This is a genomic window from Leptolyngbya sp. AN10, from assembly GCF_050565645.1.
Lineage (GTDB): Bacteria > Cyanobacteriota > Cyanobacteriia > Leptolyngbyales > Leptolyngbyaceae > Leptolyngbya.
Genome location: NZ_JBNXVP010000023.1, coordinates 1 through 57,671, shown reverse-complemented (window position 1 = coordinate 57,671; position 57,671 = coordinate 1). Strand labels below are relative to the sequence as shown.

General features: G+C 46.8%; 51 protein-coding genes and 1 tRNA gene (1 of these 52 running past the window's edge). 23 read left to right on the top strand and 29 right to left on the bottom strand.

The annotated features are described in order from the left end of the window. Nucleotides 1–1,040, bottom strand: the 5' portion of a protein-coding gene (locus ACQ4M5_RS27055; RefSeq protein WP_430678849.1) for a phage tail sheath family protein. Its footprint begins 682 nt before the window's first position; 1,040 of the gene's 1,722 nt are visible here — the first part of the coding sequence; its start codon is at nucleotides 1,038–1,040; the stop codon falls past the left edge of the window. 306 nt (nucleotides 1,041–1,346) lie between these two features. On the opposite strand from ACQ4M5_RS27055, the gene ACQ4M5_RS27050 reads away from it, so the two are divergent. Next, a complete protein-coding gene (locus ACQ4M5_RS27050) occupies nucleotides 1,347–2,597 on the top strand; it encodes a DUF4255 domain-containing protein (protein ID WP_430678848.1) in 1,251 nt (416 codons plus the stop codon). Further along, nucleotides 2,594–4,576 carry an ATP-binding protein gene (locus tag ACQ4M5_RS27045; RefSeq protein ID WP_430678847.1) on the top strand — a complete coding sequence of 661 codons (1,983 nt, stop codon included), beginning with the start codon at nucleotides 2,594–2,596 and terminating at the stop codon, nucleotides 4,574–4,576. The genes ACQ4M5_RS27050 and ACQ4M5_RS27045 overlap by 4 nt, the downstream gene beginning before the upstream one ends. A 28-nt stretch (nucleotides 4,577–4,604) precedes the next feature. Here the strand turns inward: ACQ4M5_RS27045 and ACQ4M5_RS27040 are convergent, their stop codons facing one another. Then, nucleotides 4,605–5,018: a hypothetical protein gene (locus tag ACQ4M5_RS27040; protein WP_430678846.1), complete on the bottom strand. Its 414-nt coding sequence runs from the start codon at nucleotides 5,016–5,018 to the stop codon at nucleotides 4,605–4,607. Nucleotides 5,019–5,216: 198 nt separating this feature from the next. Here ACQ4M5_RS27040 and ACQ4M5_RS27035 point away from each other — a divergent pair, with 198 nt between their 5' ends. From ACQ4M5_RS27035 to ACQ4M5_RS27005, 7 genes are all read left to right on the top strand, one after another. Next, complete coding sequence (locus tag ACQ4M5_RS27035) at nucleotides 5,217–6,419, top strand: eCIS core domain-containing protein (protein ID WP_430678845.1); 1,203 nt, start codon at nucleotides 5,217–5,219, stop codon at nucleotides 6,417–6,419. Nucleotides 6,420–6,644: 225 nt separating this feature from the next. Beyond that, complete coding sequence (locus ACQ4M5_RS27030; protein WP_430678844.1) at nucleotides 6,645–7,505, top strand: DUF4157 domain-containing protein; 861 nt, start codon at nucleotides 6,645–6,647, stop codon at nucleotides 7,503–7,505. A gap of 49 nt (nucleotides 7,506–7,554) precedes the next feature. Further along, on the top strand, nucleotides 7,555–7,887 hold the full coding sequence (locus tag ACQ4M5_RS27025) for a hypothetical protein (RefSeq protein WP_430678842.1): 333 nt from the start codon (nucleotides 7,555–7,557) through the stop codon (nucleotides 7,885–7,887). A gap of 3 nt (nucleotides 7,888–7,890) precedes the next feature. After that, the gene (locus ACQ4M5_RS27020) at nucleotides 7,891–8,184 is read left to right on the top strand and encodes a hypothetical protein (protein ID WP_430678841.1); all 294 of its coding nucleotides are present in this window, start codon (nucleotides 7,891–7,893) and stop codon (nucleotides 8,182–8,184) included. A gap of 77 nt (nucleotides 8,185–8,261) precedes the next feature. After that, nucleotides 8,262–9,101, top strand: coding sequence for a class I SAM-dependent methyltransferase (locus ACQ4M5_RS27015; protein ID WP_430678840.1), 840 nt, complete (start codon nucleotides 8,262–8,264; stop codon nucleotides 9,099–9,101). 1 nt (nucleotide 9,102) lies between these two features. Beyond that, nucleotides 9,103–9,714, top strand: a complete 612-nt coding sequence (locus ACQ4M5_RS27010; protein WP_430678839.1) for a hypothetical protein — start codon at nucleotides 9,103–9,105, stop codon at nucleotides 9,712–9,714. 216 nt (nucleotides 9,715–9,930) lie between these two features. After that, nucleotides 9,931–12,030 carry a hypothetical protein gene (locus ACQ4M5_RS27005; RefSeq protein WP_430678837.1) on the top strand — a complete coding sequence of 700 codons (2,100 nt, stop codon included), beginning with the start codon at nucleotides 9,931–9,933 and terminating at the stop codon, nucleotides 12,028–12,030. Nucleotides 12,031–12,191: 161 nt separating this feature from the next. Here the strand turns inward: ACQ4M5_RS27005 and ACQ4M5_RS27000 are convergent, their stop codons facing one another. The 5 genes from ACQ4M5_RS27000 to ACQ4M5_RS26980 all read right to left on the bottom strand — a co-directional run bounded on the left by ACQ4M5_RS27000 (nucleotide 12,192) and on the right by ACQ4M5_RS26980 (nucleotide 17,450). Then, complete coding sequence (locus tag ACQ4M5_RS27000; protein WP_430678836.1) at nucleotides 12,192–12,653, bottom strand: salt stress protein, Slr1339 family; 462 nt, start codon at nucleotides 12,651–12,653, stop codon at nucleotides 12,192–12,194. Between the two features lie 15 nt (nucleotides 12,654–12,668). Then, a complete protein-coding gene (locus ACQ4M5_RS26995; protein ID WP_430678835.1) occupies nucleotides 12,669–13,286 on the bottom strand; it encodes a vWA domain-containing protein in 618 nt (205 codons plus the stop codon). A gap of 120 nt (nucleotides 13,287–13,406) precedes the next feature. Continuing rightward, nucleotides 13,407–15,005: an NAD(P)H-quinone oxidoreductase subunit 4 gene (locus ACQ4M5_RS26990; RefSeq protein ID WP_430678834.1), complete on the bottom strand. Its 1,599-nt coding sequence runs from the start codon at nucleotides 15,003–15,005 to the stop codon at nucleotides 13,407–13,409. A gap of 756 nt (nucleotides 15,006–15,761) precedes the next feature. Then, on the bottom strand, nucleotides 15,762–16,697 hold the full coding sequence (locus ACQ4M5_RS26985) for a glycosyltransferase family 2 protein (protein ID WP_430678832.1): 936 nt from the start codon (nucleotides 16,695–16,697) through the stop codon (nucleotides 15,762–15,764). A gap of 42 nt (nucleotides 16,698–16,739) precedes the next feature. Then, nucleotides 16,740–17,450 carry a hypothetical protein gene (locus ACQ4M5_RS26980; RefSeq protein WP_430678831.1) on the bottom strand — a complete coding sequence of 237 codons (711 nt, stop codon included), beginning with the start codon at nucleotides 17,448–17,450 and terminating at the stop codon, nucleotides 16,740–16,742. Nucleotides 17,451–17,521: 71 nt separating this feature from the next. Here ACQ4M5_RS26980 and cobU point away from each other — a divergent pair, with 71 nt between their 5' ends. The 3 genes from cobU to ACQ4M5_RS26965 all read left to right on the top strand — a co-directional run bounded on the left by cobU (nucleotide 17,522) and on the right by ACQ4M5_RS26965 (nucleotide 22,781). Further along, the gene (cobU, locus tag ACQ4M5_RS26975) at nucleotides 17,522–18,064 is read left to right on the top strand and encodes a bifunctional adenosylcobinamide kinase/adenosylcobinamide-phosphate guanylyltransferase (protein WP_430678830.1); all 543 of its coding nucleotides are present in this window, start codon (nucleotides 17,522–17,524) and stop codon (nucleotides 18,062–18,064) included. Between the two features lie 230 nt (nucleotides 18,065–18,294). After that, a complete protein-coding gene (locus ACQ4M5_RS26970) occupies nucleotides 18,295–19,617 on the top strand; it encodes an efflux RND transporter periplasmic adaptor subunit (protein WP_430678829.1) in 1,323 nt (440 codons plus the stop codon). Further along, the gene (locus tag ACQ4M5_RS26965; RefSeq protein WP_430678828.1) at nucleotides 19,614–22,781 is read left to right on the top strand and encodes an efflux RND transporter permease subunit; all 3,168 of its coding nucleotides are present in this window, start codon (nucleotides 19,614–19,616) and stop codon (nucleotides 22,779–22,781) included. Before ACQ4M5_RS26970 ends, ACQ4M5_RS26965 begins: the two co-directional genes overlap by 4 nt. 42 nt (nucleotides 22,782–22,823) lie before the next feature. Here ACQ4M5_RS26965 and ACQ4M5_RS26960 read toward each other — a convergent pair whose 3' ends face one another. Then, on the bottom strand, nucleotides 22,824–23,081 hold the full coding sequence (locus ACQ4M5_RS26960) for a hypothetical protein (RefSeq protein WP_430678827.1): 258 nt from the start codon (nucleotides 23,079–23,081) through the stop codon (nucleotides 22,824–22,826). Further along, a complete protein-coding gene (locus ACQ4M5_RS26955) occupies nucleotides 23,063–24,088 on the bottom strand; it encodes a ParM/StbA family protein (protein ID WP_430678826.1) in 1,026 nt (341 codons plus the stop codon). Before ACQ4M5_RS26955 ends, ACQ4M5_RS26960 begins: the two co-directional genes overlap by 19 nt. Nucleotides 24,089–24,237: 149 nt before the next feature. Between ACQ4M5_RS26955 and ACQ4M5_RS26950 the strand changes: the two genes are divergently transcribed. The 4 genes from ACQ4M5_RS26950 (at nucleotide 24,238) to ACQ4M5_RS26935 (ending at nucleotide 27,337) form a co-directional block, all read left to right on the top strand. Beyond that, a tRNA-Val gene (locus ACQ4M5_RS26950) sits at nucleotides 24,238–24,309 on the top strand. A 20-nt stretch (nucleotides 24,310–24,329) separates the two neighbouring features. Continuing rightward, complete coding sequence (locus ACQ4M5_RS26945) at nucleotides 24,330–24,917, top strand: Uma2 family endonuclease (RefSeq protein ID WP_430678825.1); 588 nt, start codon at nucleotides 24,330–24,332, stop codon at nucleotides 24,915–24,917. 57 nt (nucleotides 24,918–24,974) lie between these two features. Beyond that, complete coding sequence (der, locus tag ACQ4M5_RS26940) at nucleotides 24,975–26,339, top strand: ribosome biogenesis GTPase Der (protein WP_430678823.1); 1,365 nt, start codon at nucleotides 24,975–24,977, stop codon at nucleotides 26,337–26,339. 17 nt (nucleotides 26,340–26,356) lie between these two features. After that, nucleotides 26,357–27,337, top strand: a complete 981-nt coding sequence (locus tag ACQ4M5_RS26935; protein ID WP_430678822.1) for an energy-coupling factor transporter transmembrane component T family protein — start codon at nucleotides 26,357–26,359, stop codon at nucleotides 27,335–27,337. 164 nt (nucleotides 27,338–27,501) lie between these two features. Here ACQ4M5_RS26935 and moeB read toward each other — a convergent pair whose 3' ends face one another. The 4 genes from moeB to ACQ4M5_RS26915 all read right to left on the bottom strand — a co-directional run bounded on the left by moeB (nucleotide 27,502) and on the right by ACQ4M5_RS26915 (nucleotide 31,704). Further along, entirely contained in the window at nucleotides 27,502–28,680 is a 1,179-nt protein-coding gene (moeB, locus tag ACQ4M5_RS26930; RefSeq protein WP_430678821.1) for a molybdopterin-synthase adenylyltransferase MoeB, read from the bottom strand. A 55-nt stretch (nucleotides 28,681–28,735) separates the two neighbouring features. Further along, nucleotides 28,736–29,176, bottom strand: coding sequence for a Mov34/MPN/PAD-1 family protein (locus ACQ4M5_RS26925; RefSeq protein WP_430678820.1), 441 nt, complete (start codon nucleotides 29,174–29,176; stop codon nucleotides 28,736–28,738). An 88-nt stretch (nucleotides 29,177–29,264) separates the two neighbouring features. Then, complete coding sequence (locus ACQ4M5_RS26920; protein WP_430678819.1) at nucleotides 29,265–30,653, bottom strand: PQQ-binding-like beta-propeller repeat protein; 1,389 nt, start codon at nucleotides 30,651–30,653, stop codon at nucleotides 29,265–29,267. A 91-nt stretch (nucleotides 30,654–30,744) separates the two neighbouring features. Next, complete coding sequence (locus ACQ4M5_RS26915) at nucleotides 30,745–31,704, bottom strand: Gfo/Idh/MocA family protein (protein ID WP_430678818.1); 960 nt, start codon at nucleotides 31,702–31,704, stop codon at nucleotides 30,745–30,747. Between the two features lie 174 nt (nucleotides 31,705–31,878). Here ACQ4M5_RS26915 and ACQ4M5_RS26910 point away from each other — a divergent pair, with 174 nt between their 5' ends. Both ACQ4M5_RS26910 and ACQ4M5_RS26905 read left to right on the top strand, forming a co-directional pair. Continuing rightward, complete coding sequence (locus ACQ4M5_RS26910) at nucleotides 31,879–34,020, top strand: hybrid sensor histidine kinase/response regulator (protein ID WP_430678817.1); 2,142 nt, start codon at nucleotides 31,879–31,881, stop codon at nucleotides 34,018–34,020. An 85-nt stretch (nucleotides 34,021–34,105) separates the two neighbouring features. Further along, complete coding sequence (locus ACQ4M5_RS26905) at nucleotides 34,106–35,101, top strand: phosphotransferase (RefSeq protein ID WP_430678816.1); 996 nt, start codon at nucleotides 34,106–34,108, stop codon at nucleotides 35,099–35,101. 166 nt (nucleotides 35,102–35,267) lie between these two features. Here the strand turns inward: ACQ4M5_RS26905 and glmM are convergent, their stop codons facing one another. From glmM to fraC, 7 genes are all read right to left on the bottom strand, one after another. Next, nucleotides 35,268–36,722 carry a phosphoglucosamine mutase gene (glmM, locus tag ACQ4M5_RS26900; RefSeq protein WP_430678815.1) on the bottom strand — a complete coding sequence of 485 codons (1,455 nt, stop codon included), beginning with the start codon at nucleotides 36,720–36,722 and terminating at the stop codon, nucleotides 35,268–35,270. 87 nt (nucleotides 36,723–36,809) lie between these two features. Further along, complete coding sequence (locus ACQ4M5_RS26895; RefSeq protein ID WP_430678814.1) at nucleotides 36,810–37,109, bottom strand: hypothetical protein; 300 nt, start codon at nucleotides 37,107–37,109, stop codon at nucleotides 36,810–36,812. Between the two features lie 25 nt (nucleotides 37,110–37,134). Continuing rightward, on the bottom strand, nucleotides 37,135–37,740 hold the full coding sequence (locus ACQ4M5_RS26890) for a DUF3177 family protein (RefSeq protein ID WP_430678813.1): 606 nt from the start codon (nucleotides 37,738–37,740) through the stop codon (nucleotides 37,135–37,137). 58 nt (nucleotides 37,741–37,798) lie between these two features. Next, nucleotides 37,799–39,583: an ATP-binding protein gene (locus tag ACQ4M5_RS26885; RefSeq protein ID WP_430678812.1), complete on the bottom strand. Its 1,785-nt coding sequence runs from the start codon at nucleotides 39,581–39,583 to the stop codon at nucleotides 37,799–37,801. 143 nt (nucleotides 39,584–39,726) lie between these two features. Continuing rightward, entirely contained in the window at nucleotides 39,727–40,527 is an 801-nt protein-coding gene (locus tag ACQ4M5_RS26880; RefSeq protein ID WP_430678811.1) for an ABC transporter permease, read from the bottom strand. A gap of 53 nt (nucleotides 40,528–40,580) precedes the next feature. Next, complete coding sequence (locus ACQ4M5_RS26875) at nucleotides 40,581–41,624, bottom strand: DUF5357 family protein (RefSeq protein ID WP_430678810.1); 1,044 nt, start codon at nucleotides 41,622–41,624, stop codon at nucleotides 40,581–40,583. An 11-nt stretch (nucleotides 41,625–41,635) separates the two neighbouring features. Then, nucleotides 41,636–42,169 carry a filament integrity protein FraC gene (gene fraC, locus ACQ4M5_RS26870; RefSeq protein ID WP_430678809.1) on the bottom strand — a complete coding sequence of 178 codons (534 nt, stop codon included), beginning with the start codon at nucleotides 42,167–42,169 and terminating at the stop codon, nucleotides 41,636–41,638. Between the two features lie 152 nt (nucleotides 42,170–42,321). Between fraC and ACQ4M5_RS26865 the strand changes: the two genes are divergently transcribed. After that, entirely contained in the window at nucleotides 42,322–43,194 is an 873-nt protein-coding gene (locus tag ACQ4M5_RS26865) for an S-methyl-5'-thioadenosine phosphorylase (protein ID WP_430678808.1), read from the top strand. Between the two features lie 214 nt (nucleotides 43,195–43,408). Here ACQ4M5_RS26865 and obgE read toward each other — a convergent pair whose 3' ends face one another. Further along, nucleotides 43,409–44,461, bottom strand: coding sequence for a GTPase ObgE (gene obgE, locus ACQ4M5_RS26860; protein ID WP_430678807.1), 1,053 nt, complete (start codon nucleotides 44,459–44,461; stop codon nucleotides 43,409–43,411). Between the two features lie 143 nt (nucleotides 44,462–44,604). Between obgE and ACQ4M5_RS26855 the strand changes: the two genes are divergently transcribed. After that, the gene (locus ACQ4M5_RS26855) at nucleotides 44,605–45,285 is read left to right on the top strand and encodes a Uma2 family endonuclease (protein ID WP_430678806.1); all 681 of its coding nucleotides are present in this window, start codon (nucleotides 44,605–44,607) and stop codon (nucleotides 45,283–45,285) included. Here ACQ4M5_RS26855 and ACQ4M5_RS26850 read toward each other — a convergent pair. The 3 genes from ACQ4M5_RS26850 to ACQ4M5_RS26840 are packed head-to-tail and all read right to left on the bottom strand — an operon-like array spanning nucleotide 45,282 to nucleotide 48,039. Continuing rightward, nucleotides 45,282–46,145 (bottom strand): ChaN family lipoprotein, encoded by an 864-nt coding sequence (locus ACQ4M5_RS26850; protein ID WP_430678805.1) that lies wholly within the window; start codon nucleotides 46,143–46,145, stop codon nucleotides 45,282–45,284. The genes ACQ4M5_RS26855 and ACQ4M5_RS26850 overlap by 4 nt on opposite strands. Next, entirely contained in the window at nucleotides 46,142–47,419 is a 1,278-nt protein-coding gene (locus ACQ4M5_RS26845; protein ID WP_430678804.1) for an aminopeptidase P family protein, read from the bottom strand. Before ACQ4M5_RS26845 ends, ACQ4M5_RS26850 begins: the two co-directional genes overlap by 4 nt. Next, nucleotides 47,416–48,039: a TetR/AcrR family transcriptional regulator gene (locus ACQ4M5_RS26840; RefSeq protein WP_068381652.1), complete on the bottom strand. Its 624-nt coding sequence runs from the start codon at nucleotides 48,037–48,039 to the stop codon at nucleotides 47,416–47,418. The genes ACQ4M5_RS26845 and ACQ4M5_RS26840 overlap by 4 nt, the downstream gene beginning before the upstream one ends. Before the next feature lie 427 nt (nucleotides 48,040–48,466). On the opposite strand from ACQ4M5_RS26840, the gene ACQ4M5_RS26835 reads away from it, so the two are divergent. Further along, nucleotides 48,467–48,883 (top strand): hypothetical protein, encoded by a 417-nt coding sequence (locus ACQ4M5_RS26835; RefSeq protein ID WP_430678803.1) that lies wholly within the window; start codon nucleotides 48,467–48,469, stop codon nucleotides 48,881–48,883. A 280-nt stretch (nucleotides 48,884–49,163) separates the two neighbouring features. On the opposite strand, the gene asnS is transcribed toward ACQ4M5_RS26835, so the two are convergent. Further along, nucleotides 49,164–50,552, bottom strand: a complete 1,389-nt coding sequence (gene asnS, locus ACQ4M5_RS26830) for an asparagine--tRNA ligase (protein ID WP_430678802.1) — start codon at nucleotides 50,550–50,552, stop codon at nucleotides 49,164–49,166. Nucleotides 50,553–50,559: 7 nt separating this feature from the next. Continuing rightward, nucleotides 50,560–50,949 carry a hypothetical protein gene (locus tag ACQ4M5_RS26825; RefSeq protein WP_430678801.1) on the bottom strand — a complete coding sequence of 130 codons (390 nt, stop codon included), beginning with the start codon at nucleotides 50,947–50,949 and terminating at the stop codon, nucleotides 50,560–50,562. Between the two features lie 46 nt (nucleotides 50,950–50,995). Here ACQ4M5_RS26825 and ACQ4M5_RS26820 point away from each other — a divergent pair, with 46 nt between their 5' ends. Beyond that, nucleotides 50,996–51,271 carry a DUF6439 family protein gene (locus tag ACQ4M5_RS26820; protein WP_430678800.1) on the top strand — a complete coding sequence of 92 codons (276 nt, stop codon included), beginning with the start codon at nucleotides 50,996–50,998 and terminating at the stop codon, nucleotides 51,269–51,271. Here the strand turns inward: ACQ4M5_RS26820 and ACQ4M5_RS26815 are convergent. Together ACQ4M5_RS26815 and ACQ4M5_RS26810 are read right to left on the bottom strand one after the other, a co-directional pair. Further along, a complete protein-coding gene (locus ACQ4M5_RS26815) occupies nucleotides 51,268–53,517 on the bottom strand; it encodes a Tex family protein (protein WP_430678799.1) in 2,250 nt (749 codons plus the stop codon). The genes ACQ4M5_RS26820 and ACQ4M5_RS26815 overlap by 4 nt on opposite strands. A 54-nt stretch (nucleotides 53,518–53,571) precedes the next feature. Next, the gene (locus ACQ4M5_RS26810; RefSeq protein WP_430678798.1) at nucleotides 53,572–54,261 is read right to left on the bottom strand and encodes a hypothetical protein; all 690 of its coding nucleotides are present in this window, start codon (nucleotides 54,259–54,261) and stop codon (nucleotides 53,572–53,574) included. 278 nt (nucleotides 54,262–54,539) lie between these two features. On the opposite strand from ACQ4M5_RS26810, the gene dxs reads away from it, so the two are divergent. Further along, nucleotides 54,540–56,420 (top strand): 1-deoxy-D-xylulose-5-phosphate synthase, encoded by a 1,881-nt coding sequence (gene dxs, locus ACQ4M5_RS26805; RefSeq protein WP_430678797.1) that lies wholly within the window; start codon nucleotides 54,540–54,542, stop codon nucleotides 56,418–56,420. 63 nt (nucleotides 56,421–56,483) lie between these two features. Here dxs and ACQ4M5_RS26800 read toward each other — a convergent pair whose 3' ends face one another. Next, the gene (locus ACQ4M5_RS26800; protein ID WP_430678796.1) at nucleotides 56,484–57,326 is read right to left on the bottom strand and encodes an NYN domain-containing protein; all 843 of its coding nucleotides are present in this window, start codon (nucleotides 57,324–57,326) and stop codon (nucleotides 56,484–56,486) included. Nucleotides 57,327–57,671 lie beyond the last annotated feature (345 nt).

The following is a 57,671-nucleotide window of genomic DNA, read 5'->3' as shown; positions in this document are numbered from 1 at the left end:
TGAGGCTTAATGCGATCGGGTGGCGGATCGAGAATCACCATGCGGTTTGGTGGATTTGGAACATCTCCATCAGCAGCACCTTCACACAGACTTACCATCAATTCCATGATGCCGTGAACTTGATCAATATTCATCAAGTTTGCTTCGTAGACGCGCATCAAGTCAGGGCAAGCCATGATCGTGATTTCATCAATCTCGAACAATCCACGTACCCCAGTACGATCGTCGCGATTTCCATGCACATCTTTCGAGAACCGCTGCGGATTCGAGGGCATCGGAGGCGGGCTGACTTCGTAGAAACCATTCGACGGTCTGCGGCTCAAAGGACGACCGACCGTTGGATCAATATGTGCAACATCGAGATATTGAGAAGATTGCAGTGCAGTCACCACATAGTCCGCAACACTCGTTTCTGCTTCGGGATTCATGGTTAAATGCTCGAAGCGCTCTAGTTCTTGACCACTTTGGCGCACAGAGACCGTAAAGAATTCTCCTGTGTCAAAAGTACTATCATTGTCATCTTCAGAAGGCTTCGGAGTGCTGCTAGTGATCTGAACTGTAACAGTTCCATTTGCAACCGTGAGCGCACTACTGTTCGACTGAGGAGCCAGAGCAGCACTCTTTCCAGACAGTTGACTTTCTTCCCGCGTTTTCAGCGAGAAATTCAGACTAGGACGATTGCTCCGATTGCTGATTTGGGTTCCAATCTTTGCAGGCTGAGTCGGCTGTGTACCAGGAAGCTGTGTTCCAATGCTCATCACCCAGCAGCGCCCGCCACCATTTTGAAACCAACCATTCACCGTAAACGGCAGATAAGCATCAAAATCGGTATAACCATCAGACATCGGGCGAGCAAAGTACTGTAAATACTCATCCCAACTCGTGACAAGCATGGGTTTGAACAGTTCTGCACCATTGCGAACATCTTCAGTAAAGCCCACAAAGCCCGCGATCGCAGTTGCCACCCCTTCGATCGGTCGGCTTCCACGCTGGACTTCTTCGATATACACACCAGGAGCAAAATAATCGAGTCTTGGCATAGCAGTTACTTAAGTAGGGACAGCAAGCTAGGGATCAAGGGTGGGTAAGAACTGCAAACGAATAGGCACAACTAACTCAGCCTGAAGTTCCGGTTTTTCCAATGCCTGAGATTTTCCTAGCCAAGTTTTGAAAAAGAATAGACTATTGCTGATTCTTGCGCCCTGGCGAATTCTATTCGGAGGGCACTCATCATTGACCTTCAGGTTAGTCATCCTTCTTTGGATTGGTTATTAGCCATTAGTCGAGATTTGTTCTGCCAAATTGCGAGTACAGTAATGATTGCTTGAATGAGTTTTATCAATTCAATGGGTAATCATCTTGCGATCGCAGCAGTTACGGCATCGTTTCAGCGGATTCTTCAGGAGAGCCTTCAGGAGGATGTGTACGGGGTCAGAGTCACCACCCTGAAACCAAATGCGCTCGATGGTGGAACAACTGAAACGGGCGTGAATATCTATATGTATCTGGTGACTCCGAATCAGGCATATCGCTCTCCAGAGCCGATGTCGCGTCGTCCTCAAGGGGAAATGGTCAAGCGATCGCAGATGGCGTATGATCTCCAATTCCTACTTAGTTTTTATGGAAATGAAAATGAACTAGAGCCACAACGTCTCTATGGCAGTACGGCACGATTGATGCAAGATGGCTTTACGCTGACTCCAGAAATGATCCGCGACACCTTAGCTGATCCAACCTTGAGCTATCTGGCTGAATCTGATCTACCCAATCAGCTAGAACCGATTCGACTTGTACCAACAGAGATTTCAGTTGAGAATTTATCAAAAATCTGGTCTGTTTTCTTTCAAACTCCTTATTCATTATCTTGCACTTATAAAGCAACAGTTATCTTTATCGAAGGAACAGAGCCAGGAGAAAGAGCTTTACCTGTGCGCGATCGACGTGCAGTTGTGCTTCCATTTCAAACGATTATTGTTGAACAAATTATTGCTCAAGGTGGAAGCCGAAAACCAATTCTCTCAACGAGTACGATCGTGATTTCTGGACAACGACTCTACCATCCCGAAGCACGAGTGAGAATTGCTGGGATTGATGTCATTCCTCAGAACGTAACGGATACAAACGTTGTGCTGAATCTCGATTCAATTCCACTCAACCAATTACGGGCTGGAGCACAAAGCTTACAAGTCGTACATCCAAATAGTTCAAGTATCGATCGCACTGCTGAATCAAATCTAGCTGCATTTGTTCTACGCCCAACCATTGAATCACTGACACTCGGTAACATTGATCATCGATCGTCTGGACAATGTGATACTGAAATCACAGTGCAATTTGATGTCATTGTTGGTGCGAGTCAATTAGTAGTTCTAGTTCTGAATGAATTCTCAAGTCAGCGATCGACAAGTTACGTATTCAAAGCAAAAGCACGATCGCAAGAGTCGCATGAAATTACGATCGCGCTTGAAGGTATGATGCCGGGAGAATATCTTGTCCGGGCACAAATCGACGGAGCAGAAAGCCTCCTGAGTTACGACACCGATCGCAATAGTCCAACGTTTAATTGGTACAACGCTCCCAAAATCTCGATCGTATGACCATTACAGACAACAGTTCAATCAATACTTGGCAAGCCACCAATCAAGCCTATTTGATGGCTTCACTTGCCCATGTTCGAGAATATTTAGCCAATCACATTGATAAAAAGCGATCGTTCTCAGAGTTCAATTCGCTAGAACAATCGCTATTACAAAGCTTAAACACACAATCAGGCTTACCTGCTCTAGAGCGGTTATGTTCAATTTTCGGCTTAAGTGAATTCGAGCGCAATGTTCTACTACTCTGTGCAGGAGTTGAACTCGATGCCAGTTTTTCCCCGCTGTGTGCTGCCGCTCAAGATGATCAACAACGCACTTATCCAACCTTTAGTCTGGCGCTTGCTGCCCTTCCAAATGCCCATTGGAGTGCCCTAACGCCTGCTGCACCTCTCAGACGATGGCGACTGGTCGAAATCGGTGCAGGCAACCATCTCACGACCAGCCCACTCCGCATTGATGAGCGAGTTCTACATTACTTAGTCGGAATTTCTCACTTAGATGAGCGACTAATGCAAATTGTTGAACCGATTGAAACCGAAGATAACTTAGTCGCTTCTCACTGGGAACTATCCGAACAATTAGTAGCAGCTTGGTCTACTCAGCAAGCTTATGAGTCTCTGCCAATTTTGCAGCTTTGTGGATACGAGAGTGCAAGTAAGCGATCGATTGCCGCAACCGCGTGCCATTTTCTCGGTCTCAATCTCTACAGCATTCCAGCCTATTCCATTCCATTAACTTCAAATGATCTAAGTCAGTTCAAGTTACTTTGGGAACGAGAAACGATTCTCAGTCGTAGTGCATTGATGATTGATTGTGATGAACTTGATAGTGCGGATTCTGTTCGAGAAGCTGCGATCGCACATTTAAGCGAGTCCCTGCAAACCCCGCTGATTATACTCTCCACAGATCGACGAAAAGCGCGATCGCGTCCGATGTTAGCATTTGACATCTTGCGACCGACTCCAGCAGAACAGCGATCGACTTGGGAATTTGCGCTGGGTGAAACGGCAGAAAAGCTCGATCGATACATTGATGAGTTAGTGACACAGTTCAGCCTCAGCACTCCAGTCATCCAAGCCATTAGCAATCAAGTACAAGCAGACCAGAAAACAACAGAGATCAAATCCCATCTTTGGAATGCTTGTCGCGCTCAAGCTCGTCCAAAGTTAGATGATCTAGCACAGCGGATCGAAACTTACGCAGGTTGGGAAGAGCTAATCCTGCCTGAATCCCAGATGAATACGCTGAAAGAAATTACGTCTCAAGTTCAACAACGCGCCACCGTTTATGGACAGTGGGGTTTTGCTGGAAAGAGCGCTCGTGGACTAGGAATCAGTGGACTATTTGCAGGAACGAGCGGAACAGGTAAAACAACTGCCGCTGAAGTGATGGCGCGAGAACTTCGGCTGGATCTCTACCGAATTGATCTCAGCATGGTGATTAGTAAATACATTGGTGAAACCGAAAAGAACTTAGGACGAATCTTTGATGCCGCAGAAATGGGTGGCGTGATTCTCCTGTTCGATGAAGCAGATGCTTTGTTTGGTAAACGAACCGAAGTGAAAGATTCGCACGATCGACACGCTAATGTCGAAGTTAGCTATTTACTTCAGCGAATGGAAGCTTTTCGAGGACTATCCGTTCTCACCACAAACCTAAAAAGTGCCCTAGATCAAGCCTTTCTTCGTCGGTTGCGCTTTGTTGTGCAATTTTCTTTTCCAGATGCCGAACAACGAGCAGAAATCTGGCGGCGAGTCTTCCCAAAATCATCGCCCACTCAAGAGCTAGATCACAAAAAACTAGGACAGTTAAACGTCGCGGGTGGCAACATTCGGAACATCGCCTTAAATGCGGCTTTTATTGCTGCGGATGCGAATGAACCAATCATGATGAAGCACGTTCTACTAGCAGCGAAAAACGAATATATGAAGTTAGAAAGACCTTTAACCGATGCTGAAATTCGGGGGTGGATCAGCTAAAGACAACCGCGATCGCACCCCTCACCGTTTACTCTTCTGTCATGGTCATCGCGACTTTCGGCTGAATGAGTGCAGGTTCACTCACAGTTACTCTCGGTTGAACTGGCTCTGATGAAATTCCTAACTGACTCTTTGCCTGATTCAAAGTAAAGCTAACCGTTGATTTTCCGGCTTCTAGCAATGCCTTTCCGGTCTCCGGTGCTAACTGTTCGCTTGAACTAATCCGATCGATCCAATCTCGCATTCCTTGACCGATCGCGATCGCAGTTTTCGATCCCCATTCCCCAACGACCAACACTAAGCAAACCACTAACCAAAGCAACAATCCTGTTTCTCGCAAAATACTCCAAGTGGTCATCACTACCGATCGATATGCACCAAAAGTCTCCGGGTCGATCAACAATTGCCAAAGTTTTGCAGCTTGCTCTTTAATTCGATTCATACTCATCATCCTTCCTGTAATCAAACTTTTGAAACGCAAAGTTTTCGATCGCCATTCTGACAGAAGACCCGCTATTTGATTCATTAAATTTCCGTATATTAACGGAATTGCTCGAAAGCTCTGAATCTATTTTCATGGGCATTCTGAATCTGTGCTTCATTCCGTATCAACTATCATTTGTTCGAGGACTTCCCAAATATGGCTAAATTCCGGACTCGCAAAAAACGCCGATTAGAAGACTCTGCTCCCGCCGTCCAAGATAGTGTATTTCAAACTCGATCGTTTACTGCACAACCGAAACAAAGTGCCGCAAATCCAGATCGAGGACATCACTTAGGAGAAATCTCAGTCTATCCAGTGCAAGCGAAGTTATCGATCGGGAAATCGAATGATCCTTACGAACAAGAAGCCGATCAAATGGCTGCCAAAGTTGTGAATGGTCTAGACAATCCTGAAGCAACCACTCATTCAGAAATTCAACCTTTGGTACAGACCAAATCCTCAGGAGAGAAAAGCGAATCGAATGACAATTTAGAACAATCGATCGAGCAATCGCGTGGAAGTGGAGAAGCTTTACCCGATGACACTCGTGAATCAATGGAGCGATCCTTTGGAACAGACTTCAGCAGTGTTCGAGTGCATACAGATGCCCAAGCAGATTCAATGAATCGATCGATTCAAGCTCGTGCGTTTACCACTGGGCAAGATGTGTACTTCCGACAGGGTGAGTACAAACCGAGTGATCGATCGGGCAAAGAACTGCTGGTTCATGAATTGACTCATGTAGTGCAGCAAACAGGTGCAGGAGTGCAGCGAAAATCCCTACCAGATCATGCAGGTGCATTGGTGCAGTGCATGAAACTATCATTACCTTGGAAGAAAAAACCAAAACAAGCAACTCCACCAAAGCAGACACTGCCTCCTTCAAAGCAGACACTGCCTCCTTATTCTCTCAAAGCGAATACAAACACGGTCATAGCACTTCTTGCCGATCCTTACACTCGATATCTGTTCTGGAGTTACGCTAAAAAAGAATATGCCACGGAAAACATCGAATGTTTTGAGGCGATTAGAAAATATCAGTCGCTGCCTTTTGACCAAGCAGAACAAGAAGCGCCTTTGATTTTCAGTACTTATATTGGTCCAAGTGCTGCGAGAGAAGTCAACCTTGAGAATACTACTCTAGTACGAACTATTCAAAATAGGGTTGAGCAAATGGATGACCAGAACTACAAAGACGTATTTAAAGAGGTTCCAGGAATATTACTATCTGTCATGGCAGACACTTTGAGCAGATTTGCTGGAACTGAGGTAGGGCGTGCCGCTGCTAAAGAGCTATTCATCCTTGGACAATTTGAGGCAGTGAATGACAATACAGCAGGTAACACCTCTAACGCTTAAAATGACCACTAATCTGGCTGAGAAGTAGTTTAAGAAGAAACACTGAGTTTCCTGATACTTCTGCTAGCAAACTCGACTTTTGTTGGATTTCCATTTGAGCTAAACCCAACGACAATGAAACCAATAAAGTCTCATAAAATTACTGAGACGACTGTAAGCATTGATGGGTTGACTAAGTAAACTGTTCGGCATTTGCCAACTCTAGTGAGTAACCCCCAAATCACTATGGGAATTGAATCACAAACCCAAAAGAAAGCGGCTCTCCACTCTGTTACCGATTATGCTCAGAGTATAGAGTCCCGCCAATTCTCCACGCCTGTTCCAAGTTCTTCGAGATCTGGAAGCCTTCAAACTCAACTCGATCGAGCCGATCGTTTCGGTCATCATCTTAGCCAAGTGCAAATCCAGCCTGTTCAGCGTCAGACCTATGTTCAGCGCAACGTCGTCGATGAAGAACAGGAGCGCGATGCAGAGATGCAAATGAAAGCGATCCAGCGACATGCTGATCCGGAGTCCGTCAAGTTATTACAGCGAATGCCTGACTTATCCCCAAAAGATAGTGGTCGATCGCTGCCGAAACACATTCAAACGAAAATGGAAAAATCGTTTGGAACTAGCTTCTCGGATGTTCAGATCCATGAAGGACCCCAAGCAAGTTCTGTGGGCGCACTCGCTTACACCCAAGGAAATCGCATCCATTTTGCACCCGGACAGTACAATCCCGATAGTTCTTCTGGGCAAGCTTTGTTAGGACACGAGCTAACACACGTCGTACAGCAAAGAGCCGGACGAGTTCCCCTACCAGACAATACAGGCGGACTCCCAATCAATGCTGACCCCAGCCTAGAGCAAGAAGCCGATGATATGGGAGCAAGAGCCGCTCGTGGTGAGCCTATAACTATGCCTGGAGCTTCAGGAATGGGAACACTCACCCAGCGAAAAAAACCAATTCAGAACAGTCAAGCTCCCGTTCAAATGTTCTTTATGGGATTGTTGCTGAACAACCTTCTACCGCCTGTGATCAAGTTACTGTTCCCGTCACAGGGCGGTAATGCAAACGCGAAAGCAGAGGACACAGGCGAATAGTTCTCATCCAAGTTTGCCCACTGATTCATCCATTAGGAGAAATACCCTTATGACCGCACAATTGCAGACTCAGAAAAAAGCCCCCAGTGTCGCTCCAGTGCAACAAAGCTTTCAACCCAGAGCCTTTCCTGCTCTGCAAGCGAAGGAAGATGAGTCGCTATCAGAACAAACAGAGCTTCACACCCAACTCGATCGTGCTGAACAATTCGGACATAGTTTCGGCAACTTACAAACTCACGCTGCTCCGACCACTGCGGTACAAGCCAAAGCTGATCCGATTCAGCGTGAAGCTGCGGCTGGGGGTGGAATCATGGAAATGTTGATGCCGATGATTATGCAACTTTTGCCAGCAATCTTGCCAATGTTGATTGGATTGATCTAGCCCATGATGAACACAGAACAGTACGCCACTAAAAAACCTGCTCAACCGCCCTTGCGTGACGGGTTTGAGTCGCGTCCGTTTGCGGCTCAGATGAAAGTGACGGAAGAAAGTCGTCCACTCGAAGCTCAACTCGATCGAGCAGAGCGGTTTGGTCATAGTTTGAGCCGGGTTCAAGTGTTAGCAAATCCGGTTCAAGCAAAGGTGATTCAACGCGAAGAAGGCGAGGAAGAGGAGATGCAAATGAAGGCAGATCCGATTCAGCGTGAAGAAGGCGAGGAAGAAGAACTGGGAATGTAATTCGACTTTCGGCTACTACTCGACGGTCATTAGTTTTTCTAAGCTAGTGACCGTTAGCCTTTTTAATTGCGCTTGATATGACTCAGCCCACATTGCAGATACAGCGTATTTCGGATCTGGCGTTTGGTATGGCAATTAGTCGTGCGATCGAGACAGAGCGAACCGATGCAAATTTTCGCGATCCGTATGCTCGAATGTTGGGTGGGCAATGTGGAGAGGCTTTTTTGGAAGGGATGGGCGGATCGTCTAAGGGTGCAGGTCACATGCTTGCCGTTCGGACGACTGTGATTGATGAGTTATTGTTAGAAGTGATTGAATTAGCTGAGATTGATACGGTTTTGAACTTAGCCGCAGGATTGGATACTCGCCCGTATCGAATGTCTTTACCTAAATCTCTACGGTGGATCGAAGTGGATTTACCACAGGTGATTGAGTATAAAACCAAGCAATTAGCAGAGGTTGAATCGTGCTGTGCTTTGGAATCGATTTCTCTAGATTTAACAGAGCAAAAAGCACGAAAGGGATTGTTCGATCGCATTAATCGAGAGTCGAGCAAGGTTTTAATCATCACCGAGGGATTGTTAGCTTATTTGAGTGAAACAGAAGTCGGTGAGCTTGCAACCGATTTGTATCAGTGCGATCGCTTTACTGGATGGATTACCGATCTGGCTTCTCCGTTGTTGTTAAACATGACGATGCAGACCTGGGGAGAGCAATTTACCGCCGCAAATGCAGCTTTGAAGTTTGCACCTGAGACGGGCGCGAATTTCTTTCGATCGTATGGTTGGGAGCCACAGACGTTTCGATTGTTCTTGGAGGAAGCAAGACGTTTGAATCGAGATGTTCCTTTTGGTTGGTTACTTCGGAAAGTGCCGCAATTGTTGAACGATGGTGTCGCGCTATTAGGTCGATCGTAAAATGAGTGAACTAGAAACTGAACCATTAACTCGTGAGCAAATTGAAGCACAGTTACTTGGAAAAGCCGCACACGATGAATCTTTTAGAACTGCATTGATCGAAACACCGCAGGCAATCTGGGATCGAGAGTTTGGGCAGACATTACTTTCATCCTTAAAGCTAAAAGTCTTACAAAACAGCTTGAATACTTTGTATTTAATTGCGCCAACTCAGGATGAAACACTAAGAAAAGAACTATCAAACAATCCAAAAGCTGTTTGGAAACGTCGATTTGGAACTACGAAGCTTCAAGGCTATACGATTCGAGTGATTGAAGAACAGCCTGGAGAGTTCTGCTTTGTCATGCCAACTTCGATCGACTTAGAAGCAGAAGCACAGTTTTTAGAAGAAGCTGCTCAACAGGGTTTCAACCTCGAAGAGCATACAGCGAAAGCTAGAAAAGAACTACGATCGCTAACTCAACGAAAAGTTCCAAAAACGAAGCTTGGACGAATTTTGCTGAGATTAGAAGGATTTGTGCTTGTTTGGATCAAGTCAAATCCGATCGTGGTTTCAATCCTGCGTCCGATTTATTGGGTACGATCGCTAATTTTTGCATGGCGAAGACTTTAGAGGGTGTTTGAAAAGCAATCGTTCATCGCATTCACCCGCCCGGAAATGAATCTCCGGGCTAATTGTGGGAAGCCCACTGAACTGGGCTAAGAACTCCGAATTGCGCTCTCAGTCCGCTTCAGCGGGGTTTCTTCCATTAGCCCGGAGATTCATTTCCGGGCGGACTGGCAACGCAGCAAAGCCGCTTTTTATACTTCTCAAACACCCTCTTAGACTATGACCCTTTCTTTACCTCCCACTCAGAACAATCGATTTCACTACAATCAGTACCGCTGTGCTGCAAAAAATCCATTGCACTGCGAATACTCACAGCGATCGCAAGAGAGCAATCTTTGTTCAAAATGCTTGTTTCCGAGTGTCTTGCCTGAGCAGTCGAAGCTGAGAGGACAACGCGGCACTTATGTAATTGAGGAATTTCTGACAGTACGAGGCTTAGGAAGGCTTTATCGAGGGTATCAGGAACTCGAAGATCGATCGGTAATCATTCGTGAATACCTGCTACCGACTCGATGTTTTAACACGACTGAAATTCGCCAACGACAGCAAGCATTTGCAGGATTAACTGGGATTTCTTTGGCAGATGGTCGATCGCAGGATTTTCGACTGATTACGCCGTATGATGCGATCGCAGATCAAACGGAAGCGCGTTGTTATTTGATCACGATCGGTGAGTACAATGCTTATCCAACTTTGCAATCTCAGCTTTCACAGTTAGGCACAATGCCTGCAATTCAAGTGCGGCACGTGATTGCTCAAATTTTACAATCGTTGGAACTATTGCATCGTCAGAAGTTTCGATTGCCGAATGGACAAATTGAAGCTCAGTTAGTTCACGGAAATTTGAGCTTAGAAACGCTACTCCATCAAGCTCAAACAGAGTGGCACGATGAGCTAGTGATTTATTTGACGGATCTTGCTCTGTGGGAAAGATTGTTTATTCCAACTCAGTTAGCATTGCCTAAATTGACGATCGCAGATGATCTAAAGTCATTAGGTCAGATCGGAATCCAACTTCTAAGCGGTAAATCTTCTGATTCAGACTTGCCTTGTTCTCCCGCTTTTGAAGCATTTTTACTACGACTAATGGGTGCGGGTCAGCCTTTTGAAAATCTTGAAACAGTCCGCCAAGCCTTCAAACAGCTTCCACTCGAACCAATTTCAGAATCAAAGCTTGCTCCGATCGCACTAGAGCAAGATGATCCCAAACGCAAAATTAACTGGAAAAAATGGGGCTTACTCTGTTTAGCAGTGCTTGGAATCGGTGCTTTAGGTTGGTGGTTGAGTTTAACATTGCGCCCCAAACCCAGAACTAGCTCAGAACGCTTAGTGCCCAAAATCGCATCAGTCAGCGACATTCCAAGCGGTAAATTCAACTACACTGGAGAACAAAGTAGCTTATGGTCGTATGTTTCTCGACAAAAGAATCTAATTCAGCAAGGTAAAAACTTAGAAACAATCTTACAAGAGCGACAACCAAAATTACAGCTTAACTATCAACCTGAATCAACGATCGAAAGCGCGATCGAGAAAGTGCGATCGCAACAAGCAGAATTCTTAGTCACAAGCTTGATCGACCCAACTGGTGCAGAATTTGATACACAAAAGATTGCCTATGATGGTTTAGCAGTATTCGTTGCATTTAGCTATTCAAACCGAGGTAATAGCTTACCTCGATTCCTCAATGGTCAGATTAGCTTCAATCAACTTAAACAGCTTTACACAGGTGAAATTCAGAATTGGAAACAAATCGGCGGTGCTGATCTTCCTGTACGACTTTATATTCCTGCTGAACCAGAGTTAGTACGAATTTTTGAACAGCGCGTTTTGCAGGATCAACAAAGTATTGAGAAGTTTCGGAAGCTGAGAGAAAGTTCGATCGCAGAACTTCCAACTTTTGATAGTTTGCGGCAAGTGCTACGAGATTTTGAGCAAGAACAAGTCGGCTCGATCGCGTTTGGTTCCCTTAGCCAAGTTTATGGACAGTGTTTAGTTTATCCATTGGCACTAATCGAAGGCAATCGATCGCCTGTTGCTCCATTGTTACTAGATAGTGGAAAACCAATTACACCACAGATTGATTTGTGTACTGCGAAGGGAAGCTACGATCGCAATTTCCTTGCCTTTCAAACTCAGCGCTATCCATTAATGTATTCTCTGGCAGTTGTCTCTGCGAGGAACAATGCAAGACCGCCAGTAGGACGAAAATTTGCCAGCATTCTAAGAACGATCGAGGGACAGATTTTATTAGACAAAACTGGCTTAATTCCACTACAAAGTCTTTCTAAAACACAGAAAGATTCAGTTGCGACTCCTTGAAATGTTGAATTTGAAGTACGTCGAAAGTTTTGTGTTGATCACGGGATGACGCTGCGATTCAGCCCACTTCAGTGGGGTTCCCTCAATTAGCCCGGAGATTTATTTCCGAGCGAAACAGCGGGTAAACGAACCCGCCAAAATTCACAAGTCCTAAATCTGCTCTACTCTCGATCGACTTCTTGCAACGCTTCAAGATAATCGATCGCTGCCACAATTCGATTTTCATAATTGCAAGCAAATTCCTCAAACCATCGCCCCTCACTCGAATTCGGATCGAGATTCTTCAACCACTCCTGCGCTTTAACAGTCAGAGCTTGACGGCGCTGCTGTTTGAGTTGTTCGAGGCGTTCTTGTTTTTGTTGAGCAGCTTGTTTGAGAGATTCTTCGCGCTCTTGCTTCAAGTCATCGAATAAACGATCGCTAGACGGACTGGGAGTAACCTGCGGCTCGCCATCAAACAAACGATCGCTAGACGGACTGGGAGTAACCTGCGGCTCGCCATCAATCTGTTTGAGTAAATCCTCGATCGACGATCGAGCCGCCGCAGGTTTCGCTTCTGAAGAAGGGCGAAGTTCAGAAGCGTTATTGTTCAAACTGTTGAGCAATTTATCGATTTCGTCCATCGTCCGTTTGGTGAATTAATCAGCGATCGCATTCATCAGAACTTCGGCAAGACTCAAATCTGCCATGTCATCCATTGTAATCGTGTCGCAAATATCAAACTTTGCGCCCACGCCCGAAAGCTGATCATCAAGAGCCGCAAGAAATTGTTTTGCGCCTGGATCATTTCCAATTTGTAGGAAGGTGATTGCGAGTTCTTCGTCGCGTTCCATTTGGTTCGTGGAGCGAATGACCGCATCGATCACGGCTCGTCGATCGTCGGGTGCACCATCGGTTACAACTAAAATCGTTTCGCCTGATTTGGTTTTTCCAGCCGCTTTCCGTTGGAAATAATTTTGAGTAGCATCCCAAAGCACGGATGCGAGATTAGTTGATCCGATCGGATCGTTCTCCATAAAAATCTGTTCGACTTTGCTGGAAGTCACATCATCGTAACGCTTGAACCGACTCGAAAATAAATAAACCGTAATGCCTTCTGGATCAAACTGTTCACACTTACGAGCGAGAGCAAGCGTCGATTCTTGCAAAGCTTCCCAACGGCTTCGACCTCCGGGCTGATCAGCCATAGACATACTTCCACTCTTATCGAGAATAAGAGTATAGTCCCGATTCTTCAGCGATTCAAAACCTGACATGGGCAACTTCTCCTATAGGATTCGCCTTCAGTTTTCCCAACTTATCACTACAGCACGCCAATAAAAAATCCCGGAAGTCACCTCCCAGGATTTGCGATACAAAGATTTAGGAATTCATGCCTACTTAAGCATTCCCAACAGTTCAGGTTTGAGAGCAGGAATTTGAGGAGCCGCTAAACCAGGGAGCGATCCCATTTGTTGAGCAACAACCGGAACTGCATTTCGAGCATTTTGCGCGACTTGGACAGTTTTCACATCGTAGGTTTGAGTGATCAGTTTCGGATAAAGACCGATCGCAACGATGGGAACAACCAAGGCAGCCGTGATAAACAACTCTCTAGGATTCGCATCGAGGAACACTGCCTTCTCAACCGCTTTACCTTCTTTGCCGTAGAACATTTCGCGCAGCATCGAGAGCAAGTAAATCGGAGTGACGATTAAACCAACCGCAGAGAGTAAGACGATGACGATTTTGAACACCGAGGTGTAGGCATCGCTGGTGGTGAAACCGAGGAAGATCGCCAACTCACCGACGAATCCGCTCATCCCAGGCAGTGCCAGCGAAGCCATCGAACAAATCGTGAACAGTGCAAAGGTCGAAGGCATTTTCTTCGCCAATCCGCCCATGTCATCCATGTTCAGTGTATGAGTACGATCGTAGGTGACACCCGCTAAGAAAAAGAGCGCTGCTGCAATCAAACCGTGAGACACCATTTGCAGAACCGCACCGCTCATTCCAATTTCGGTGAAAGATGCGATACCGAGCAGAACGAAGCCCATGTGCGAAATCGAGGAGTAAGCCATTCGGCGCTTCAGGTTGCGTTGAGCAAAAGAAGCGAGCGCACCGTAGATAATATTGACGATTCCAAGGATTGCGAGAATCGGAGCAAAGTACACATGAGCGTGAGGAAGCATTTCCATATTCATGCGGATCAGCGCGTAACCACCCATTTTCAGCAACACACCAGCCAGAATCATCGAAACGGGAGCGGATGCTTCACCGTGAGCATCAGGCAACCAAGTGTGCAGTGGGAAGATCGGGAGTTTGACACCGTAAGCGATCAAGAGACCCGCATAAACCGCCAATTCAAACGATAGTGAGTAGTTTTTCAGCCCCAGTTCGTGCATATCGAAGGTGAAGTTGTCACCGTAGAATGCCATCGCTAATGCTGCAATCAGAATAAAGATTGATGCCAGTGCAGTGTAAAGAATGAACTTTGTCGCAGCGTAGAGGCGCTTTGGTCCACCCCAAATTGCAATCAAGATATAGACCGGAACGAGTTCGACTTCCCATAGCAGGAAGAATTGGATCATGTCTTGGGCGCAGAAGACCCCAATTTGAGCCGCATACATTACAAGCATTAGAAAGAAGAACAGGCGGGGCTTGTTCGTAACCTTCCAGCCTGCCAGCATCGAAAGCGTTGTCACCAGAGCGGCGAGAACGACCAGCGGCATCGAGATTCCATCGACTGCGAGCGACCAGTTGATTCCGAGTTGGGGAATCCAGGAATAGCTCTCGGTTAATTGAAAATTCGGGTTCTGAAAATCGTAATGTTTCCAGAAGGTGTAAATCGAGAGGACGAGATCCGCCAAACCAACTCCTAATCCGTACCAGCGAACCGTCTTCCCTTGTTTATCGGGGATGAGCGGAACTAGGAGCGAGGCTGCGAGGGGCAGCAGGATTAGAGTGGTTAACCAAGGAAAAGAAGTACTCACCATGACATCAGTGACCAAGTTGTAGAGAGCAAGGGGTATCGATCGATGTAGAACCAGTGACTCAATCCGCTAAGAAGCCCAATCATCAGATGAATAAGAGCGGTCGAAGGGTGGGCGGCGGGAGTCGTGGCGGCGATTAGTGTCTCTAAGGCGAGGCGGCGGTCACAATTCCCACAAAGTTGCTTGGCGGATCAAGTGTTTCGAGCGGAGGGAAATCCAATGAGGATTTGTACCTACTGAAATAATCTTACTCTAGTTTTGTTAAGTAAAGTGAACTTAATCAAAGGAATGTAGTATTTTTTGCATTGAACTATCAAAAGGTGAGACATAGAGATCGCCTATTCACAGGATTTGCTAGAGATGAAACATCACAGTTTCATCATGAATTGCCGCAGTTGTAGATTGAAGTGTCCACAATCGCCAGGACTTTACAATGCTTTACATTATAGTAAGCCGTTATATATTGTGACAAAAACTTAACGATTGGCTCTATCCCTTGATGGATGAAGGTTTTAGGATTTTTGAAAGGGAAGTGATGGCTTGTACGATCGACATTTCCTGACATTTGAAGAGATTAATGTCGTTACAAAGATGGATCGCTGCGTTTGGGGCGGCTTCAGCCCCCTAAATCCCCCAAAATTGGGGGACTTTGAAGAATAAAAATAGATAGAGTGTGAGATCGCTTTCTACCTGAAAGCTTCATAACGTGGATGATTCAGGAGACAATCCCTAGAGAATCGACTCGTAGAAAAACTATAATTACGATCGCTTTACCGAAAAGACCAATCCTTGCAAGGCTTTGATCAAGTAGCCGATTTGACCATAGCTATAAACCAGATTTTCAAAGCGTTGAGCCGGATCAGTGGCAAGTTTGAGCGATTTATAAATTCCTCGGATTAAGCGCTCTCCACCCCGTCGAAATTGTCCGAATCCTGCTTCTCCAGCGATTTGTTCTCGGTAGCATTCACTGATTCCTTGCCACCAACCCCGATCGAGAAACCATTGCCGTTTGACGCGCTCCGGAGCGACATGATGCGCGACACAAGCATTCGGCAGATACGCGACTTCCCATCCGGTTTGAAGCGCCAAATTGGTCATGTGCAGTTCTTCATTTGACAGAAGATTTTTGCCAACGCGCCCCAAGTTCGGATCGAATCCACCAATTTGCTTGAGGAAGGATTTACGAATCGAATAATTTAAGCCACGTGGAGTCAATCCAGGACGATCGATTTTGACAACGGTATCGCCCAAATCATAAGCGCCTAAATTTCCTGCCAGTCCATCAGAGAGCCATTCGGGGGCAGTCATTCCATCTGTCCAAATTAAAGTCACTTTACCGCCCGCGATCGCTAATCTCGAATTCCCTTGATAAGCAGCGTAGATTGTTTTGAGCCATTGCGGAGACGCGATCGCATCATCATCTAAATACGCCAAAATTTCCCCGTAAGCGATTTTTGCACCTGTGTTACGCGCCACGGATAAACCGAGTTCTGACTCATAAATGTAGCGGAGCCGTTCGTCTTTGAGGCGGGATTCAACGATCGATCGCGTTTGATCAGTAGAAGCGTTATCTACGACGATGATTTCAAAATCGGAAAAGTCTTGGGCGAGGAGACTATCGATCGCTAAACCGAGATAGCGATCGCGATTATGAGTACAGATAATCGCGGAGATGAGCGGTTTGGGCTTGACCATAACAGAACTTAAATCAAATCAAGCTCAGAGTACCCGAACGCTCTAATCTTTCATCTTGCTGTGTAAGCCGACTAAGGTTTCTGCCAATCCAGCAAGACGATTTTCTAGATGCTGTTTGCGATCGAGCAGTTGGCGGAGTTTGTGATATCGAGCGATCGCGAGACTCAAACTTGGGATTTGTTCGGCTGGACAAGGATAAGACCAACGTTGACCATCGGCATTAATTCCACAGAGACGATATCCAGCTTTGGGTGCGCCTTTTGTTCCGGGAATTGGAGTCGCGCAAATCTCTTCGATGTAGGACATTAAGCGATCGACTTCTCCATGACGCAAAGTGGAAAGATCGCCCAACGGATGACCGGAATCGGATTCTAGCCAACCATCTACGATCGGACCTTCGAGATAAAGATCTTGGATTTGACGCAGCGTTTGATTCAGTTCAGCTTGCCAATTGTCTGCGATCGTTTTCATCTCAAGCAACAGAGTAGAAGCGAGGGCTGGATTTGCAGCGTTTCGATGGCTAGTGAAATTAGGAGTTTTGAGCTTGGGTAAATTCAGCGGTTTAGGTTCGCTGTCGATGGTGGGAGGCGTGACGATTTCTGGCTCGATCGCTTTCGGGGGTTTCGTGTGGAGATCAAATGAAACCGGGCGCTGAACGATCTCTGGCTCTGGAGTGGGCGCAGTGGATAGGGTCGGGACTTTTTTATTGAGTTGAAGCAAAGTTTCTTCAATCCGACGCAAATCTTTTTTCATCGCTCATGAATTCCCTTGAATCGAGGTAAAGGTTATTGTAGCGGTGAATTCAATTTCAGGATAGATTCTTCATGGCAACGCTCATTTTAGTTACCGGAGCCGCCCGATCGGGCAAAAGCGAATGGGCGGAACAATTAGCGGCTGAATCAGGAAAATCTGTCATTTATATTGCGACTAGCCAGGAAAATCCGGATGATGCGGAATGGCAAGCTCGGATTGAAAAACATCGATCGCGCCGTCCTGAGGGTTGGAAAACCCGATCGATTCCTGTCGATTTGAAATCAGCAATTCTTGATTCAACCGCTTCAGAGTGTTTATTGATTGATTCACTCGGAACCTGGTTGGCGAACTTATTGGAACAATCCGAAGGTGAGTGGCAAGCAACACGAGAGGCGCTTTTAGCAAGCTTTGAGCAAACTGAGAGTTTAATTATTTTTGTTGCAGAAGAAACAGGATGGGGCGTAGTTCCGGCATATCCGATCGGGCGATTGTTTCGCGATCGATTAGGCAATCTGACTCGATCGATTGGTGCGATCGCGGATACCACTTATCTCGTTACGGCAGGACACGTTCTGAATCTCAGTCAGCTTGGAGTTCGATTAAAGCAGCAATAAATCCATCTCTTTGCAGATGCAACTTATTTGAACTTGCTAAAGCGAACCTAATCACTGGGTTCCTCTAGGCTTTTTAGCTAAATCTGTTATGCACAGCTTTAGGTGGGATCAGGTAGAATTCAATGAAATTGTTAAAATTCCATAAATTTTTAGTTCTGATTCATTTTTTGACGATCGACGGTTTATTCACCTGAATTTTGCCCGATTTGTTCCTTTGCATTCGTGAACTTATGGAATCCCTCGACCCTCAAAATCAGACCTCAGTTGCTCCTGAACCTCAAAATCCGAAAAAGACTTGGTTTGGTTTATTCTTTGCAGGATTGTTACTTGCAGGCGGATTTGGTGTATGGCGAATTTTGAGTCCAGGTGGTGAAAAACCTGCTGTCGCACAGTCCCAAGGACAACCGCCAAGAGCAGTAGAAACGACTCGTTTAGCGACAGGAACCTCAACTCGAACGGTTCAACTTTTAGGACAAGTTGAGTCAACACAACAATCGACCATTCGCGCTCAAACTGCTGGAGTCGTTGAAGAAATCTTAGTTCAACCTGGCGATCGAGTAACTGAGGGAATGACGATCGCGATTCTGGATGATTCGGATCAACAGCTAGGAATGGCTCAAGCTCAAGCAGAACTCGCTCAACAACGCAGTAATCTCGCTCGATTACAAGTGGGAACTCGTCCAGAGATTATCGCTCAACGGCAGGCGGCGGTGAATGCAGCGAAAGCACGAGAGCGGGAAGCTCAGGACAATTTGAGACGATCGACGGCGTTAGTAAAAGAAGGCGCAATTTCGGAGCGAGTCTTAGTCGAATCGCGATCGCAAGTCGATCAAGCAACTGGAGAACGATTGGCAGCCGAAGCGAGTTTGGCAGAAGCGAAAGCAGGTCCAATTCGGGAAGAAATTGACGCTCAGAAAGCGAATGTTGCAGCGGCTCAAGCAACGGTGAATCAAGCACAACTCGCACAAAGACGAACACAAGTTGTAGCAACCCAGTCTGGAGTGGTACAAACTCGCCATGTGAGCCAAGGTGATCTCGTTCAAAGTTCTGGGGAGATTGTGACTTTAGTTGCTGGCAATCAACTCGATGTATTTCTGGAACTACCGGAAGATTTAAGCGGCAGAGTTACGCCTGGAATGTCGATCGCATTAACCGCTCGTGCGTTACCGCAATGGAAACAGCAAGCAGCGATTACTGCGGTGGTTCCTTCTGCGGAGGCAACTTCGAGACGGCAACGAGTGAGAGTTCAGATTCCAAATCCGCCGAAAGAATTGCTGTCGGGAATGGCAATTTCAGGAGCGCTCACGGTTCCGAGCAATCGATCGAGTTTCGTCGTCTCACGGGATGTTTTGACGCGGCGACGGAATGAATGGTTTGTATTCACGATCGCAGATAACAAAGCGAAACCAATCCCAGTCGAACTTGTGACTGATATGGGTAAGCAAGTGGCGATTTTTAGTCCAGAACTGCGATCGGGGCAAGAAATTGTTCTGCGGGGCGGCGATGGATTGAATGAAGGCGCACCCGTCAAAGTAGTAGGAGGCGCATCGTGAACTTGATTGAAACTGCAATTCGCTGGCGACATGGAACGTTTGTCTTGTTCTGTCTGTTAGCGATTTTTGGTGTGTTTTCATTGTTTCAATTGCCGCTAGAACTACAACCCGGAGGCGATCGACCAGAGATCACGATCCGAACTGGATATCCTGGAGCCGCACCCGCTGAAGTCGAGGACTTGATCACACGTCCGATCGAAGAACAGATGGAAGAAGTTCTGGGCGTGAAAGAAATCAGCAGTGCTTCTCGTGCAGGCAATAGTTCGATCACGCTGGAATTCCAAGAAGGCACGATCGTTCAAGATCGGTTAGTCGATGTTCTCAACCGATTGCAGCAAGTTTCGAGCCTACCTCCAGAAGCACTGGAATCGAATGTTGAACTGGTCGGGGGCAATAGTTCTCCGATGATGTGGATTCCGTTTGATACGAAGCCTGGATTTGAGCCGAATCCCGATCGCTATCGTGACTTAGCAGAAGAGATTGTTCTTCCCAGACTGCGACGAGTTCAAGGAGTTGGACAATTCATCGTGTCAGGCGGGCGACAGAGAGAAGTCGAAGTTCGAGTTGATCCCAAAGCATTAGCCGATCGCAATTTAGCCCTTGGCGATGTGGTGAGAGTGCTACGAGAGAACAATCGTGATATTCGTGGCGGTCCTTTAGAGCTAGGACGGCGGGAATATCGGGTCAGAACAATTAGTCGATCGCAGGATATTGAACAGCTTGCAGGCTTTGTTTTGCGACGAGATGCAGCAGGAATTGTCTATCTCCGTGATGTGGCGAAAGTCGAAATGGGGCGGAAGATTCGAGATAGTGCATTGTTGTTTAATGATAGACCTGCGGTTGCCGTTGGAATTATTCGACAGGTTGGTGCAAATGTTCCTGAGATTTCCAAAGGAGTCAGACAAGCCATTACCGAACTGCAAGCCCAATTCGATGAACAGAAAGAAGGCATTCAGTTTGTTTTTAACTATGACGAGAACGAATACGTTAGCCAATCCGTAAAGTTCGTTCAGGAGAACCTAGTCGCTGGAGCATTACTGGCAACAATGGTTCTAGTCCTATTTTTGGGATCAATGCGAACCGTTGCGGTGATTGCGATTACGATTCCTGTAACATCGGTGATGGTGTTTATCATTCTCTCTTGGCTTGGTCGATCGCTGAACATTATCAGCCTTGCCGGGATTGCGTTCTCGGTTGGGATGGTCGTGGATAACTCGATCGTTGTTATCGAGAATATCTTTACTCACATGCAGCGGGGGAAAAGTGCCTTTCGATCCGCGATCGAGGGAACCCAAGAAGTTTGGGGTGCAATGCTCGGATCAACCTTAACGAATGTAGTCGTCTTCATTCCGTTATTAATGGTGACAGGGGAAGCAGGACAGCTTTATGCGGATATGGCGATTACGCTGTCTTGCGCTTCATTGTTCTCGTTGTTTGCAGCTATTACCTTGGTTCCGATGTTGTCTGGATTGTTTCTGAAAGAGTCGGAAGCAATGCAGATGTTTGAAGGTGGAGAGTATCAGGGCGGCAATTGGTTTGAACGATCGGTTGCTAAAACATCCGCTGTGTTCCGCCATTTCCAAGGTAAGTTAGAACAGTTCCTAACCCGAACTGTTCGTTGGTCGCTAGGTCGCTACAGAATGGGACGACGATTATTCGTGTTAGCGATCCCAACTTCTTTATTGTTCGTGAGTATTGCGCTGCTTCCACCCGCAGATTATTTGCCAGAAGGCAATCGCAATACGATCCAATGGCGAGTTGAACCATTACCAGGAACCAGCATCACAGAAGCGATCGAGCAATCCAAACCCGTTCGAGAATTCGTTCGTGCTCAACCGGAAGTCGATCGCGTATTGTTTATTGATCGACCGGGAGCTTTGAGAGCGATTTCCGCGATTCTTAAACCTGAATTTGCCACGACACGCGGACTTGCTGAGATGGTGAATCGTTTCCGGGCTGCGAGTAATAACTTTGCAGGCTATCGATTCATGGTTCCGGTGCGTCCTTCGATTTTCCGCGATCCAGGAAAAGAATTCGAGATCGACATTGTTGGAACTGATTTGAATCAGCTTGGACAACTCGATCGCGAGATTTCTGGCAAACTACGCGGCTTGAATGGCATCCGAAATGTTCGATCGAACTTTGTTATGGGTGCGGGTGAACTGCAAGTGATTCCAAACCGGGAAAGACTGGCAGAAGTGGGTCTTTCAGAATCCGAAATTGGTTCGATCGTTGAAGCTGCGTTAGGCGGACGATTGGCTTCTAATTTCATTGATGGCAAAGAGGAACTAGATGTCACCGTTGAACTACAAAACACATTCGTTCAAACCCCAGAGCAACTTCGTCAGTTACCTCTGTTTGCACGAGGCAGACAGCTTCAGTTAAGTGATGTGGCTGAGGTGCGAGAAACAACGGGAGCCGATGTGATTAACCACACGGATTTAGAGAGATCGATTACGTTAACTGCTTCCTTAGCTGATACAGCATCTCTGGGAGCAATTGTCGATCGAGTTAACCAAGACGTTCTCACTTCAGCACGTGCAAATCTTCCTGCTGGCTATCGAATTGAACTAGCTGGAACCGCAGATCAATTAGCAACTACAGTTTCGCAATTAACCGCAGCGTTCGGATTTGCTGTTCTAATCACTTATCTGTTGCTGGTAGCGTTATATCGATCGTTCCTTTACCCGATCGTGATCATGGCAACCATTCCGATGGGGATGAGCGGCGCATTATTGAGCTTAGTTCTAGTGAATCGAATTCCAGGGATGTCTGTCCCCTTGGATATGATTACCGCCTTGGGATTTGTGATTCTGACTGGAATTGTAGTGAACAATGCGATTTTATTAGTCGATCGAGCATTGCAGCTTCAACAAGACGGGGAAGATTATGATTCCTCACTTTTGAGCGCAACCAAAGATCGATTAAGAGCGATTTTCATGTCTGCGGGAACCAGTGTGTTGGGAATGTTGCCGCTGGCAGTGCTTCCCGGTCAAGGTTCAGAGCTTTATCAAGGCTTGGGGATTGTGTTGACGGGAGGTTTAGCTTTCTCGACCATTCTCACGCCGACAGTCGTTCCAGCATTAATGGGACTGCTGCGAGATTTTTCAGGGAAGCGTCCCCTTCCGATTCCTGTCAATGTTGCGGAGTTGGAGCGATCGTAATCAAAAAACTGTGATCGATCTCACGGGATCGATCACAGTCAATTAAAGTCCTAGCAAATCGTCTAATTCGTCCAGCGCCTCACACGGAACTGACTGACTATCTCGATCGATTTCCACTCTCGGTTGCGGTCTTGGCAAGGTCATCGAACTTCCGTTCAATCGTCCATACAGATAATCGTCGGCATATTTACGAAACACAGCTTCGATCGCGGCTCTAGCATTTTTCAATCCCCACTCCGCTGCAATCAGTTCTGCCTTTTCGATCACATCCTTGCTCAGTCTCACTTTGTTGTCATACATAGCTGCCACCCCTCAGCGATCGGGTACAATCCTCGCACATTCGCAAACTGTGGATCGGGCATCACTGCGAACAATTTTCGCCCTGCTAATCGCTCTGCAATCAAGTGAGAACTGCCACCTGTTACGAGAAATCGTGTCACACGCGGCATATAAGGCGTGTACTGAGCTTTGATGGTTTGGAAAATTCCCTTAAACCAGGGATCTAGATATTCCTCAAGCCATAGCGACCAGGACAATCCGGTATCTGCATAACAATGACCAGATTTAAACCCATCCATGATAATCGCAGGATCAACAGTGGTTCCCAAGCCATCAATCAAACGTCGATCGAAGCTAATCGCAGTCGCCAGCTCATACGATCCACCGCGATCCATCACATTTTCATCAATGACATCGCCTTCTGCATCAATTAAGCGAGTCAGCCACGTTCCACCTCCGATATCGACTACGATCGTATAACCACTATCCGGGATGAGTCCCAACTGTTGAGCATAGCGATACGAGCCAATTCCTTCTCGTTCTACTTCAACATGTTCAACTGTGATTCTAAACGGAACACCATTCCGTTTAAATTCGTGCATTCCCATCAGTTGAGATTTGATTGCATCTGCGTTCCGAGTTGGATCAGGTGTAGAAGCATACACATGCAGTGGGAAATGGCTCAGCTCTTCATCCCGTTCAGGTTCCAGACAGGCATAGAGGTGTAACCTTGACAAATCGACCTTGTTTTCGACTACGGTTTGCTGTTGGCGACGATACTTGTACGCTTGTGTGCCAAAATGATAACGGGTTCCATCGGGCAACTCGATCAGCGGGGACTGGTCAGAATAGCGCACTGGATCGCGTCCTTGCGGCAATTGGAATCTTACCGATCGGATCGCTCTTGGATGTCCTGCACCGTTCCAAAACTTGAGGTCATAGTTCCCGGCATCGAGCGCGATCGTGCGATGGGCGATCGTTCCAGTGGTTTCCTTCCGAGGTCTGCTGCGAGTGCCTAATCCGTTCATGGCGTTGTCCTCAACAAGATAGGGGCAATACAAATGTTTTTAGTACCTACGTACTATATTGGGTTTCGGGTCTGGTGTCAACCTGGGGACAAACAAATTTGCAAAAGTTGATTCGGCTCGATCGACCTATGGTATGGTTATGAATACTAGGGCGATTGGCACAGGGGTAGCGCACATCCTTCACACGGATGGGGTCACTGGTTCAAATCCAGTATCGCCCATACAGATAGAGGCAGTTCTTATGTCTCAATTACTTGAAAAGACGGCTGACCAGCGGATGATTTATCAATACCGAACCTGGGAGCAGTTTAAGCTGATTCAGAAAGGATTTGAGGGATTGCCAGGTGTCAGGCTTTCGTACTACGCAGAAACGGTCGAGCTACTGATGCCGGGACAGGATCACGAAGTGTTTAGCTCGGTCATCGGGGCGCTTCTATTTAACTTTTTGGCTCAAAAAGGGATCTTCTTTCTGCCTACTGGGTCAATGACCCAAGAGCGAGAGGAAAAAGCCTCCGTTCAAGCAGATCAATCCTTCTGTATTGGCAACAGAAAGCCAATTCCTGATCTGTCGATCGAAATTATTTTCACAAGCGGGAGTGAGAGTAAACTTGCGTTATATCAAGCGCTCGAAGTTCCTGAAGTTTGGTTCTGGCAAGATGGAGTTTTGAGATTACATCATCTGCGTGAATCTGGATATGAACGAATCGATCGAAGTGAATTACCTGGATTAGAAGACCTCGATATTGACTTACTCAGACGCTGCATTTTGATGGCTGAAACTGATCCCGGTGAAGCTGCTCGGATGTTTCAGCAGAGATTCCCGCATTGAGCGGATTCTGAGAACGATCGCGCTACAATGAGAAGCTGCCTTACTCTTCCAAACTTTATGTCATTGCCGATCGTTGCCATTATTGGTCGCCCAAATGTGGGCAAGTCTACCCTCGTAAATCGTCTCGCTCAGGTACAGGATGCGATCGTGTTCGATGAACCAGGTGTGACCCGCGATCGCACATACAAGCGGGCATTTTGGTGCGATCGTGAATTTCAAGTTGTCGATACAGGCGGACTTGTGTTCGATGATGATACTGAGTTTTTGCCGTTGATCCGAGAGCAAGCAATGGCAGCTTTGGCAGAATCGAAGGCAGCGATCTTTGTGGTGGATGGACAGGCTGGATTAACGCAGGCAGACGAAGAAATCGCCCAATGGCTACGCATGCAACCTGTTCCGGTTGTGTTGGCGGTGAATAAATGTGAATCGATCGATCAGGGATTAATTCAAGCATCAGAGTTTTGGCAGTTGGGATTGGGTGAGCCGTACCCGGTTTCGAGTATTCACGGAAGCGGTACTGGGGATTTGCTTGATCAAGTCGTTGAGCATTTGCCGCCAACCGATGAGATTGAAGAAACCTCGGAGATCAAAGTCGCGATCGCAGGTCGTCCAAATGTCGGAAAGTCGAGCTTGTTGAATGCGTTTGTCGGTGAGAATCGCTCGATCGTCAGTCCGATTTCTGGAACAACGAGAGACGCGATCGATATGTTGGTCGAACGCGATGGGAAACAGTATCGATTGATTGATACGGCTGGTATTCGGAAGAAAAAGAATGTCGAATATGGTCCTGAATTTTTTGGGATTAATCGCGCATTCAAAGCAATTGATCGATCGGATGTTGTTCTACTTGTGATTGACGCTTTAGATGGCGTAACTGAGCAGGATCAGAAATTAGCTGGACGGGTTGATGATGAAGGGCGCGGCTGTGTTGTGATTGTTAATAAATGGGATGCGGTCGAGAAAGATTCGCACACGATTTATGAATACGAGCAGCAAATCCGCGATCGCTTACATTTTGTAGAGTGGGCGGAAAGTATCTTCATCAGTGCCAAAACAGGTCAGCGCGTTGAGAAAATTTTTGAACTCATCGATCGTGCCGCAGAACAACATAAACGAAGAGTTTCAACGGCTGTGATCAATGAAGTTCTCGAAGATGCACTTTCCTGGCACACTCCACCAACTACAAGACAAGGGCGACAGGGCAAGATTTACTATGGAACGCAGGTGAGCGCTGCACCGCCTACGATCGCACTATTCGTTAATGATCCAAACCTGTTTAACGACAACTATCGACGTTACATCGATCGTAAATTCCGTGAGTCTCTAGGCTTCCAAGGAACACCACTTCGGTTACTTTGGCGCGGTAAGAAAGTGCGCGAAGTCGAGCGGGGGCATCAAGCGAATCGGGCGACAAAAGTTTAGGCACGAAGGTTTAGAGTATGGATTTACTGCGATCGCTTCCGTTGGGTCTGTATCTCGAACAGCCGATTACCTGGATGCACCGACTCGATCCACGGGTAAAATTAGCCTGGTTAATGAGCTTTCTGGCGACTCCATTACTGGCAAATCCAGCATGGCGCTTGGCTTTAGTTGGGGTACTAATTGGATTGACGTTTGCAGCGAGAATTCCGCTGAGAGTGTGGCGGCAACAGATGGGTTGGTTGTTGTTGCTGGCGGTTTATGTGTTTTCGCTCGTTGCGATCGCGCCAGATGGCTTGAGTGTTGAACCTCGTCCGCGCTTGCCTGAGAACGAACTCGCGTTTGTGCAGCAGCCGAATACGATCCCAGAACCTGCTCCACAAAGACCTTGGTACAATCCATTTCAATCGCAGCCTCAATCCCAATCCGCGAATTCATTGAAGCGACCGGAATTGAAACAGCCGACGGGATATCGGTATGTTGTGTTTCAGCGAGGTCCAATTCGGGTGACACGCCGATCGCTGGATTTGGCAATTCGAGTTGCTACATTGTTATTCACGCTGATTTACAGTACGAATTTATTCTTGCTCACGACTGCACCCGAAGAAGTCACCGCAGGATTGGAAGATCTGATGCGTCCGCTGCGTCGATTTAATCTTCCGGTGACTGAGATTACATTGACGTTAACGTTATCGCTGCGATTCATTCCGCTGGTGTTGGAAGAATTTCAGAATTTGATTCGATCGATTCGCACTCGTGCCATTAATTGGAAGAAATTGGGATTCCGTCGGACGGCTCAAGTGGCATTGTCGATCGCGGAACGATTGTTGCAGAATTTATTGCTGAGAGCAGAACAGATTGCCAGTGCGATGAAGGTTCGAGGGTTTACGAGTCCGAATCGGCATCGGGTGGAATGGCATCAATTGATTTTGAAACGGTTTGATTGGGTTGCATTGATTATATTAGGCGGATTCTGGGCAGCAAGAGTAATGTTGGGTTGACACAAAAAATCGGGACAACTTGTTACCATTGCCCCGATCCAAATTCAATCGATCTAAGAGGGTGTTTGAGAAGTCATCGTTTATCGCATTCACCCGCCCGGAAATGAATCTCCGGGCGGACTGTCAACGCAGCAAAGCCGCTTTTTATACTTTCCAAACACACTTTAATATTCCGGCACAGAAGAATCGACTTCACGACTCCAAGCCGTAATACCACCCTTCACATTAATGCCGTCGATCCCTGCCGATTTGAGAATCCCGATCGCTTTTGCCGATCGACCTCCCATTTTGCAATGTGCAATCAATTGATGTCCGTTGAGCAGTTCTTTCACTTTCTCAACGCCGCTGCCATTCTCAATGTCTGGCAATGGAACTAGAACAGAACCGGGAATTTGAGCAATTTGGTACTCGTTGGGATTGCGAACATCGAGCAGAACGTAATCTTTCCCGATCGCGCCACTGTCGATCAGCGCTTTCAATTCCTGAACTGTCATTTCCTGCATATTGGCTTTTTCCTGTTCTTCAGCCGCTTTTGCTTGCGGAATTCCACAAAATTCTTCGTAGTCTACCAACTTCTCAATCACAGGACGCACCGGATTCGGTCGCAATTTAAGCTCCCGGAATTTCATCTCTAGCGCGTTGTACAGCAACAATCGTCCACTGAGTGTGTTGCCTTGTCCGAGAATAATCTTCACCGCTTCAGTCGCCTGAATTGTTCCAATAATTCCGCACAGCACACCTAAAACGCCGCCCTCAGCACAAGATGGAACGAGTCCAGGTGGCGGGGGTTCCGGATACAAATCGCGATAGTTTGGACCACCCTCATAGTTAAAGACGGTTGCCTGTCCTTCAAAGCGGAAAATCGAACCGTAAACATTCGGCTTATTCAACAACACGCAAACATCATTCACCAGATAGCGTGTCGGGAAATTATCCGTTCCATCAATCACCAAATCATACGGTTCAGCAATTTGAAGCGCATTCTCAGAACTCAATCGCGTCTCATAGAGATCGACTTGACAAGTTGGATTAATTTCTAAAATTCGCTGTTTCGCCGATTCAATCTTAGGTTTACCAACCCAGGACGTGCCGTGAATAATTTGGCGATGCAAGTTAGAACTATCGACCACATCAAAATCGACAATTCCAATTCGTCCGATTCCCGCTGCTGCTAAATACAAGAGCAACGGTGATCCCAATCCACCTGTTCCCACACAGAGAACGCTGGCAGCTTTGAGTTTTTTCTGTCCATCAAGACCGACCTCCGGCAAAATAATATGCCTGGAATATCGGGCGTAATCGTCGTTTGTTAACTGGATCTCGTCCAGATTTGGATTTAGCATGGTGCGTCGTTGAACAAGTTGACAAAAACATTCGATTGAATGTTGGGGTGTTCCTTCACTGAATCAAGAGATTTTCCGCTTGAAAAACCTGCTGATCGTCGAGGCTCCAGCTACGAACATCTACCGCTTTTCCTTCCGAAACAGCCACGATCGTATAACTGTAGTGTGACCAAGCAGCAAGTCGATCGCATTCGGAGGGGATCGCCGGATTATCCGGATGCGAGTGGTAGATCCCGATAATATCGAGATTGTTCGATCGAGCTTCTTTCATTGCTGCCAGCATTTCTTCAGGCGCAATTTCATACTGACGTTTTCGAGTCGAGTCAGAGCGATCGTCGTTCCATCCGTTATTCGTAGCTTTGACATCCATGACGGTTTTCCCAGTGGGGTCACTCTTGCCCAACAGCAAGCCGCAGCACTCGTCTGGGTAGGTGCGCTCGGCATGAGCACGAATGCTCAATAAATGCTGAGAGTTGAGTCTGAGAATCACAGGCACGGTGAAATTCGTAAGTCAGATAACTATCTTAATGGATTCAGTGAATTGAGAATGCAGGATTGCAGTTTGTTAAGCGATTCAACTTGCACTAGAACTGGAGTCCCAAATTGGACAGACGCGAAACTTTTGTACTTAGGAAAACGCGATCGTCATCTGCCCCATATATGGATGTCTCAAAATCTAAATCGGCAACACTCCACAACTCGCGCCCATCTGTTGTTGAAAACGCCACCAAGCGGCTGGATTTTGTCACTCCATCGGCTTCTTTAGTATTCACAAAGCCGACGATCGCATCTGAGGTCACGCGATACCCCTCAAGCGAGATATACGGACTATAAGAAGTAGATGCCAATCTTAAGTCTGTCGCTTCTGGAAAGCGTTTCATCCATCGCTGTTGTCCTGTTTTCTCATCTAGAAATTTCAGGGAAGCAGTGCTTGCAGAGAAGGAACTGTAGCAACTCAGGTAAAACCCATCGGGCACAGCCCCAAAGTTAACGCATCGCGAATCAGAGATTGGAGCCTGCCATCGCAATTTTCCCGTATTCGCATCGTAGGCTTCTACGGTGATGACCGATTTACCCCGATTAGAACCGCTGTAGATATATTGATAAATGGTGGAGCCGCTGAATAAAACATTTCGGTAAAAATCCTGTACCGAAACTCCTTGCCTAACCACTGTTGTAATGCTAAATTTCAGCTTGCCAGTGTCCGCTGCGTAGCCAGAAATTTTAGCAGTGCGTTCCCAAGGCAGAAACAGCAAGATTGTATCGTTAGTGGCAGCCAGTGAAGACCCATCGAAATCTGCGGACGACGGTGTAGGCATAAATATCTGATGCTGTTTGCCTGTCGTTTTCTGCCATGTCTCTATCAAAGCCTTTGAATTAAGCTGATTCGACGTTTCTAACACTCGCAGCAGCGCAACTCGATCGCCGCTCACAACCAGATTGGGGTTAAATGAGGGTGCACCTTCATAGGGTAATTGAGAGTTTGCGGGTAGAGGAATACTCCGCTGAATCTGCCCGGTGGTCGGGTCAAGCGCAGTGAGCTTATCCGTCTTCAGAAACACGGATTGATCAGTGACCTGCATATCTGCCCAGTCTAAGACATTACTATTGTTAGTCCTAAACTGCCACAATTGCTTACCTGACGTAGCATCAAATGCGGTCACTTGTGTGATGCCTGGAACATTCTGATTTGTTGGACTGAGAAATGGGATGTAGACGCACCAATTACCGCAAGATTCTTTTCGAGAAGCTGCAAGGGTATACACTTGACCTGCATGGTTGATGATTCTTCGGATTGGTGCTACGTCGTCAATAGAAGTAGACCACAGTACTTTCCCGCTCTGAGCATCTACCGTCGTTAAGCTATGCACTTCTTGGTTCAGGTGAGTCCAGCCTAAACCCAAGATTCCAAGACTCAGAAAACTTAGGAAAATGATTCCTCGATTAAGACGCGATCGAGAATGCAGCGCCATACAAATACTCTTGATTTACAGGAAGTTTGGTTTGTGAATTTTGATCCAACTCCTGATAATGAAATTACAGAAATTCGACCTGCGATCGTGCTTAGCTAATTTTGATCATTTGTCCTTGTTCTGCCGATTGCTGAGCCGCGATCGCGACTTTCAACGTATACAAACTCTCTTCAGGCTGAATATAAAGCGGCGTTCCATTAGTCAAATAATCTAAAACAGCGCTAGTATCTTTCGTAAATAATCCACGTCTTGCACCGACTTCGATTTCACTAGCTCCGTCTGAATTGATCAAGGCTCCTCGATCGCCATCAAAGATCAAGGCTCCTCGATCGCCTTGTACTTCTAATTTTCGCTCAGATGTCCAAATCGTTTCGCCCTTGCCATATACGACATCTGCAATGACACCGTTTTTAAAGTTCAATTGTGCTTTGCAGAGACAGCCTGTGTAGCGATCTCCGTTCAAGTTCCAATAGCGATTTTGACAACTGACCGATTCAACTTGCCCGAAGACATGAATTAGTCGATGCAATCTCGATAAAGCTCCAACTAATGGAAACCCAAATAGCGAAGTGTTATACGTCCATTTTGCTGGAGCGGGATTTTGAGGGGTAAGCGTAATATATCTCGCGTAAAATGGCGTTCCGATTTGGGAAAGGGAATTAAGAAATGCTTGATGTACGCCACCAAGAATTTCGATGTGTTCAACGTGAAGCAGACGATTTTGAGAGCGGGCAAGCTCGATCGCGCTTTGGGCAGAGTGAAGGTCGATCGCTAACGGATATTCGACTACAACATGGCGACCGGATTCGAGCGCGGATTGAACAATCTTGCTGTGTTCCGAATTCACACCGCAGATGATCACTAAATCGACTGCATTGATCAATTCTTGCCAAGCATTAAACGCTTGAGTTTGGTGGGTATGTCCGAACTCTGCGGTCTTGTCCGGTTGATGACCTGCAACCCCGACTAATTTTGCTCGATCGTCTTGATTCACCGCTTCGGCTCTCAATTTCGCGGCATATCCAGTTCCCACCAATCCCACTCGAATCACAAAGCTAACCCTTAAAACTTCTTTCCTCAGTTTAACGGCAGAAGATCCTATCCTTGGCTAGAGTTGAATCAATCCGAAACATTGTAACTTAGTAAAAATTTCAAAATCATCAAAAAGGACGAGATTCGTTTCTGTCCATTTCTAGAGTTCGGTCCTACCGTATTGTTCAACCCTATGAGCGAAGCTTCCATTCAAAGAATTCTTCCCAGACCGCTCCAACCCGAATATGATTCTGAACGAGTTCAGGCGCTCCATCGCTACAACATTCTTGATACTCCGCCCGAAGCTGCGTTCGATCGCATTACTCAACTTGCTGCTCGATTATTTGATGTGCCGATCGCGCTTGTTTCTTTGGTAGACGAAAATCGCGCTTGGTTCAAGTCCTGTCATGGTTTTGATCTTCCGGAGGTTCCCAGAAACGATTCGATTTGCAATATCGCGATTTTGTATAACGAAGTTTTAGTCGTTCCAGATGCCCGAAAAGATGATCGTCTTGCCTGTAATCCCTTTGCTCTAGCAGAACCAGGACTGCGATTTTATGCAGGCGCACCCCTGATTACACAGGATGGCTATAACTTAGGAACGCTTTGCCTGCTGGACATGAAGCCTCATGAGGACTTGAGCGAGGAAAAGCGAACAATCCTAGTCGATCTTGCCGCAATGGTTCTGGATGAAATGGAACTGAGATTGGCAGTGCAGAAAATTGCTCAAACCGATGCGGCACTGCTCGAAGTCACCCAAGGCGTTTCAGCGGTCACGGGACGGGATTTTTTTGATGCACTGGTGCTGCATTTCGCTAAAGTTCTATCGGTCGATTATGTATACATTGGGCGTTTGATTGAACCGGAACAAGAGGCAATTCAAACGATCGCGGTTTGCGCTCATGGTCAGAATTCCGAAAATTTCGATTATTCGTTGCACGACACGCCATGTGAGCAGGTAATCCGAAATCGCAAACTTTGCTGTTATCCGCGTCAAGTTCAGGCTCTATTTCCAAGTGCGCCACTGCTGGCTCCATTAAATATTGAAAGCTATGTAGCAGTTCCATTCTTTGATTCGGGTGGAAAGCCGTTAGGATTGCTCGGAATCATGCACGGTAGAGATTTGGAGAATGTGCAGCTTGCAGAATCACTGCTGACGATTTTTGCTCTAAGAATTGCAACCGAACTCGATCGAACAAGAGTCTCGGAAGCAGAACGAGTTGCACGTGAACAAGCCGAAGCTGCGAATCGAATTAAAGATGAATTTCTCGCGATTCTTTCACATGAATTGAGAACGCCGCTGAGTCCGATTTTGGGATGGACAAAGCTTTTACGATCGGGAAAAGTTGCCCCCGAAAATCAAGATAAAGCCCTCGCCACGATCGAGCGAAATGCTCAACTCCAAACCCAATTGATCGAAGATCTGCTCGATGTTTCTCGAATTTTGCGCGGTAAGTTCACGCTAGACGTTCAACCTGTGAATTTAGCAGGTGTGATTACGGCTGCGATCGAGACCGTTCGACTCGCGGCAGAAGCGAAAAGGATCGAGATTGCAGCGATTCTAGAAGCTTCTCCCTGTGTGCTTGGGGATGCGGCTCGATTGCAGCAAGTGATTTGGAATTTGCTCTCGAATGCGGTGAAGTTCACACCTGAAGGCGGGCGGATTCAAATTCGGCTCACTCAAACCGAGCGATCAGCGATGATTCAAGTCACAGATACCGGAAAGGGAATTGATGCCGAATTTCTGCCGTATGTGTTCGATCGATTCCGCCAAGCGGATAGCGCAACGACTCGGAGATTTGGCGGGTTAGGATTGGGACTCGCGATCGTGCGTCAAATTGTCGAATTACATGGTGGTAACGTTCAAGCGGACAGTAAAGGCGAAGATCAAGGCGCAACATTTACGGTGACGTTTCCGTTGCAAGCCGAGATCGAACCTGCTCATTCTGCTTCCACGCCTGCTCATTCGATGGATTTGAAAGGAATTCGGATCTTAGTGGTTGATGATGAAACGGATTCGCGAGATTTTGTAGCCTATGTTCTCGAATCGGCTGGAGCGCAAATTCAACGTGCGTCATCTGCGATCGAGGCAATTAAGATTTTGGCTCAAAATCAGCCCGATTTACTCGTTAGCGATATTGGAATGCCTGAAATGGACGGGTATCAATTAATGAAGAGTTTAGAGCATAAAATTCCAGCGATCGCGCTCACTGCCTATGCGGGTGAAATTGATCAAAAAAGAGCGATCGCGTCAGGATTCCTTCATCATCTAGCGAAACCTGTTGAACCCGATCGACTGATTGCGATCGTCGCATCGCTTGTTTCTCAGAATTAGTCCCGTTTCGTATCGCAAGCGACTTTTAGCGGGATCGTTCTAGCGCAGTATAGAGGGTAACAAAAGCGCTGAAGTTCCTTGATTCATGCGATTTTCTGCCCCGAATGAGCTATTCCCCGTCGTTTATTCTACGATCGATCCGAATGCGATCGCATCGCAACTTCTCTCGCGCTATGACATCGGAGCGGTCAAAAGCTGCGAGTTTTGGTGTCGAGGTTTGAGCGATGTTTATTGTGTCGAAACCGATCGCGGATTGTATGTTCTAAGAGTGGCGCATTGGGGTTGGCGCTCTCAAGCCGATATCGATTTTGAATTAGCATTACTCGATTTTCTGCATGATCGAGGTTTGCCGATCGCGCATCCGTTAAAGACAGAATCGGGCAAATTGTCGATCGTCATTCCTGCCTTAGAAGGAGAGCGATACGCAGCGTTATTTACTTACGCGCCTGGAGCGATCGCGCTCGGAGATCTCAGTATTCGACAGGCGACTCGACTAGGTGAAACGCTGGCAAAAGTTCATCAAGCGGGATTAGAGTTTGATTGCTCATACCCACGAAAGCCGCTCACGCTGGATTATTTGCTGGATGAATCTTGGAGTGCGATCGCGCCTTTTTTGCAAAACAGCGATCGCGACTATGTGGAAAGTGCGATCGCTCAAATCAAATTAGGATTGCAAGATTTTCCGCGATCGTCTCCGTATTGGGGAATTTGCTGGGGCGATCCGCACAGTGGCAATACGCATTTCACAGAAGCCGATCAGCCGACATTGTTTGATTTTGATCAATGTGGCTTTGGCTGGCGGGCGTTCGATTTAGGCAAATTTCGCCAAGTTGCGCTCAATACGGGAATTAGTCGGCGAGTGAGAGAAGCCTTTTTGCAGGGATATCGATCGATTACTCCTCTAGAAGAGTTTGAACTAGCGGCGATTTCTGCGTTCACTCAAACGGCGCATATTTGGGTTTGGTCGATCGGTCTAAATTACGCACTTCGACACAATTACAGCCGTTTAGATGATTCCTTTTTTCGCAAACGGGTAGAACAGCTAAGAAAGTTAAAATCTCCCGATTGGCAAATGTTTTAAGATTTAGAGTAGTAGAAGTTTAGATTAGAACATCTTCGGAGTCGCCCCCAAACCCCCAAATCTGGGGGCTTAAGGCGCTTGCTCCCCCAAACTTGGGGGCTGGGGGGCTTTCTAGAAGTGTCCTAACTGAAATAAGTACGACTTAAGCCATTTCTAAAAAACCGATTTAGCTCAAATGTTTCTCAACCGTCAAATGTTGCTGAACTGTTGAAACCAAGCGATCCGTCCAGTAAGTTGCTAACTCTGCACTTTCCGCCTCAACCATTACCCGGATCACAGGCTCCGTTCCCGATGCTCGGACTAAAATTCGTCCTTGATTGCCCATTGCCGATTCAGCTTCCGCGATCGCTCTTTGTACCGCTTGATTCTTCGCCCAATTCATCCGCAGTGCCCGGTCTTCGACTCGCACATTCCGCAGCAATTGAGGATAGGTTTTGAAACTCTGATCGACCAATTCCGAAAGCGAAACTCTCGATCGTTGAATCAAAGCCGCCAAATGCAGTGCTGTCAACAATCCATCGCCGCTCACACTATGCTGGGGACAAAGAATATGCCCGGACTGTTCACCACCTAGAGCCGCTCCGTGTTTCACCATGTCCGCATGAACATACTGATCGCCCACTGCCGCCCGAATCAGCGTTCCGCCCAGTTTTTCCCAAGCGCGTTCAAATCCAAGATTTGACATCACCGTAGCGACGATCGTAGCTCCTGGCAATTGACCCTTTTCTAAAAGATGCTGTCCCCAAAAATAGAGAATGTAATCACCATCAACCGTTCGACCTTGGGAATCGACAGCTAAAACGCGATCGGCATCTCCATCAAAGGCAAATCCAACATCCGCCGAATGTTCTTTCACCGCTGCTTTGAGCAAATTTAAGTGAGTCGAACCGCAGTTAACATTAATGCGATCGCCATCCGGAATTTCATGCAGCGCAATCACATCCGCACCCAATGAACGGAAGATTTCAGTTGCCGATCGAGTTGCCGCACCCCAAGCCAAATCAAGCACCACGCGCAATCCTGCCAATGGTTGCTCGGATTCGGTCATCAACGGTTTGCGAATCGCTTCAATGTATTCATTCACCAATTCGGGACGATAAAAATGCTTGCCCCACTGTTGTGAAATCGTGGCAATCTTGCTCTCTCCGCGCAATCCAGCTTCAATTTGTTGCTGAAGTTCTAAAGCCAACTTCGAGCCATCAGAATTAAAAAACTTGATGCCATTATCTTCGGGTGGATTGTGGCTGGCAGAAACCATCACCCCCCCGATCGCTTCGCTGTAATGGGTCAAATGCGCCACAACAGGAGTCGGACACAATCCCAAATCCCACACTTCAATGCCAGCGGCAGTCAGTCCAGCAGAAAGCGCCATCGCCAGCATATTACTCGAATTGCGGGAATCTTGACCGATCACCACAGGCGCACGATTTCCAGCCCCTAAAACCTGTCCAGCCCAATATCCAATCTGCATTGCCAGCGGTGCGGTCAATAGTTCACCCGCTTTTCCGCGAATGCCATCCGTTCCAAATAATGCCGATTCGGGCAACGGCAGGGCATCCCAGTGATGAATCTGGAGACGCGACGAAGCACGGCTTAACGATTCAGCCTTTAATGACACCATAAATTGTTCACTTCCTCACACAGTTAACGGATTCAGTCGCACCCTTGAAGTCTATCGCGATGAGCCCATTTTCTCTAGATGCTTGGGTTACACGCCAACCGCATCCAGAAGCCGCTGAAACGCTTCCCAACTCAGTCCTTGCTCTACATAGCGCGGTGAATTCGGATTGTAGGGACTCTTTAAGCGATCGATAGACTGAACGATCGCATGATCAGGCAGCACAGGCTCATCGGGATCGAATGAAGTTGGATTCATCAGTGAACTGGAAAATCCCTTGAAAATCGCGACTTGATCCGGTTGTCCATCGATTTCGATCGATAACAGCAAAACTTCGTTCGGACACTTGATCGTGTATTGCTCTAAGCGTTGCCCAATTGATTTGCTCATGAAAGTCTAGAAGAACAGGTGAACACTAATTTTCCATTGCGGAACGTTTGCGCTTTCCTAATCGGAAGAAGACAAAATAACCCAGATACAAGACGTAGATTACCAGTCCTAGAATGCCAAAGAATCCGAGTACAAAAGGTCTGACTCCAGAGTGAAGATATTCGCGGAACAGGAATGGTGGATCAAGCCAAACTCGACACTGAGCATCACCCAAAATCTGCTGACTGGCAAGAGTGGCACAGCGCAACACGGGAATTTGTCCGATCGCGCCCAAAACACAATAGATCGATACTGCCCAACGCCAAGAGACCAGCGAAAGTTTTAGTGAATCGGCTGGAGAATCGCGAATTTCTTCATTCAAATCGACCCAGTACCAGAGACCGATCGGAATTAGAATTCGAGCAAGCCAACCAGAGACAAAGCCGATCGGTAAAACGCCGATCAAAAGATACACCGTGATTGCCAATAAACTCGCGACGCGCCAATAGATCAACATCAATTTTTGAATCGCTTCAGCGCGTTGAACGGTTGCCCAAATCAACAATCCAAGGGGCAGGATGACAGTAAACAAGACTGCCAATCGGTAATCTGTCCAAACGATTGAAGATAACCAGGCGGGAACGTCTTGCATAACTCAAATAATAGAACGGGGGTTTAGCTCCATCAGTATATAAAGGAAATCCGGAGTTTCAGCGTTTTTGACTGTACTTTGCGACGGTTTGTGCCAAGGCAGTTAAGTCAATCGGTTTCGAGACGTAATCGACGGCTCCAGCTTCGAGACATTTTTCTCGATCGCCTTTCATCGCCATCGCCGTTTGAACGATTACGGGAATCGATCGATACCGCTTTCTCGATTGTAGTTGCTGAGTCAGCGTCAATCCATCCACATTCGGCAAGTGAATATCCATTAAAATCGCTGCTGGAATGGATTGTTTGAGCGATTGCCACATTTCCTCACTGTTTTTCGACCAGGTGACCTCATAACCGAGCTTGCACAGGTAGGTAATGATCAGGCGGGCATTGTGGGCGTTGTCCTCGACGAGCAGAATGTGGTTCGATCGAGTGGGATTGAGACGGGAAGAAGGAGCAATCTGAGGCGATGCGGCTGGAATTTGGGGAGTCAGACAAAGTTCGGTTTGGCTGGAGGCGGGGGAAACAGGAACCGTACAGGGAAGCGCGATCGTAAATCGAGAGCCGCGATCGGGTTCTGATTCGAGCCGTACCCAACCACCGTGTAATTCTGCGAGTTTTTGAGTGAGCGCAAGTCCTAGACCTGTTCCTTCTCCAGGAGTTGCATTATTTAGCTGCGTGTAAGGACGAAATAGAATTTGCTGTTGTTCAGGAGAGATTCCGGTTCCAGTGTCCCAAACGGTGAATTCAACGAAGTCATTGACCGTTTTCACTTCAAGACCCACAGCGCCGCGCTCCGTAAATTTCAGCGCATTAGAGAGCAAATTGAATAACATCTGCTTTACGCGCAGCGGATCGGCAACAACCGTCGAAACATCTGGAGCGACAACTAATTTGAGCGGGAGTCCTTTGTCGTTTGCTTTTTCCTGCACCAGTTTGAGCGCGAGTTTGCAGACTTCTATTACCTCGATCGATTCCTGCTGTAAGGTCAATTGATTCGCTTCGATCTTGGACAAATCGAGAATGTCGTTAATCAGCGCTAGAAGATGTTGACCACTGCTCAGAATAATTTTGAGATATTCTTGATGGCGCAGATTAGAAGGCGTGAAACCCTGTTCTCGGAGCAAATGTGTAAAGCCCAGAATCGAGCTTAAAGGAGTCCGAATCTCGTGGCTAGTATTGGCAAGAAATTCACTTTTGAGTTTGCTGATTTGGGTGAGTTCTCGATTCTTTGCTTCCAGCATTTGACTCTTTTCGATCAACGTCTCTGTTTTTTTACCGTAGCGAATGTGTTGAACCGTTTGAGCGATCGCACGACTCACACACTGATCTCTCAATTGAATGAACGCCGCATCAGAACTCGTGGAAATTGGAGGAGAAACGGTGATCAGCCATCCGTAAGTATTTTTGCGATCGCACAATTCCCAAGCGCTTTGCCATTCGAGTTGACGTAACTTCTGCAATTCTAAACTCGTAAAGGTATGACCGAGTTCGAGTTCGATCGCGTGACGGGCGATGCAGATCGAAGGACTAAGCTGCATCATCGAACCCGCAAGATGTTGGATTTCAAACTGATTATCGATCGGGAGCGCGATCGCGACTACTTCACCGGATAAAGCTTGTCCTAACTCATCTGCTAGGATCTGCCAGAGTCGCAATTCAGTGGGTGAAGCATTGAGACAGTTGAGTAAGCGAGCGTTTAGATGATTCAGGAAGCGTTCGATCCAAAGTTCTGCCGCGAGTTGATTTGTCGCGCAAGAATCTGATTCGGTGAAGACTTGCCGCAAAGAGGCATTGATAGAACTGCCTCGAATCGTCTGATGTAGATGCAGGTGCAGAGTCATGCAGCGTTCTCGATCGATTGAAATTTTACGGACATCGGGTAGAGTGGGCTTGCTCACCATCCTACCGAGATCTACTGAAAACTCAGAACCGATAGGCGGTGAGCTTAATCAAAGTCTTAATAATCTCTATGGAACTATGAAGATCAGAATTCCCGCCGTGAGAAAATCAGCGACGCGATCGACAACGTAAAGGCAATGTAAAGAATCGCGTATAAGACACTACTGAGCAGAATGGGTGAGGCTGGAATCAGATTGTAAACGGCTTGATTTTTCAAATCTAATCGCGCCAGATCGGGCAGCACGAGATAAAGTCCCTGAGTCGCGGCTTCGATCGAGGCATTTTTCGTCAGTTTGCCAAATTTCACGATGTCTTGGCTCAATAGCCCCATCAGATATACGCCAAACGTCAACATCATCGCCAATAGAGCACCAGTGAACACGCTGAACAAAATCGCGATCGCACTCACGAGCGATAGTTGCAGAAATAGAAATCCAGACGAGAGTAAAAGATTCGGGACTGAGAACGGAATTTTGAGCACGAATAAGATTGCAATTGCGATCGCGCTCATTGCCGTAATCAAAACTGCTAATACTGCGGACAATCCCCAATGCTTGCCGATAATGAATTCTGCCCGACTTACAGGTTTCGCAATCAATACAAAAACTGTTCGCTTTTCGATCTCTTTATTGACGAGATTCGTACCGATGAAAATTGCAATAATTAATCCCAGAACGGGCATCGCGGCAAGTGCCAGATCGAGCAGAATTTTGTCTTCAGTTGAAGCTGCAACTTCAGGCAACAGGCGACTTGCCAAAAGTAAACCAGCCCCATACAGACCGATCAAATAAAGAACGCGATCGCGAATCACTTCTCGAAAGACATTCGACGCGATCGCGATCATTCGCGTAAACGTGCCGCCAACGGTATAAACCGCTTCACTCATCGCTGCTTCTCCTACGGGAAATCACATCGGATTCCCCATTTTGCCCGAAGAAACTACGATCGGTTCGATTCAATTTGTCTCGCTGGATCGATCGCGCCACATTGCACCGTTCCGACGATTTGCTGACCAGTGGGAGCGGTTGCAGGAGGAGCCGATTCTCGGAAGTTAAATTCCTGGCTTGATCCTGGTTTACGCACTTGGGTAATTCGACAGGTTCGAGTGAGTTCATACCCTTCACGTCGCGAAGTTCGCCGAGTCCAAAGCGCTTGAAGTTGGAGATCATACGCTGAGGAAGTCACTTGAGCATTGAGCGTCCACAAATCACTTCCAGGCGATTGCGGTAATTCTTCACGAACTTGCTTTCTCAGACGTGGAACTTGCTGATCAAGCTGAGTCAACCAGCGTTCGACCTGTCCCCAAGGCTTGCCTTCCAGTTCAGTCCGAACATTCTGTGCCGCAACATTGAGCACATCGGCTCCACGAGAAAGCACTTCCGCTCGATCGTATCGTTGCGGTTGCCAGACAAATGAACTGCGCGAAAAGTCTTCGGCTCGTAGCTCCGGGTTCTGGGTCAGCCAACCTTGAGTTTGGAAATAAAACTGAAACCAGCAGCTAATTATCAAATTGGCAAGTAGGACGAGAATAATATCTAACCGACGGTCTTTTGACGGATTCGTATAAACCGGGCTTTTCGTGCTGGGATCAGATTTGACAAACTTCGGAGATGACCAAATAATCGCGGAAATGGGGGGCCAACTGATAAAAGCGGTTTGAGTCGGAACAGTTCGTCCTTCGATCGTGCCAAATAGATAAACGCACACCAATATTCCAACAATCCAAGGACCGATGAAGAACTCGTAGAACGTCAATTTCTCTTTTACGGGTTTTTCATACACAAACCACCAAACACTGAGAATCAGAAACACCCAGCCAAACGAAGAAATAATTCGTTGAGCAATCTGCGGCTGAGGCGATGTGGTCAGAGCCGCGACGACCACACTAAAAATACTCAGAAATAAAAGCGTCTGCCAAGATGCCCACTGCGGCGGTCTGACACGATCGCGAACTTGTTTAAAGACTTGATTCATCCACAGCATTGGTTCTGCCCCTAAAACGTCACAGGCTGTTCTGAGAAGGTGCGAATCAGGATCACGATCGAGATAACAGTAAAACTTGCCGCATTCGCCCAAAGAACGGCAAGCGCCCGATTGGGAACATTCGCAAACGGTTGGCGCTGTGCTTTTCGACCTTGGTACTTAGTGCGATCGCGAACCTCGGTTTCTACCACGGGCTTACCTTCTAGAATCAAATCCAGCCAATTCAAACTTTGAAGTTTGACAATAAACGTTCCTAAAAACATCAGAAATGCTAACCCAACCAATAACGGCGGATTGTTTGTTTCATCGAAAAAGATATACGTAATAAATTGCTGTCGCAGTGGGTCAGGCATCCAAGGTTCACTCACGAAAAAGATAAACCAACCCATCACCGTTGAGAGCAAATTTGCTGTAGACGCATACTGAATACTGGCTTTTCTGCCGATGCCTAGATATTTTTGTAGCACTAGGGCTTCAACGGCGATCGCTAAAACAATAAATAAAAGCTGATAGATAATCATCCGCAGAGGCAACACATCTGACATAAGCTAAACCGCACAAATTCACACCCAGAATTGTAAGTGCAAGCGTTGAGGTTTGCAGCAAAAAATATTGAAAAACTGAAGAAAAAGCGGATTGCTCACAACATAAAAATAAATCGCACTAAAATAAGCGCGTATTCGAGCTAGAAAGCGTTATGTCTGAGATCAAAATTGGCATCATTGGCGGCAGCGGTCTTTACAAAATGGAAGCGCTCAAAGACGTAGAGGAAATGTCGATCGAGACTCCTTTCGGTTCTCCCTCTGATGCGTTGATTGTCGGCACTTTGGATCAAACTCGTGTGGCTTTCCTGGCTCGTCACGGTCGCAATCACCATCTTTTGCCCTCAGAGCTACCCTTTCGCGCCAATATCTACGCCATGAAGAGTTTGGGAGTTGAGTATCTGATTTCTGCTTCGGCGGTTGGATCGCTTAAGGCTGAGGCGAAACCGTTGGATATGGTGATTCCGAATCAATTTATCGATCGAACAATTCACCGCATTGGAACCTTCTTCGGGGATGGTGTTGTCGCTCATGTCGCGTTCGGTGATCCGGTCTGTCTCGAACTTGCAAAAGTGTTGGGAGATGCGGTTGAAAGTCTGAATCTGGAGAATGTGAACCTACATCGGGGTGGGACTTATGTATGTATGGAAGGTCCTGCATTTTCGACCAAAGCGGAATCGAATTTGCACCGCAGTTGGGGCGCGTCTGTGATTGGAATGACGAACTTACCCGAAGCAAAACTGGCACGAGAGGCGGAGATTGCTTACGCGACTTTGGCACTGGTGACGGATTATGACTGCTGGCATCCGGATCACGATAGTGTCACAGTTGATATGGTGATTGCGAATCTTCAACGCAATGCGGTTAATGCTCAGAAAGTGATTCAAGAAACGGTCAGACGATTAGCTGAGAATCCGCCCGTTTCTGAAGCTCATTCTGCACTCAAATATGCGATTTTGACTCCGAAGGATAAGATTTCTGCGGAGGCACGAGAGAAATTAGAATTGTTGGTGAAGAAATATCTTTAGAGGGGTTGTGTCCAAGTCCTGTGTTGACGCGAGTTTGTCGCTGCGATACAGTCCGCCCGGAGGTAAACGCTCCGGGCTAACAGGAGAAAGGGGACTGAAGCCCCCTAAGAGGGCGATTTCAGTCCGCTTCAGCGGGGTTCCCTCGATTAGCCCGGAGCGTTTACCTCCGGGCGGGTTCGCGGATGAACAAACGTGCCAAAATCCACAAATTCCTTCAGCCCACGGTTTGTACTTGCTCGATCGCTAATCTCTCCTCTTCTTCCCGCGCCTTCAATTCGTCCAAATCGTGCCAAACCTGACGCATTAATTCTTCAAGCCCGAAGCGCGACACAGCCGAAATCTTAAACACTTTCGTTCCGCTGAGTTGTTCGAGTTCAGAAGCGATCGCATTCACTTCCTCGCCATTTGGGTCGATCGCATCCAGTTTATTGATCGCGAGAATTTGAAGTCGATCGCTGAGTCCGCGTCCATACGCATCCAATTCGCTCTGAATGGTTTGATAATCTGCGATCGGATCTTCCGCAGTCGCATCGACCAAATGCAATAACAATCGAGTCCGTTCCACATGGCGCAAGAAATCATGTCCGAGTCCGATTCCCATGTGTGCGCCTTCGATCAGTCCCGGAATATCCGCAAATACAGTTCCATCTCCAGTCGGTTTCCGAACGACTCCTAAGTTTGGAACCAAAGTTGTAAACGGATAGTTCGCAATTTTCGGACGTGCCGCAGACAAAGCAGAAATCAAAGTCGATTTACCTGCATTCGGCAAACCAATGATTCCAACCTCTGCTAAAAGTTTGAGTTCGAGACGAAGAGATTTCGCTTCTCCTGGTTGTCCTGGAAAGGCATTTTCGGGCGCACGATTACGATTGCTCAAAAAACAATGATTGCCCAGTCCACCTCGTCCGCCTTCTGCAACTTTGAAGGTTTGACCATTCTCGGTTAAATCCCCGATCGCTTCATCGGTTTCGGCATCATAAATCACGGTTCCGCAAGGCACTTCGACAATGAGATCGCGTCCTGATGCTCCGGTGCAATTGCTTGATCCGCCCTTCTGACCGTTGTCGGCTTTGAACAATCTCATATAACGAAAATCGAGCAGCGTTTGAAGATTCTCGTCCGCCTTCAAAATAACTGAGCCACCGCGTCCACCATTTCCGCCGTTCGGTCCACCCGCAGGCACGTACTTCTCCCGACGGAATGACACCATGCCATCGCCGCCATCGCCCGCCTGAACCTGAATTTCCGCCTGATCAATAAATTGCATAGCCTTGCGCTGAGTCCCACTCTTTCTATGTTAAAGAGTCTATCGAATTTCTGTTGGGGATGTTGATTATACAGGTTTCAGGTTATGCAAGACGAAGATCAACGCGATAATTAATGCAAGATGCGCGATCGAGGATGTTCTAAATGGTTTTGCAGCAACCGAAACGGCAATTAGTCCCACCGCTGGCGAGTGGCGATCGTTTAACTCGCGCCGAATTCGAGCGACGATATGAAGCGACCCCAGAACATTTCAAAGCAGAGTTGATCGAAGGAGTGGTTTACGTGGCATCCCCTGTTCGCGCCTTTCATGGCATTCCTCATGCAGATTTAGTAACGTGGCTTGGTGTCTACCGCTCAGCAACGCCAGGTGTTAGTCAAGCAGACAACACAACGACAAGACTCGATCTAGACAATGAACCTCAACCGGATTCCTTGTTGCGAATTGTTCAAGGTGGAACCTCAACCCTAAGTGAAGATGGTTACATCGAAGGTGCGCCTGAACTGGTTGCAGAAATCGCGACCAGTAGTGCAGCGATTGATTTGGGTGCGAAGATGGCTGCTTATCGCCGCAATCGTGTTCAGGAATATTTGGTTTGGCAGACCTTTGAGAATCAGTTAAGTTGGTTCAGATTAGAGAATGAGCAATACATCCTAGTTGAACCAGATGAGAACGGGCTGATTAAAAGCCAAGTGTTTTCAGGACTTTGGCTCGATGTTGCAGCACTGCTCAATGGTGAATTGTTTGCTGTTCTGAACGCACTACAACTCGGACTGCGATCACCAGAACATCAAGCGTTTGTTCAAGAATTAGCAAAACGTTTCTAACGAGTTTTCCAGAAGAAATCAGCAATTCCGGCTTCTTTCAAGTATTCTGCGGATGGATTGAGCAAGATTTTTGATTGTTTAATTCCTGGCATTCGTCGATCGACACGACTCGGAATTCCATCCCCGTAAATAATGTGTCCTTGACCTGCTAATACAACAATTTGTCGATCAGGATTCTTTTTCAAAAACTGCACGATCGCGTCTGCCATTGTTTCGTCCCACAGAACTTGAGCTTGGAAAAACGAATTAAACCAGCGGCTACTTCCTTTTCCAGCATGAGCAGAAAAGATTTTTTGTAAGCGATCGCGATATCGCTCTGGTTCTAATTTGATTTCGTCGATCGGCGGAATGTAGCGCTTCTCTTCTGCGGTCAAACTTTCTAATCCTTGACGCGCAACTTTGCGAGTGACTTCCATTGGTGTGTTCAACGCAATCACAGGCAATTGATTCTCTTTTGCGAAGTTAATAATCGGATAGTAAAACTCCCAAGAATATCCCCACCGTTTATCGAACTCGGTAGACTCTCGCAGCGTTGATTGGTTTGCAGTCCCCGCAAGATAGCTATCTAAGCCAGATTGAAACGGACGCTGGAACATTTCCATGCCGATCGCTAATTTGGGATTTTGTTGATAGAGCGATCGAATAATTTCCAACTGAGCACGATGATCCGCTTCACTATCATGTGTTTCACCTAGATAGATCACTCGCGATTGTTTCAACTGTTTCAGAACCGTCTGAGCATCTAACTTTTGCTGTGTCGGCGTTGTAATCGTTGGAGTTTGAGCATAGCTTGGTGCTGTCCAGAAAACGAACAAACTCAGGGATAAAGCGCAGAGTTTTGCAATAGATCTTCCGCTCATAAATCTTCTCCAACGATCGCTTCAATTTGCTCTAGGTTAGTAGGTAAATCAATGCTCAGAACTTCCGAACCTTCAGAAGTAACTAACACATCATCTTCGATCCGAATGCCACGAACATCTGAGAAATCAGCTAATCGATCCCAGTTCACAACTTCACAATATTTCTCTCTGCGCTCCAGATCATTGAGCAATGCTGGAACTTGATAGAGTCCTGGCTCGATCGTCACAATCATTCCAGCTTTCAACGGTCGATCGAGTCTCAAATATCCCAATCCAAATCGCTCACTGCGCGATCGACCTTTTTCATATCCAGCCAGATCGCCCAAGTCTTCCATGTCATGCACATCAAGCCCCAATAAATGTCCAATTCCATGCGGAAAGAACAACGTATGAGCATCTTGATCCACTAAATCGGCTGGATTACCCCGCAAAATTCCGAGATCGATCAAGCCTTCTGCCAAGGTTTCACAAGCCAATAGATGAATATCGCGATATTCAACACCGGGACGAATTTTATCAATCGCTCGATCGTGCGCTTCCAAAACGACCTCATACAATGCCCGCTGAGTTGGCGAAAACTTTCCGGATGCCGACCAAGTTCGAGTGATGTCTGATGCCCATCCTGATTCAGTTTCTGCTCCCACATCTGCAAGGATGAGATCGGATGGCTCGATCGCATGATGATAATGTTCATTGTGCAAAACTTCGCCATGCACCGTCACAATGCTGTTATAAGCACAGGTCATATTGTGCGACAGAATGACACTTTCCATTGCTGCTCTGATCTGCGCTTCGGTTTTCGCCTTCAGAGTGGCTTTCATTCCAGCTTGATGAGCTTCAATTGTGACAGCAAGCGCTCTCCGAATTTCAGCGATCGCACTTTCATCATGAATCAATCGCAACTTGACGATCGCTTCCATCACTGCCGGATGCTCTTCAACCGGAAATCGCTTCATCTCAGACAACGGATAAGCTTCATCGGCTCCAATTTCTGCGGCAATCTGATCACGAGATGGCGATTCTCCATGCCAAAGAGCGCTTGAAAGCTTCGGATCATCGAGGAATAAAGTTAAGCGATCGCCTTCAATCCGCACCGCTGCATTTGGCAAAGATAGTCCTGCAAAGTAGAGAAAATGACTACTTGCCCGAAACGGATAAGTATTTGCTGGAAAATTGCGAGACTTGAACTCTCCAGATTTCAGGACGATCGGAAAATCAATCAATTCAGAAAGTCGCTGTCTTCGAGATTTGAGCGTATCAGCCAATCGACTCATGAAGGTTTTTCTGCTAAGACTCCATTTAAAAAGATATCGGCAATTCCCTCTGCCATCTCTTTCATTTCATTCGGAGAACTTCCCGGAGCCATAATCGTGTCTTGACTGAATCCCGCGATCGTAAACATTCCCAAGAACACTCGCGCCACCATTCTCGGATTCATCTGACGATAAATTCCTTGATCCATCGCTGTTTGAAAGAATGCTTCTGCTACATCGGTCATTTTATCGACCACTTCAGATTGAATTCGATCGCGTAAATCCGGATGAAACTGAGCTTCCATAAAACAGACCTTAAACAGATCCACATTCTGGTGCATATTCAACATTCGTTTCCGCATCACTTGAGCGATCGCTTTGTAACTTCCCATTTCGCTCAATTCTGTCAGCAAATCAGTCAAAATCTCGATCCATCCCTGAGTCGCCACTTCGATCAAGATTGCTTTTTTATTCGTAAAATGTCGAAATAAAGTCCCTTCCGCGACTCCTGCTTTTTCTGCCAAATCCCTTGTGGTTGTGCCATCGTAGCCTTGTTTGGCAAACAATTTCAGCGCCGCTTTGAGAATTCGTGTGCGGGTTTCGGCTTCAGCTTGTTGAGGCATCCGATTAGTAATTGGCATTGCAGTGGAAAACAGACGGAATCAGGAAAATCGCCTGTTATTTTTATTGTGCAAGCGATCCTTTTGCTCTGCACTAAAGTGTCATAGAGTTTACAGATTTCAATTAGAGAAATTGCGTTGACTCAATCCGTCTTTAACTTTCGTAATGTTTCGCAAATGCGGAAGCTGTTATTGCACTGATGGAAGCTGTAATAAAGATCACAGTTCGGTGCTCGATCGTGTACCGAACTGTGGTCAGCCCCTTACAAATTCAGTTTCATACTAAGGTGAAGTCGGAGATGGTGAAGTTGGAGAACTTGAAGCTGTAGTTCTATTGGTTTTATTCAAAGATCTCATCACTTCTTGACCACTGGTTCCAGCAGGACCATTGCTGCGAATCGTCAAAGCCCCATCGAATTCATCTGCTTTTTGTTGCTCAGATTCGGATGTGGGCGACCCAGTTGGAGAGCTACTCGGAGATTCGATTGGAGAACTCGGAGAGCTACTTGGAGACTCAGTTGGAGAACTCGGACTCATTGGAGAACTTGGAGAGCTACTTGGAGACTCAGTTGGAGAACTCGGACTCATTGGAGAACTTGGAGAGCTACTTGGAGACTCGATTGGAGAACTTGGAGACTCGGTTGGAGAACTCGGACTCACTGGAGAACTTGGAGAGTTACTTGGAGAACTGCTCGGAGATTCAATTGGAGAACTCGGACTCATTGGAGAATTCGGATTCATTGGAGAACTCGGATTCATTGGAGAACTCGGAGAGCTACTTGGAGAGCCAGTTGGAGAACTCGGATTCATAGGGAGGCTTGAAGGCGAACCTTGTGAATCTGGAGAAATCGGTTCTCTAGGTTGAGCGATCGCTGGTGATGTGAATACTGCAAAAGCGCTCACGGCACCTGCCAGCTTCAAGAAGTTTGCTACAAATCCTGACTTCAATCGGGTCATAATCTATCTCCTTTAAAACAAGTCGAGACTCTGAGTGAACAATTTCAACGTGAGGATTAACCTCAACAGGCACTCAGCTTAGTCAACGATCTCTGATTAAAGTTCTTCCTGAAGTCGAGAATGATATTTTACTTCCCTGCCTAAAGTGAGTCTAAAACTGTGATTGAAGATCTATCTTTAGGGTGGTTCTAGAATTCCACATTTTGAGGCGTGCGTGGGAATGGAATTACATCACGGATGTTTGCCATTCCAGTCATAAATTGCACTAACCGTTCAAATCCCAAACCAAATCCAGCATGAGGCACAGTCCCGTATCGGCGCAGATCTAGATACCACCAGTAAGTCGCTGGATCTAATCCTTGCTGAACAATCCGACGCTCTAAAACGTCTAGCCGTTCTTCCCGCTGTGATCCGCCGATGATTTCTCCAATCTTAGGCGCGAGAATGTCCATCGCTCGAACCGTTTTCTCGTCATCACTCAACCGCATGTAGAATGCTTTGATTTGCGTTGGATAATCAGTCACGATCGTAGGTTTCTTAAACAGATCCTCAGCTAAATATCGCTCGTGTTCCGACTGCAAATCTAAGCCCCATTCCACCGGATACTCGAATTTTTTGTCAGCTTTTTCAAGAAGCTCGATCGCTTTCGTATAAGTAATCCGCTCAAACTGATTGTTGATAATATTCTCTGCGGTTGCCAACACGGAATCATCAATCCGAGCATTGAAAAATTCCATGTCTTCGGGGCAATGTTCCATCACGTAGCTGAAGATGTATTTCAAAAATGCTTCAGCCAAGTCCATATCGCCCTCTAGATCACAGAACGCCATCTCTGGCTCGACCATCCAAAATTCTGCTAAGTGCCGCGAAGTGTTAGAGTTTTCTGCTCGAAAAGTTGGACCAAAGGTATAGACATTGCTAAAAGCCATCGCCATAATTTCAGCTTCAAGCTGTCCGCTCACTGTTAGATAAGCAGGCTTGCCAAAAAAGTCCTGAGTGTAATCAATCTCTTTTTGCTCATTCAGCGGTACTTTCTTCAAATCCAAACTTGTGACTGCAAACATTTCGCCTGCACCTTCAGCATCGCTCGCAGTAATCACAGGCGTATGAACCCACAAGAATCCGCGCTCTTGGAAAAATTGATGAATTGCAGTCGCGCAAGCATTTCGGACTCGGAAAACTGCACCTAAAGTATTGGTCCTCGATCGCAAATGTCCAATGTCCCGCAAAAATTCAAACGAGTGCCGCTTCTTCTGCAACGGATAAGTTTCAGGATCAGCTTCTCCATAAACCTGCAACGTACTTGCTTTCAATTCGATCCGTTGACCTTTTCCTGGAGACGGTACGAGAACACCTGAAACTTCCACCGAAGCCCCGGTACTAATTCGTTTCAAACTCGCCTCATAATCCGGAACATCCTGATTAATGACGACTTGCAGCCCTGCCATCGAAGAACCGTCATTCACCTCAATAAATGAAAATCCTTTTTGTTCTCGCTTCGTCCGAACCCATCCTTGAATGGTGACAGTTTCATCCGGTTGACCAGCGCGAAGAAGTTCTGCAATACGTCGAGTCATAAGAATACTAGGGGCTAGACAAACTATTCGAGGGAGTTGTGGAATTGTTTGGTGCAGGTGTTTTGAGAGTGATGAATGCCAGCGACCAACCGATCGCAATGCCCAATCCTCCAAACCGTACTGCCTGCCAAAAAACTTCCTTCAAGCCTGACCAAGAAAATAGCCGACTTTCCAGATTCAATTCCAATTCTCCTAATTGTTGCTCAATTTCTCGCAATTCGGCTTTGAGCTTGGCAGATTTACCTTGAGATTGCAGATTAGCTTTGCGCTCTTGTAATGTTTCAAGCTGCTGTTGATCGCGTTGAACTTGAGCATACCGATCTTTCAAATCAAGGAGCGATCGCTCTACTTTTTCTAATGCCTGATCAAAGGGAAGTTCGTCGGAAGAAGCCGCCATGCGTCAGAATAATTGAGTAGACGCTTCATTCTACTCACTCTTACTTATGTCAGAAACTCTTTCTTCCCAACAATCGCTTTCCGAAGTCAGCACGATCGAACTCGCTCAAGCTTTAGTCGAACGATTGAGCATCAGCGATCGAGATTGGCATCGTCTCAAATCAAATCGTAAAGCCAGAGCGATCGAACAATCTGCGGTGGCTTTGGTCTACTTGCTCAAAGAGAATCCAGAGGAAGCCTTGCCCCGATTGCAGCAAGCAGTAGGCTGGCTTGATCGTTCGATTTCGGCTCCTCCTTGTCCGAGTCATGGCGATCGACATTAAGCTTTCTTGCCAAATTTCGACTTCAAATCGTTGAGCGAGACTGGCTTTTGAGGAACTTGTTTCTGCTCAGACCGTTTTGGTGTGGGCTGATTTTTTGTGGGAACTGCGTTTTCCGACTTCATCGATAAGCTAATTCGTTTCAGTGCTTCGTTCACTTCCAGCACTCGGATTTTCACCACTTGCCCAACTTTAACGATTTGGTTTGGATCGCTGACAAATCGATCGCTCATCTGCGAAACGTGAATCAGCCCATCCTGGTGGACACCAATATCAACGAATGCACCGAAGTTCGCGACATTGGTGACAATTCCTTCAAGTTCCATTCCAACTTTGAGATCTGAGATTTCTTTGATCCCCTCCTTGAAGGTTGCATATTTAAATTCAGCACGTGGATCACGTCCCGGTTTCTCTAATTCGCTGATGATGTCTCGTAATGTCGGTTCTCCGACCGCATCAGTCACATATTTTTTCAAGCTTGATCTAAGTTGCGATGCAATTTGAGCCGTTTCTGAGAGCGGAACTTTTAGATCTTTTGCGATCGCTTCCAAGATCCCATAACTTTCTGGGTGAACAGCCGTATTATCTAATGGATTCTTCCCGCCTCGAATTCTCAAAAATCCTGCGGCTTGTTCAAATGTTTTCGCGCCTAATTTTGGCACTTTTCGGAGAGATTTACGATCGACAAATGCTCCATTTTCATTCCGATAAGCAACGATATTATTTGCAACTGCCGCACTTACACCTGATACAAACATCAGCAATTCTTTCGATGCTGTGTTGAGATCCACGCCGACGTAGTTCACACAGCTTTCAACAGTTTCATCAAGTTTTTTCTTCAAAAGTTTCTGATCAACATCATGTTGATATTGTCCAACCCCGATCGACTTCGGATCAATTTTGACTAATTCAGCCAATGGATCTTGTAATCGCCGTCCAATACTGATCGCACCTCGAACGGTAATATCTAAATCTGGAAATTCTGCGATCGCAACCGGACTGGCGGAGTAAATTGAAGCTCCAGATTCATTCACAATCACTTTGATTGGTTTACGTTCCAAATTCACGAGAACTTCCGCAACAAATTCATCAGTTTCACGGCTTGCAGTTCCATTCCCGATCGCAATCAAGTCAATCTTATATTTTTCAATTAATTGCTTTAGAGTAACTGCCGCTTGTTTCCGCTTTTCTGCTCCAGTGTGTGGAAAAATCGCTTCGTATTTCAGAAACTTTCCAGTTTGATCGAGTACTGAAACTTTACAACCTGTCCGAAATCCAGGGTCAACTGCTAATGTTGGTTTCATTCCTGCCGGAGCCGAGAGCAATAATTCTCTTAAGTTTGTTTCAAAGGTTTTGATTGATTCAATATCGGCTTCTTGTTTTTTCTGCGATCGCACCTCCGAAATAATTGAGGTTTTCATCAATCGATTAAACGCATCTTTCAGCATCGATCGATAAAATTCTCGTACAGCTTTCCCTCGAATCACTTGATTTTCTAAATATTGCTGTACTGCATCTTCATCGAATGTCAGATCAAAACTCAGAATTCCTTCTGATTCCCCACGACACAAAGCCAAAAGATTATGAGGCGCGATCGTTTTCACCTTCGCCTGATAACTTCGGTACATTTCAAACTTTGTTGTCCCTTCAGGATGATCATTTTTAATTCGAGAAACAAACACACCTGTATTGAATAGGAACTCTCTTAAATACGATCGTAGTTCTGCTCTTTCTGAAACTTCTTCCGCCAAAATATCTGCTGAACCTTGTAGCGCTTCTTCAACGGTTTTAACTTGCTCTGATAAATACTTCTTCGCCTCTTCTTCCAGCGAAACAGCCTGCGCTTTCGGTTGATTCAAATTAGCAATAAATTCTGCTAGTCCACCCAAACCTTTTTCTTTTGCGATCGTCGCTCTCGTTCTCCGCTTCGGACGATACGGCAAATACAAATCCTCAAGCTCATTCTTCTGTAAACAAGCTTCAATTTTGCTCTTCAATTCCTCAGTTAATTTGCCCTGAGACTCGATCGATTCCAGAACGCTTTTCTTCCGCTCCTCTAACTCCGTCAAATAAGTAAATCGATCGAACAAATCCCGCAACTGTACTTCATCCATTTCGCCCGTTCGCTCTTTGCGATATCGCGCAATAAATGGGACCGTCGCCCCTTCTGCGAAGAGTTCTAGAGCATTGGCAACTTGGAACGATCGCAGTGAAAGTTCTTCTGCCAGAAGTTGAGGAATGTTGATCATGAGAAAAACCGGAACTCAGAGTCCGTCAAAATTCTGCTGAGTTCCGAGTTTAACTTAGAATCGCTGAGGTGTCACAGTTCCCGGTCTAGTCGTTCCTGGCGTTGTCGCGGGTGGCAAGGGTGAGCTTTGACCTGGAGAAACAGGCGGCGTAGGCGTGACTGAACCTGCTGGCGGTGTCGTGATAGGCGGAGTTATCGTTGAACCTGGCAATACCGTCGGTAGTAAATCACGGCTGCGATCGGTCGCGTCAATGCAATTCGCGATCGATTGATCCGTTGCCAATTTCAATTCCCGACTCAAACCCACTACACATCTAGAAAATCGCTCCGGCAACAAACTCCGACGACACCCATCCAAAACATTAATCGTCGCAGTACTAGGCGCTCTTCGAGCAATCTCCGTCACGCAGTTTGCTGCTTCCACCGGACGACGAACCTGACGACACACCGAAAGCGCATCATCTCCAGAGATATTATTCCGAGTAATCCGCGTCACACAAATTCCCAAGTCTTTCGGGCGAATTGCTTTCGCACAGGCATCCGCCGCCACTGCTGCCGCCACTCTTCCCCGCGTCAAATCCCGCGCACAGTTATCAAAATCCGCTTCATCTACACCCGGACGAATCAGCAAATCATCCAACACTGCTGCTCTCGCTGGAATCGCCAAAGCAACCAAACTCCCTCCGATGATAGATGCGATCGCACTCCGCATCCCCACCGACTGCATTAACTCTCGAATTGACATGCCCAAAATCCTCGCCCCACAAATTCAAACGTTAGAAAAAATTGTGGCACATCCTTCTTCTGAAGCGATATGAAGATCCAGGAGATTTAGTCAGACGGCTCATCCTAAGCACAAATTGTGGTTAATCGTACCTAAATTTTTATCACGATAAAAGTTGCAATTTGCATACGAGTACTCTGAATCATTACCCCCAATGAACTAGAGTGATAACAGGTAGACCTTACCCTACTGCTCACATCACATCATCCGAAGGATACCCCGGTATGCATTTGAGTGAATTGACCCACCCAAACCAGTTGCATGGATTATCGATTTTTCAGCTACAGCAAATCGCGCGTCAAATCCGCGAAAAGCACTTGCAAACGGTGGCAGCGATCGGGGGACATCTCGGTCCTGGCTTGGGTGTTGTTGAACTGACCCTCGCCCTGTATCAAACCCTAGATCTCGATCGCGACAAAGTGATCTGGGATGTCGGACACCAAGCGTACCCCCACAAATTACTGACCGGACGCTACGCTGATTTCCATACGCTTCGACAAAAAGATGGCGTTGCAGGCTACCTGAAACGCTGTGAAAGCAAGTTCGATCATTTCGGTGCAGGTCACGCCTCGACCAGCATCTCTGCCGCTCTCGGTATGGCACTCGCTCGCGATGCCCAAGGCGACAACTTCAAAGTTGCCGCAGTGATTGGAGATGGTGCTCTCACAGGCGGAATGGCACTCGAAGCTATCAACCACGCTGGACATTTACCAAAAACGAATCTCCTCGTCGTTCTCAACGATAACGAGATGTCGATTTCTCCCAACGTCGGTGCAATTCCCCGCTATCTAAACAAAATGCGGCTCAGTCCTCCAGTGCAATTCCTCACGGATAACATCGAAGAACAGATGAAAAACATGCCGTTCTCGCCAGAGTTGTCCCGTCTCAAAGAAGGAATGAAGCGTCTTGCCGTTCCGAAAGTGGGTGCTGTATTTGAAGAATTGGGCTTTACTTACATGGGTCCAGTCGATGGACACAATTTAGAAGAGTTGATCGCAACCTTTAAAGAGGCACATAAGCACCCCGGTCCTGTTCTCGTCCATGTGGCAACCGTCAAAGGAAAAGGCTATGCGATCGCAGAGCAAGATCAAGTCGGCTACCATGCCCAAACTCCGTTCAATCTCGCGACCGGAAAAGCGATTCCTTCTAACAAGCCCAAACCCCCCAGCTATTCCAAAGTATTCGGGGAAACGTTGAGCAAACTGGCAGAAGACAATCCCCGTATTCTTGGAATTACTGCGGCAATGGCAACCGGAACCGGACTCGACATTTTCCAAAAACGAGTTCCAAAACAGTATATTGATGTCGGCATTGCAGAGCAACATGCGGTCACATTAGCCGCTGGACTTGCCTGCGAAGGAATGCGCCCCGTTGCAACGATTTATTCAACCTTTTTGCAACGTGCCTACGATCAAATTGTTCACGATGTCTGCATCCAAAATCTTCCAGTTTTCTTCTGCCTGGATCGCGCTGGCATCGTTGGCTCTGACGGTCCGACTCACCAGGGAATGTATGACATCGCTTATCTACGATCAATTCCCAACATGGTGCTAATGGCTCCCAAAGACGAAGCCGAACTCCAGCGAATGCTCGTCACCGGAATCAATCACACCTCAAGCCCGATCGCGATGCGCTATCCACGCGGCAACGGTTACGGTGTGCCTCTAATGGAAGAAGGCTGGGAAGAATTACCGATCGGTAAAGCCGAAATTCTCCGCCAAGGTGACGATCTCCTAATGATTGGTTACGGTTCAATGGTTTATCCTGCGATGCAAACCGCAGAGATTCTCAGCGAACACGGCATCGAAGCCACCGTAATCAATGCCCGATTCGCGAAACCGCTTGATGAGGAGCTAATTCATCCGCTGGCTCAAAAGATCGGTCGAGTGGTCACGCTTGAGGAAGGCTGTCTACCTGGAGGATTTGGAAGTGCGATCGTCGAATCCTTAATGGATGCCGGAATCGTTGTCCCAGTCACTCGCATTGGTGTTCCTGATATTCTGGTCGATCACGCAACCCCCGATGAATCTAAAGCGGAGTTAGGACTGACTCCTCCACAGATGGCGGATCGAATTCTGAAGGCGTTTGCGAAACAAGAAAGTGCGATCGCAGCGCTCTAAACAATCAAAAGAGGTTCTCGATTAATTCGATCGAGAACCTCTTTTCTTTGGAATTCTCGATCGTCAACTCTTAAGCTTGACATACAGAACCTTGCCGAGAGGATTACTTTCGCTGGCTACTTCTTGAACTTCAAACAAGCCAACATCCCGAATTAATGCTCCAAGCTTGCTATATTCATAATTTCTCGAATCAAAAGACGGGGAAATTTTATTAATCTGTGAGCCAAACGCTCCTAAATTGGCTAATCCGTCTTCTCCTGCGGCAGCTTCATAAGCCCGTTTCAGTAAATTAATCAACTTCTTGTTCTGCCGCAATTTTGCAACTTTAGAGTCAGTTTTATCACTCTCCTCCTGCTTATTTGTCTCTTGCTCTTTCTTGGAGTGCCCATTCTTTGCTGAAATCTGCATTAGCTCTTCTTCGCTGCTAGATTTCTTCCCGGAAGTTGTGCCAGATTCCTCTCCACCCAAAATCTCAGTGTATGTGAACTTATCGCAAGCCTTCTGAAAGGGGGTAGGCGTTTGTTTTCGTCCGAATCCATACACGAACAATCCAGATTCTCTTAATCGACAAGCCAGCCTTGTGAAGTCGCTATCACTAGATACCAAGCAAAATCCATCAAAGTTGCTTGTGTACAACAAATCCATCGCATCAATAATCAGAGCACTATCTGTCGCGTTCTTGCCAGACGTATGGCTGTACTGCTGAATCGGCTGAATCGCATAAACGTGCAATTTCTCTTTCCAGCCTTTCAACTGACTCTGTGTCCAGTCTCCATATATGCGTTTCACATTAGCCGTTCCATACTTAGCGACTTCTTCCAATAACGGCTCAATCAAATTTGCGCTTGCATTATCCGCATCAATCAGAACAGCGAGTCGATCGTCTCTCAGTTTTCGCTCTCCCACAGATTTCTCCCTAACAGCGATTAAAAACAAGAATTCCCAAAATTCAAGCCTAACCAACTGCACCCAGGAAGATTTCAAAGCCGCAAATCCCCTCACAGCGGTTGGTTGAGGTGAAATCGAAAAAAGATCAAAAGAGGTGTTGACATTTTCCGAACCCTGACGTTATATTGATTAAGCGGTGAGGGAAGCCAAGCGAAAGCGGCGCTCCAAACCGAAGTCTGAACCTATACAACAGAATAGTTTAGAAGCCAGAGAAAGGAAAGCCTTCGTCAAAAAAATGTTTCTCTTAGTTGAGGAACCGGAAGGAAAACCGGATAAATTACTACGAGCTACGAACTTATCTAT

Bases quoted from the DNA above. Each gene is read 5' to 3' on its own strand.
- ACQ4M5_RS27050 (WP_430678848.1), top strand. From the start codon at position 1,347: ATGGGTAATCATCTTGCGATCGCAGCAGTTACGGCATCGTTTCAGCGG.
- ACQ4M5_RS27045 (WP_430678847.1), top strand. From the start codon at position 2,594: ATGACCATTACAGACAACAGTTCAATCAATACTTGGCAAGCCACCAAT.
- ACQ4M5_RS27040 (WP_430678846.1), bottom strand. From the start codon at position 5,018: ATGAATCGAATTAAAGAGCAAGCTGCAAAACTTTGGCAATTGTTGATC.
- ACQ4M5_RS27035 (WP_430678845.1), top strand. From the start codon at position 5,217: ATGGCTAAATTCCGGACTCGCAAAAAACGCCGATTAGAAGACTCTGCT.
- ACQ4M5_RS27030 (WP_430678844.1), top strand. From the start codon at position 6,645: ATGGGAATTGAATCACAAACCCAAAAGAAAGCGGCTCTCCACTCTGTT.
- ACQ4M5_RS27025 (WP_430678842.1), top strand. From the start codon at position 7,555: ATGACCGCACAATTGCAGACTCAGAAAAAAGCCCCCAGTGTCGCTCCA.
- ACQ4M5_RS27020 (WP_430678841.1), top strand. From the start codon at position 7,891: ATGATGAACACAGAACAGTACGCCACTAAAAAACCTGCTCAACCGCCC.
- ACQ4M5_RS27015 (WP_430678840.1), top strand. From the start codon at position 8,262: ATGACTCAGCCCACATTGCAGATACAGCGTATTTCGGATCTGGCGTTT.
- ACQ4M5_RS27010 (WP_430678839.1), top strand. From the start codon at position 9,103: ATGAGTGAACTAGAAACTGAACCATTAACTCGTGAGCAAATTGAAGCA.
- ACQ4M5_RS27005 (WP_430678837.1), top strand. From the start codon at position 9,931: ATGACCCTTTCTTTACCTCCCACTCAGAACAATCGATTTCACTACAAT.
- ACQ4M5_RS27000 (WP_430678836.1), bottom strand. From the start codon at position 12,653: ATGGACGAAATCGATAAATTGCTCAACAGTTTGAACAATAACGCTTCT.
- ACQ4M5_RS26995 (WP_430678835.1), bottom strand. From the start codon at position 13,286: ATGTCAGGTTTTGAATCGCTGAAGAATCGGGACTATACTCTTATTCTC.
- ACQ4M5_RS26990 (WP_430678834.1), bottom strand. From the start codon at position 15,005: ATGGTGAGTACTTCTTTTCCTTGGTTAACCACTCTAATCCTGCTGCCC.
- ACQ4M5_RS26985 (WP_430678832.1), bottom strand. From the start codon at position 16,697: ATGGTCAAGCCCAAACCGCTCATCTCCGCGATTATCTGTACTCATAAT.
- ACQ4M5_RS26980 (WP_430678831.1), bottom strand. From the start codon at position 17,450: ATGAAAAAAGATTTGCGTCGGATTGAAGAAACTTTGCTTCAACTCAAT.
- cobU (WP_430678830.1), top strand. From the start codon at position 17,522: ATGGCAACGCTCATTTTAGTTACCGGAGCCGCCCGATCGGGCAAAAGC.
- ACQ4M5_RS26970 (WP_430678829.1), top strand. From the start codon at position 18,295: ATGGAATCCCTCGACCCTCAAAATCAGACCTCAGTTGCTCCTGAACCT.
- ACQ4M5_RS26960 (WP_430678827.1), bottom strand. From the start codon at position 23,081: ATGTATGACAACAAAGTGAGACTGAGCAAGGATGTGATCGAAAAGGCA.
- ACQ4M5_RS26955 (WP_430678826.1), bottom strand. From the start codon at position 24,088: ATGAACGGATTAGGCACTCGCAGCAGACCTCGGAAGGAAACCACTGGA.
- ACQ4M5_RS26945 (WP_430678825.1), top strand. From the start codon at position 24,330: ATGTCTCAATTACTTGAAAAGACGGCTGACCAGCGGATGATTTATCAA.
- der (WP_430678823.1), top strand. From the start codon at position 24,975: ATGTCATTGCCGATCGTTGCCATTATTGGTCGCCCAAATGTGGGCAAG.
- ACQ4M5_RS26935 (WP_430678822.1), top strand. From the start codon at position 26,357: ATGGATTTACTGCGATCGCTTCCGTTGGGTCTGTATCTCGAACAGCCG.
- moeB (WP_430678821.1), bottom strand. From the start codon at position 28,680: ATGCTAAATCCAAATCTGGACGAGATCCAGTTAACAAACGACGATTAC.
- ACQ4M5_RS26920 (WP_430678819.1), bottom strand. From the start codon at position 30,653: ATGGCGCTGCATTCTCGATCGCGTCTTAATCGAGGAATCATTTTCCTA.
- ACQ4M5_RS26910 (WP_430678817.1), top strand. From the start codon at position 31,879: ATGAGCGAAGCTTCCATTCAAAGAATTCTTCCCAGACCGCTCCAACCC.
- ACQ4M5_RS26905 (WP_430678816.1), top strand. From the start codon at position 34,106: ATGCGATTTTCTGCCCCGAATGAGCTATTCCCCGTCGTTTATTCTACG.
- glmM (WP_430678815.1), bottom strand. From the start codon at position 36,722: ATGGTGTCATTAAAGGCTGAATCGTTAAGCCGTGCTTCGTCGCGTCTC.
- ACQ4M5_RS26895 (WP_430678814.1), bottom strand. From the start codon at position 37,109: ATGAGCAAATCAATTGGGCAACGCTTAGAGCAATACACGATCAAGTGT.
- ACQ4M5_RS26890 (WP_430678813.1), bottom strand. From the start codon at position 37,740: ATGCAAGACGTTCCCGCCTGGTTATCTTCAATCGTTTGGACAGATTAC.
- ACQ4M5_RS26885 (WP_430678812.1), bottom strand. From the start codon at position 39,583: ATGACTCTGCACCTGCATCTACATCAGACGATTCGAGGCAGTTCTATC.
- ACQ4M5_RS26880 (WP_430678811.1), bottom strand. From the start codon at position 40,527: ATGAGTGAAGCGGTTTATACCGTTGGCGGCACGTTTACGCGAATGATC.
- ACQ4M5_RS26875 (WP_430678810.1), bottom strand. From the start codon at position 41,624: ATGCTGTGGATGAATCAAGTCTTTAAACAAGTTCGCGATCGTGTCAGA.
- fraC (WP_430678809.1), bottom strand. From the start codon at position 42,169: ATGTCAGATGTGTTGCCTCTGCGGATGATTATCTATCAGCTTTTATTT.
- ACQ4M5_RS26865 (WP_430678808.1), top strand. From the start codon at position 42,322: ATGTCTGAGATCAAAATTGGCATCATTGGCGGCAGCGGTCTTTACAAA.
- obgE (WP_430678807.1), bottom strand. From the start codon at position 44,461: ATGCAATTTATTGATCAGGCGGAAATTCAGGTTCAGGCGGGCGATGGC.
- ACQ4M5_RS26855 (WP_430678806.1), top strand. From the start codon at position 44,605: ATGGTTTTGCAGCAACCGAAACGGCAATTAGTCCCACCGCTGGCGAGT.
- ACQ4M5_RS26850 (WP_430678805.1), bottom strand. From the start codon at position 46,145: ATGAGCGGAAGATCTATTGCAAAACTCTGCGCTTTATCCCTGAGTTTG.
- ACQ4M5_RS26845 (WP_430678804.1), bottom strand. From the start codon at position 47,419: ATGAGTCGATTGGCTGATACGCTCAAATCTCGAAGACAGCGACTTTCT.
- ACQ4M5_RS26840 (WP_068381652.1), bottom strand. From the start codon at position 48,039: ATGCCAATTACTAATCGGATGCCTCAACAAGCTGAAGCCGAAACCCGC.
- asnS (WP_430678802.1), bottom strand. From the start codon at position 50,552: ATGACTCGACGTATTGCAGAACTTCTTCGCGCTGGTCAACCGGATGAA.
- ACQ4M5_RS26825 (WP_430678801.1), bottom strand. From the start codon at position 50,949: ATGGCGGCTTCTTCCGACGAACTTCCCTTTGATCAGGCATTAGAAAAA.
- ACQ4M5_RS26820 (WP_430678800.1), top strand. From the start codon at position 50,996: ATGTCAGAAACTCTTTCTTCCCAACAATCGCTTTCCGAAGTCAGCACG.
- ACQ4M5_RS26815 (WP_430678799.1), bottom strand. From the start codon at position 53,517: ATGATCAACATTCCTCAACTTCTGGCAGAAGAACTTTCACTGCGATCG.
- ACQ4M5_RS26810 (WP_430678798.1), bottom strand. From the start codon at position 54,261: ATGTCAATTCGAGAGTTAATGCAGTCGGTGGGGATGCGGAGTGCGATC.